The following is a 56,158-nucleotide window of genomic DNA, read 5'->3' on the forward strand; positions in this document are numbered from 1 at the left end:
GCCGGTCTTCGCGTCAACCTCTGCGCACGGGCACGTACGCGTGGTCGTCGAGCACATGCGGCCCTCACATCCGGGATCGCAGTACGTCGATCTCGCAGCCCGGCGACGACGGGCCGAAGCCGTGCTCGATCAGTCAGCGGATCGCCGCAGGCTTCGCGCGACTACCACGTGCGGGTCACCGTAATGGGCGGACATGCCATGACGACTCCCGGTAGACCGAGCGGCTTAGGCGCCGCGATCCCACCTGGTCACCGCGTGCCCGGTCACCGCGTCCCGTCTGCCGGGGACGACCGCCCTAGCCACCGGACGAAGCGCCACCGCCGGACGCCCCGTCACCCGGGGCGGCCTGTCCGCGGGCGACGTAGAGGTTCATGTCGGTGAAGTCGAGGGTGATGGTGTTGGGCTTGTGGAAGCTGTGGAAGAAGGCGGCCGGCACGTCGAACCCGTGGGGGCTGAGCGGCGAGTTCGCGTTCGGGTTCGTGAAGCAGTAGACGCCGTTGGCGGTGACGTCGCCGAGGCGCATCTCCTTCGGGTAGCAGGGGTAGGTGACGGTCGGGTGGCTGCCGACGAAGGTCTCGACCGGGCGGTCGCGGTCGATGCGGATCTGCAACTGCTTGGCCGTCGCCCCGTTCACGATCCCGGCGACCTCGCTGTGTCCGCCGAAGAGCACGCCCACCACGCCTGTGTCGGAGCCGGCGGCACCGGTGAGGCTGCCCCGGCTGTGGAGCGCGTGCTCGCGGGCGATCCACATCGGCAGGGGCCCGGCGCCCGCCCGCCGGGCGGCGGCGCGTGCCTTGGCGGCCGTTCCGGGGGTCCGGCGCCGCAGGATCAGCCGACGGCCGGCGTAGTCGAAGGTGGTCAACAGGTGGTAGAAGATCCACATGCCGATCATGCCGTCGCTGTCGGTGTCGACGTCTTCACCCGACTCCGTCGTCGACCAGCTCACGGGGACGTTGCGCAGCTCGATGCCGCCCAGCTTGAGGGAGTTCAGCGCCCCGTAGTGCACCCATACGGTGCCGTTCAAGTAGTCGATCTTCTCGCTGGCGACGGGGCTCAGCCCGGCCTCCTTGGCCACCGTCGCCGACACCTGCAGCGACGGGGCGCCGGTGTAGAACGTGAAGCGCTTCGTCGGCCCGCCGTTGACCGAGGCCTCCACCAGCGGCTCCGGGTCCATCTGCTTCCAGGGCAGCTGCGCGGTGTCGCCGTGGACCTGATACGGCTCGCCGGAGAACGCCGCGAACCATTTGGCGTAGCTGACCTCGCCGGCGGCTCGCCAGTGCGGTGCCGACAGGGAGAGCTTGTCCTGCCGGATGTAGCAGTCGGCCAGGAGCCGGTTGGTGTCCTTGTCGTCGGGCGCCAGCGCGAGGGCCAGCTTGAGGTGTCTCTCGGCATCGGGGAACCGGTTGGCCAGCAGCCCGACGTAGCCGCGTCGGCGGGCCGCGTGCAGGTTCTTGGGATCCTTTCTCAGGATCTCCTCGTACGCGCGGCCGGCCTGCTCGAACTTCCCGGCCTTGAACAGCGCGTCCGCGTCACCGCCGCCGGCCAGCGCCGTGGCCGTCTTGCCGAGCAGCGGCGCCGTCGCGGCCGCACCGGCCACCACGGCGGCGCCCCGCAACAGCGAACGCCGGTCCCATTGTCTGTCATCAGCCATGTCTTCTCCCATTCGTGATCGTCTTTGCCGCGACTTTCCGCCCGACGGACGGTCGCAGCGGCCCGGCCGGTTCACCTCGCCCCGTTTGACCGCACCGACCCGATCCGGGTGGCCCGGATCGGTGGCCGCACGCCGGGCCGAGGCCATCTGGACGGCCGACCCGTCCGGCTCCGACCAGCCGACCGGTACGGTCGCCGTGCCGCAGTCCGCCTCCGGCTTGTCCGGACACGGCGTCCCGTCCGCGTTCCCGTCCGGCGGTGGACGGTTCGGGTCAAGGCCGGCTCAAGGCCGGCTCAAGGCCCTCCCGCACGGCCGGTCATCCCGATCGGCGTCACTCACGACACGCCGCCGGGTTTCGCCGCACGCTCGGTGATTCGCACGCGACCTGCCCGTCGACGCGCCCACTATCTCGGGGCCATGTCCCCGCCTCGTCCGCGCCGTGTCATGACCGGGTCACGGCCGCAGCCGACGGTGGCGATCGTCAAGAAACCGGGGCACGTGGCAGACAACGCGCACCTCGGCGGCCTCGACAGGTAGCGCTCCCGCCACCGGCTCCGCTTCACCGGTCATCGCGTTCACGTCGCACCGCTGCATCTCACGCAAGCAGTTTCAGCGACGGGGGAGGCGACCACGGGCCTGCTGCGTGCCGAATGGATCCCCTAACCGTTGTCGTCGGACAAGGCCGGCTGTTCCGCCGCCTCGACGACGCCGTCAGACGGCAGTGCTCCTCGATGACGGACGGTGCGGCGGTGATCGGCTCACCCGGCAGAATCCAGCAGACGCGCGCCCAAGGTGGCCGACCGGGCTGCTGGTCGCGGCCATGGAGGAAGACCGGCTCAGCGCTCCGTCCGGTGCGCTCTGAGAGGCCATATCCGGCACCGCTCGCCGAGCGGGGACCGGATGCTGCGCGGCCGTCCTCCCGGGCCGGCATGCGGCCGAAAACAGCCTCGATCTCGGATCCGCCTGCCGGTCAGGGCTTGAAGCGCCGCACGAAATCGGTGGCCGCCTGCTGGGTCGCCCCCCCGACTGATAGCTGGACGGCTCCGCCGGTGATCGCGTCTGTGACCGTCGGAGCAGCCTCGACCACCCCGTCCACGACCATGGCCAGCTGGTTGCGGGGATAGGGCTGGCCCGCCGCCCGGCCGCTCAGCTGGCCGAACGCCGCGCCGTCGGCGGAGACGAAGGTGATCACCACCACCCACTGACTGCTGTCGGGCAGTTTCTCCGCCCGCATCTGCCGGGCTTGCCTGACCGTCATCCCCTCACCCAGCCGGTAGCAGAAGGATCCGTCCTCACTGCGTAGATCCGGGCTTGTACAGGAGGAGCCGTCCTTGGCCTCCAGCACCGGCCGGAAGCTCAAGGGAGTGACAAGCCCGAACGGGGGCCCATCGGCCGCGCCGGAACGGTTCAGCGCGACGATCGCCACCCCCGCCCCCACCATGGCCGCGATGACCAGGATCGCGATGATCCATCGGGTTCGGCGCCGGGACGGGACACGTGTTTCCTTCATCATCGCTCCATGGACGAGGCAGCCGGCGATCACCTGAGGACCATGAACGCTAGCCCCGCGCCGCGGTGCCGGGCGTCCCTCACAAGGGTGATCGCGGCTCAGCTCGCCGGATGATGGACGCACCGGCGAACCGGGAACGAGCATCGATCAGCACCGCTGCCGCGGTGACGACGCCGACCGGTAGGTGCCCTCGGCGCAGCATGCTGCCCGTGGCTGCCAGAGCCGATAGGCGGCCCGATCAGCTCACCGGGCCGCCGCCCTGCACCGGCAGCGGACCGGCCGGCAGGTCCGGCGGGCTGCTGTCGGCGCTCACCGCCGGATGAACCGACCAGGCAGCTGGCGGAGTGGGGGAGCGCGCATACAGCCGCGCGCTGGCGCTGATGATCTCCCATCGGTCACTCCTGCGATTGCGCTACCAGGGCACGCGGTGGTGCTCACTCGGCAGGCGGCGATGGCCTGATGTCCGACTTCCGGTGCGCCCTGGACGAGCCCGACGAGCAGGACGTCGCCTTGGGCTGGGACACCCACTGCGCGGTCACCGCCGACCAGGGCACCGCCCACGGCGCGGTCAACGAAGTCGCCCTGCACGGCAACGTGCTGTAAGGCGTGTTTCATGACAATGGTCAGCACGGCTTGGAACCTGCAGGTGCCCGTCCCGGCGGCCACCTGCGGCGCAGAGGTTTCGATCCCAGGTGCTGTCGCGCTGCCGGCGACGGAACGGAGCTGCGGAACCGCGCCTCAGGGCAGCCGGGCGAGGACGGGGCGGACGAACAGGGGGGTCACCTCGGCATTCCAGACACGGGTGGCAGCCCAGCCATTGGTGGCGTCTTCCTCGCTCTGACCGGCCAGGCGGCTGCCCCCGGCCAGGCTCGGATCGCGCGAGCCGATCTCAACGATCACGCCCTTCTTCCGCACGGTGAAATACTTCGTCACCGTCTCCCGCAAGCAGGCATCGGCGCCCAGGCCGGGAAAGTCAACGGTGCACTGCAGGTTGTTCGGGCCGGCGACGAATTTGTCCCAGTTCTGCCGGGCCAGCTCGGGGCTGCCGGCGAAGAGGACCTCGATGGAGACGGACGCGCTGCGGGAAGGATCGTAGGTGCCGGGAAAGAACACCTCGTATGCGCACCTGGCGCCCGGCACGACGAAGTTGTACGGGGCCTCGCCGCCGGTGCTGATGAACTTGCCATCCTCCGACGTGCTGCTGACACGAGTGGTGGACGGCAGGATCGCTCGGATGTCGGCCTCGGTCAACAGGTCACAGGCGCGCGGCCACTCCCGCGCTCGCAGCCTGCCGCTGTCGGGCGCGGGCAGAGCCAGGGCCAGCGGGCCGCTCGGGGTGGGTGCCGGTCCGTAGGGCACGACCACGTCCTCGGCGCAGCCGCTCAGCAGCGCGGCCGCCAGGATCGCCGTAAGGAACGCCCGTTTCCGCACACCCCGAATCTAGAAGGTGATCGAATCCCGCGCCACCGCCCGTTGGAGGGGTAAGGCTGCCGGTGCACCTCGGCACTCCGCGACCGGCTGCGCCGCGGCGTCCCCAGGACCAGTCACCGCTCCATGGTGACCAGTGCGGGCGGGGCAAGCTCGCACAGGGCATTGGAGCTCGGGGAGAGCATCGGAGCGAGGACGTACGGCACGGCGGATCCGGGTACGGCGCAGAAAGAGAGCAGAAGGAGAGCAGAAGGAGAAGAGCCCTGCCATACGGCCCGGTAACGGGTCGGAGCGCCGATGCCCGGCAGCCGGGGGTCCGCCTGTGATCAAAGCCCTGACCTGCCGTCGAGTATGTTTCCGTTGCGGTGCTCCTGGCGGGCCGTGATGCCCTCACCCGGTCCTGCCAGGTCAGCGCAGCCACCGCAGAGCTGCATCGGCGCAATCCTCGGGGCTGTCGTTGAAGGCGATGGCTGCACCGGGAGCGTGCCGGTGCACCAGGTTGATGACCTTCTCGAACAGCTCGAGCAACGGTTCGTGCTTGCGGATGCCGCCTCCGATCACCACACAGCCATAGTCTGTGCGGGTCAGCGCCCGTGCGATCGTTCCTTCAGGGTCGTCGTCGAGCGTCACCAGGCACCAGTCGGCCTCGAGGTTGTGATCGTCGAAGCGGGCCCGGCCGCGTGCCATCGCCGCCTGGATCGGCTCCGGATCCCAGCCTTGGATCTTGGCGGGATCCAGGCCGATCACCAGCACGCGTGTCTGTGTCATCCGCTCTCCTCCGTGGAATGCCGTTGTGGGATGCCTTTGCGGGCTGTCCGCAGTCGGCCGTGGTGGCCTGCTGATTCAAACATGGGCGCCGCCGGCGTGTCTGCCGGTGGACTGCGCAGCCGCATGACGCCTCGTTCGTCAGGGCGAATTTCGCTTGACCGGGACGGTGCTCTCACCGTCAATCACGCGGACTCGCAGATGCACAGCTGAAGCGGCGTATCCACGGCAAAGGGCCGGCCAGACCAGTCGCCGAAGCGCTCGACGAGCCGAAGGCCGCCCAGCGAGACGAGCAGCGGCAGCTCCTGTGGGAAGACGCTCCTGATTTCGAGCGGTGCGACGACGAAGTCGGGCTCGGAGTCGGTCGAGAGGTACCACGTCCCGCGTGTGACTTGCGCAGGCGCATCGTAGATCTCAGCGACATCGACGCTGACGTTGCCACGGTCAGGATCCATGAACGACAACGACTGCCGGGTGCGCCGTACGCCATCGGCCTCGGCGAGCAGGCGCACGCTCGGGTTGAATACATCGAAGACGAACCGTGCTCCAGGCGCCAGGTGTCTTCGGACCGACCGGAAGCAGCTCACCAGATCCTCAGCCTCATGCAGATGCAGCAGGGAATTGGCTGTGATGAACACGAAGTCGAATGTGCGGCCCAGATCGAAGGCCCGCATGTCGCCCTGCACCCATTCCACCGCCGCCCCGCGCTCGTTCGCCTTGCGCTGAGCCTCAGCCAGCATCTCTGACGAGAAGTCCAGACCGACGCACCGATGCCCGTCGGAGGCGATGGGGATCAGCTTGTGCCCGGTGCCGCACCCGAGTTCCAACACGCGCCCGCCCTGCCGATTGGCCTCGGCCCGGTAGAAGTCGACTGCGGGTCCGCCGCCCGGGAACATCAGGTCGTACAGCCGCGCGTGCGAGTAGAACGCTTCACTCATCGAGCGCCTCCTCCCTTTCCGAGGTTGCTGTGGTCGACATCTACGGAGAGTGACTCAGCGGCCTGCGCCGACTTCCACCGACCTGGCGCGGCGCGCGCTTCGCGGGTGCTGCGGGCCTGGGCGCGGGCGGCCCGGTGAGCTGCCCGCTGCGATCGCCGGCGATGGAGCTAGGTGCTGTCGCGGCGCAGGTTGGGCACCGTGGCCGGAAGGTCGAGCAGATCGATGATTTCGGCCAGGCCGGCGGGCATGTTCGTGAGCCGCAGCTGTCCGGGGCCGATCATCTGTGCGGCGCGCACCAGGCCGGTGATTCCGGCCGCGTCGATGAAGTCCAGACGGGTGCAGTCGATGATGAGGTCGCGGCCTGGGAGGGCCGCCTGGCCGATGGCGGCCGCCAGGAGATCGCAGGTGGTCCGGTCCAGCTCGCCGATGAGGTGCACGGTGTGCGGGTGACGGTGATCGGGACGCGCCTCAAACGGCGTTGAAGGGCGCGGTGATGTTGATGCCATCGTGGGTGATGTCGAATTGGTGGGGCTGCGGGATGTGATGGCTCGCGCGGGTCTTCAAGACGGTCAGCGCTCGCCCGACGTGCGCCTGGTTGCGCAGGTACTGCAGCAGGATCACGTTGTCGGACAGGTGCGACACGCCGCGCTCCGACAGCCGGGTGTGGCCGTACAGCTCAGCCGATTCGTAGGTGAGCAGCACGCTGATGCCCGCCCGGGAGCAATGGTTGAGCAGCGCGTAGACGAACTCCCGGAACCGCTTCTCATCGGGGCAGGCGGCCGCCAGATCGCCGAGGCTGTCGATCACCAGCCGGTAGGCGCCGGTCGATTGGATGGTCTCGAGCAGGTCGTAGTACCACTGGTCGATGTAGATGTCGTTGGGGGAGTCGCAGCGCAGCACGGCGGCCCGGTCCTTGACGTCCCAGCCGAATCCGTTGATCATCCGTTCCAGCTGGACGCGGTTTTCCTGCATCGAGGCGAAGACGCCAGGCTCGCCCAGGCGCGCCCCGCCGTAGATGAACTGCAGTCCCATCACGGTCTTGCCGGAGCCCGAGGGGCCGATCACCAAGGTGGCCGAGCCGGGCCAGTAGCCGTCGCCGACCAGCTCATCCAGCGCGGGGATGCCCGAGGTCGCCCGCCGTTCGCCCAGCTCATACGCTCCGGCGTCGATGTCGCTGAGCCGGGGGAAGACTTTGATGCCGGAGGCTTCGATGCGATAGGCGTGCGCGCCGGAGCGGAAATCGCTGCCGCGCAGCTTCAGCACCCGCAGGGCACGGCTGTCGCGCTGGCCGGTGCCTTCGGTGGCCAGCAGCACGGCGGCGTCGGCGACCGCCAGCTCCGGGCAGCCCTCCAGCTCATCGCGCCGGTATTCGCCCAGCCACAGCGCCATCGTGCCGGTGGCGGCCAATTGGCCTGCCAGCTGGTGGATGAAGCCTTCGAACTCCCGCTCGCCGACCACCCGGTGGCGCAGCGCCCGGAAGCTGTCGATGATCAGAAGCGAGCACGGCTGCCGTGCGATCCGGTTGCCGATGTGGCTGAGCACGCCGGTCAGGCCGTGCTCGTCGAGCTCGCCGCCGAGGTCCTCGAACAGCACTGAGCGGCCGACGCGGTCGGGGTCGAAAAACGACAGGGCTTCGCCGAAGTACAAGATCTTGCTCAGGGGTTCGGCGACGGTGCTGAGGTAGAGGGCGGGCAGCTGCTCGGTGCCGTTGGCGAAGGCGTACTGCTGGGCCAGGACGGTCTTGCCGCTGCCCGGCAGACCCGCGATGAGGGCGATGGAGGGGTTGATCAGACCGCCGTTGAGGATCGCATCAAGCGGGGCCTGCCCGCTGACCAGTCGTCGCTCAGGCATGGGGCACATCCGGGGCGGCGCCGGCGGCGGAGGGCTCGGTCAGCAGCCGCACCGCGGTCAACACCTCCAGCGGATGCACCGGCTTGCGCAGGAACCGGCCGGCTTGCAGGTTCACCGGCGGCGCAAGGATCGACATGGCCAGGACCGGAACGCCCGCCCGGGTGAGCTCCTCGCACAGCTGCACGCCCAGCCCGTTGGAGGTCATCAGGTCGACGATGGCCAGCCGCGGCAGGCTCGCCGATGCGGCGCGGCCGGCTTGGGCCGATCCCGCCACCACCGTCGGGTAGCCTTCGGCCTCCAGGAACGCCGACAGCGATCGGCCGGCGAACCGGTCGCCGTCGACGAGGAGCAGCCCGGGCGGGGCCGGGGCAGCCGTTGCCGCACTGATGCGCCCGGCGCGCACGGGCATCCGCAGATGGACCATGGTGCCCTGCTCGTCGCGCCGGCCCGGCCGGATGGTGACCTCATCGGCCAGGGCCAAGACGATCCGCAGACCGAGCCCGCGCTCGCCGATCGCCCCACCGACTTCGAAGACGCCCTGGTCGGACACGGTGATCCACACACCCTGGTCGGTGTCCTCCCACCGCACATAGATCATGTCGGTGGCACCGTGCTCGACCGCGTTGGCCGACAGCTCGTGCGTGACCAGCACGATCCGTTCCCGCTCCCCGTCGGCGACCCCCGCCTCCTCGGCCAGGCGGGTGACGAAGGCCCGGATGTCGCCCAGCACCTCAGGGCTTACCGGAAACAGATACTCGACCGGCTCACCCGGCCCCGAGCCAGGCAGTAACGCCATCATTGGGCCTCCCTTCGGCCCTCGCCTCCACGATAGCCCGGGTGTCATCACCGCACCAGGGCGCTACACGGCCGGGCAAGGGCTCCTTCGGCGGAACGGAGGGGCGTCGGCGGCCTGGCCCTGGCGGCGCTGCACCACCTCCGGGCAGCGCCGGCTGCGCCCCAGGGCGAGCACGCCCTCGGTGCCGGATGGACCGGCCGACTGCCGGCGCCGGTGTACCGGGTCGAGCACTTGCCGGTAGCACGTCGCTCAGGCAGTCGGCGCGCCCCGCGATCGGCATGTGGCACCCGGGCCAGGCCGGTCATTCCTTCGCGGCGGTAGCGGACTAGCCGGCGCTGGGGTGAAAACCGCACACATCGCCAACCGGCGTCGGCCGTTTCCCGACCGGTGGACAAGGGCCTTCTGGGCGGCCGACGAGATCGGCCATGCGTGCGTCACCGTCGAGGTCTACCGCCGGCAACCGCCGCTGGAGACCAAGGGACGGGACGAGGTGGTGCAGGTCGGCTACGACAGTCCCCGCGGTGCCCTGATGTCGTCCGACGGCGCCGTGGAGCTGCTGATCATGGTGTTCCCCGGCAAGCGGAACAAGCCGGTGGTCTACCGATAGAAGGACGCCGCCGCGGGCCTGAGGACGGGCTCATCTCCCGCTACGCATCGCCGTACCCGCTGTCAGCCGTGGACTTTCTCCTCTAACCCCGGGGGCAGCGGTGCGGATGGTTGTCGCAGTCGGCGTCGAAGTCCTCATACGGATAAATCGCCACAACACCCCCGCCGTCAGGCACCGCTGCTGCGGGACCGGCCCCGATGAGCGGCGCGGTGCCGATGGCGAAGAACGCAGCCATGATCATTACGGCCGTGCGCTTTCTGTTCACGCGATCATCTCCTGTCGTCGCCGGACACGAACGATGATCTTCAGTCGGCCTTGTGGATCAGTTGCGGATCACTGCAGGAGTCCTCCATCCTCCGGCGGTGATCTCCTGCAGCCCTTGGCATCCCGGACTGCGTGCGCGGGAAGCGATCATTCGCCTTCCGGCGCGGGGCGGTCAGTCCCGGGCCGCCGCGATCCGGGCGCCGATGGAGTCGAGGACGAGGTCGAGCCCGAAGGCGAAGCGGTCCAGCGCCCGCTGCAGCGTATAGGGGAGAGTGAGGTCCGACACGGCGAACGCCCCGGCCTGCTCCAGCGCGGTGAGCCGCGGGAAGCGGCCGGCCATGCGCTCGCTCAGGAGCGGAGCGCGCTGCGCCCACCACTCGTCGTCGCTGCTCTCGGTGAGCACGGGCGCCTGCTCGGCCTCGACGACCGCCGAGGCCGCGCCGCGCGTGTACGACTCGACCGCCGTGACGCACCCCACGACGTCGATCGCGGCCAGGCCGTACCCGTCGAGCAGGGCCAGTGCGGCGTCGTGGCGGGTCAGGACGTTCGGGCCGAAGACGGTGCGTGAGGTCGCCACCTGCAGCAACCAGGGATGGGCGCGGAAGGTGGCGAGGTCGGACGCGGCCAGGCCGTGCAGCCCGGCCCGCCATCCGGCGTCCGCGGCGGGGAGGGGCTGGGCGCCCGCGATGCGGTCGACCATCAGCTCCAGCAGCTCCGCCTTGCCCGGCACGTAGGTGTACAGCGACGCCGGGCCGATGCCGAGTGCCTGGGCCAGCGCCCGCATCGACAGGGCGGCCGGCCCGGAACGGTCGGCCTCGGCGATCGCGGCGTCGATGATCCGGGCCAGGTCGAGCCGCTGCCGCGGGCCGCGCCGGGGGACGGGCGCCCCGTCCCAGAGCAGCGCCATCGTGCGCGCGGCATCGCCGCGACCTGGATACTCCATCTCTCACCCTTCCGCCACGAATACACCGAACGGTGTACGGTGTTTCTTATGCGAACCGAGTCCACCATCCCCGGCCTGCCCTGCCGTGACCTCGACGACGTCCTGCCTTTCTACACTGCCCTGGGGTTCGACGTGACCTACCGCCAGGAGCGTCCCAACCCGTACGCAGCCGTCCGCCGCGGCGGGATAGAGCTGCACTTCTTCGCCGTCCCCACGTTCGATCCCGCCGACTCCATGGGGAGCGTGGTCGTGCTCGTCCCGGACACGGAGGCGCTGCACGCCGCCTTCGCCGCGGGACTGCGCGGCGCGTTCGGGAGGGTGCCGGCGTCCGGGATCCCGCGGATGACCCGGCCGCGGCGCAAGCAGGGAACCACCGGCGGTTTCACGGTCGTCGACCCCGGCGGGAACTGGCTGCGGATCAGCGGGTACGGCGACGCGGGCGACGAGCCCGCGGCGTCGGAGGGCAGGCTGGCCCGGGTGATGGCCGCCGCCGCACGCCAGGCCGACGCCCGCGGTGACGCGGCGGCCGGGATCCGCATCCTGGAGACCGGGCTCGCCCGGCACACCGACGCGCCACCCGCTCAGCGCCTGCCCGCGCTGGTCTATCTCGCCGAACTGCGATGGCGTACGGGTGCACGCGACGCCGCGGCCGCGGCGCTCACCGAGGCCGGCGCGATGGAGCTGTCCGCGGCCGACCGCGAGGCACTGGCCGCCGACCTTGCGAGCGCCGCCGAACTGGCCGCCGACCTTGCGAGCGCCGCCGAACTGGCCGCCGACCTGGGCACCGCTCTGCCGCGCTCGTGAACACCCCTTGAAGATCAGCGCGCTGTGCTCAGGGCACGTTCGATTTCCGCACCCGGATACGGCGTCGTCCTGCTGGTGCCGTACAGCTCCCAGTAGAAGTCGTTCATGGCCGCTGCCACGGGTGCGTACCGGCGGATCACAGCGGCCGCGGCCGGTGGGGCACCGGCGGGGTCCGCGCCGTCGGCGCACGCGCGGATGTAGTCATTGCGTCGTGCCGGTCCGCCGCTCTGCGGCGCCCCCACTCCGCAGAGGTTGGTGACGAGCCAGTTGACCAGCCGCATCAGGGCGTAGCCGAGGTCGTGGCTGCGGTTGCGCTCCAGGAATTCGATCTCCTGCCTGGACAGGTCGAACCGGGAGGAGGTCGCCAACCCGAGGTCGGCGATGTACAGGCGCCGTCCGTCGGTGAGGATGTTGCCGAAGTGGCCGTCGAAGTGCATCAACTCCTGATCATTCATGAAGGCCACGTCGGTGAGCAGGCATGACTCGACCATGGCACTTGCCGCCATGGCCGCGTCCTGGCCGGCGGCACGCTGAGCGATGAGCCAGTCATCGAGGGTGTGGGGGATGAACTCCTGAAACAGCACGACGGCGGCCGAGGCGCGGGCAAGGGCGTGAAGACGATCCCGTACCGCCGGTGATCCATCCCAGTACCGCACGACCGCCTCGATGTCGGCGTGCTCCTCGGTGGGCGGCGGCGCTCCCGGCAGCACCCGCCAGTGATACAGCAGCGGGAAGGCCGCACTGCGCCCGGCCAGGACCCAGTTGGTCGTCATGACGCCGGCCGCGAGCTCCCGCCAGGCGCCGAAACCCGGCCCGGCGACGGCGGTGAGGCCGTACTGGCAGAACGCGGGCACCCCGAACAGGTTCGCGGTGGACATCGCGTTGCCCGGCCGGCGCTCCAGGTCGGTCAGCGGGATGCGCTTGGCGAAGACCGGCAGGCCGTCGACCTCCAGCAGCACCGAGGTGCCGCCGATCCCCGCGCCCAGGGTCTGCGCCTGCTCCAGCGATGCGGCGAGCTGCCGGTCGCTGTGCAACGCCAGCGCGCTCGCCACCTCGCCGTATCTGCTGACACGCTCGGCATGGGACATGTCCGACTGTGCGTCCGGCAGCTTCAACCCGGCACCCTTCATGATCGGATCATCGGGTGAGACGCTACACGGGACCGGCCGACCACTGGACAGACCCCGCTACACGCACAAAGGCGGCGGTATCCGCTCAGCCGGGCGATGGTGCGCTCGATCACCCACCGGTGCCGGCCCAGGCGCTGGCTGGATTCCACCCCGCGGCGCGCGATGCGCGGAATGATGCCGCGCTGGCGCAGGATGTGCCGCACGCCCGGGTAGTGGTAGGGATGCGCCGGGAGCGGCCCTGTTCGACCGAGCGCAGGCGGCCGGTGCGGATCTGCTCGAGAGATCCACGCGGTGCTGGGCTGTGCGGCCGATCCTGGGGACTCCAGGATCAGGCCCGGTGCGATGGATCTCGAAGCGGTACGGGAGCTGCCGCCTGCCTTCCCGTCCGGTCCTCACCGAGGCGGGTTCTGAGCGCCGCCGCCGCGCAGACGATCATCATGATCACCTGGATCGCGAAGTAGGCGGGATAGATGCGGAAGGGGGTGATGTCCCACAGCAGATCGACGCTCTGGACCAGCACGAAGAACCCGGTCACCGTCGCGTAGCACCACAGCGAGAGCCGCGCCACCGCAGGAGGCAGGAACGCCGTCAGGGCCAGCGCCGCGCCCACCGAGACGATCTCGACGATCACGAACTGATGGCCGCCCGGATGCCAAAAGAGGAGGAAGGCCAGCAGGGAGAGCACGCCGACCAGCGCGGGGACCAGCGAAGCCGCTCCCCGAAACGGCCGCCGGAAGGCGATCAGCCGCGCCGCGGCGGCCGTCGCCCCGAGAGCGGCCAGTTGGTCGGGCAGGTAATAGGGCTCGAGATGGGAGATCGCTTCGAAGTTTAAAGCGGGACCGGTCAACCAGGGCCAGAGGGCGAGGGCGAGCGCCGCCGTCACGAGGCGTCGCCGGCCGAGCAGCATCAGGCCGAGCAGAGTCAGTCCGAGGGGCGGCAACAACGCGATGGCCAGTGAGATGCTCTCTCCCGGACTCACGCCATCCGACTCGAGGTCGAACCGGTTCGGAAGGTAGAAGCCGAATCCGCCGAGCGGATGGACCTGGTCGGCCGTCAGCAGCCACTGCCCGAGCCTGAGGTTCCACGGGAACAGCCAGAGCGTCACCCACAAGACCGCCGACAGGATCAGCAGCATCCCGGCGGTGCGCTCCAGCGCGCCGCGCCGGGGAGGCGGAACGGCGGGCACGGTGCCGTCCGAGCCGGAGTCCCGCGGTGGCGTCCGGCGGGGAACAGGCACGGCCGGGGCAGGCCGGGGGATGGCCGGGCGGGTGAGGGCCGGGCGGACGGCGGGGGCCACATCGGCGAGCGCCTGCACGTCCGGCGGCTCCCAGTCCAGCAGGACGCGGAGTTCCTCGGCCGTGAGCCTGCGATCGGGGTCGCGCTCCAGCAGGCCCATGATGGGCAGGCTCAGCTCGCGCGGTGGCGCGGGGGACGCGGTGAGGATCGCGGCCAGGCACGCGACGACGTTGTCCCGGGCGAACGGCGCGCGGCCCTCGGCGGCGAAGTAGAGGGTGACACCGAGCGACCACAGGTCGCTCGCGGGGGTGGCCCGCTCGCCCCGTGCCTGCTCGGGGGAGACGTACGCGGGAGAACCCATGAAGGCGCCGTCGCCGGTGAGGGTGACGTCGCCTTCCAGGCGGGCGATGCCGAAGTCGGTGAGCTTCGGGCCGCGTGCCGGCATCAGCACGTTTGCGGGCTTCACATCGCGGTGGACGATCCCGAGGGCGTGCGCCTCCTCCAGCACGTCGAGCAGGGCCAGTCCGAGCCGGAGGAGCTCCGGCTCGGCGAGAGGGCCGTCCCGGTCGACGAGTTCCTGGAGGGACGGCGCGGGCACGTACTCCATGACGATGAACAGGTCGTCGTCGGTGCGGATCACGTCGTGGACGGTGACGGCCCCCGGATGGTTGAGCTGTGCCGCGGCCCGTGCCTCCCGGAGCATCCGGTCGCGCCGCTCCTGCGCGGCCTGCTGCGACAGATATCCGGGTGTCAGGATCTGCTTGAGCGCGACCTCACGCCCGAGTTCCTCGTCGCGAGCCTGCCAGACCACGCCCATTCCGCCCCGGCCCAGCTCCCGCAGGAGAGTGAACCGTCCCACCAGCCGTGTCTCCATGGCCTCCCCAGGGTTCGGGTCAACGATCGCCCAGTGTGCACGGCGTCGCAAGCGGTTCGGAGTCCCAAGTCGATCGCCGTCCGTATCGGCCGACGGATGCAGCCGTCCGTATCGGCCGCCGGATGCAGCCGTCCGTCAGAACACCGCCGGGGCTGACCCGAATCCCCGGATCAGTCCCGGCCCGCCCCCGTGTCAGCAACCGGAATCGATCGGCGGAACGCACGACCGCCACACCCGCGCGAACACGTCGAAGCCGTCGTTATTGTCGCCGACGTTGTCGTCGTTGATCTTGAACTCGAAGCGGGGCGTCACATCGTCCCTGGAGGACGTCCGTACGATTCGCATGCACTCACTGTCCTCGCCCGCGACGTACCACGCTCCGGGCCGGAGTACCAAACCCCGGTCCGGCCCGTCGAGTATCACCACCCTGGCGGCCACGGGGCGCACGAGCAGGGCGTACTTCGGCTCTCCCGGCGCAGGCCAGCGGCCGTTGTCCGGAGCCAGGTCATCCCAGCCGTTCCCCCACGGGCCCTTGTGATCACCCCATGTGGCGATCTGCACCGACCCTCGCGCCGTGAATCGCACCACGTCGTGGATGCGAAGCCTACGGGGATGGCGCCGGTTCTCCCGGTGGTCCTCGGGCCAGTCCTGCTTGGCGTTCCCCGGTACCACGACGTCCCGCCCGATGAACGCCTCATCGGTCAGGGCGCCCCTGCAGTTCTCGATGGGGTCGGCGGCGTGGGCCGCGGGCGACAGCGCGATCTGGGTGGTCACGGACAAGGCGGCGACGGTCACCAGCGAACCCAGGACGCGCATCGTTCCGGACATCTGCATCTCCTCGTGTGCCGGAGGCGGGGTGGTCGCTTCGAGCATGGGATCCGGGACGGCCGGCGGGCATCACCGGTTACAGTGATCGGCCTCACCGGAAACCGTGATTTCGGCCGGTGGATCTCCCCGCGCCGCCGGCGCGGTGCCATGCTTTCCCCGTGAGCGCCTCTGCCGGGACCGAGCCCTCCCCGCGGGTGCTCGCCGTACACGGCGCGCTGATCGTGGTGATCGCCACGGCGTGCTTCTGGCTGGGGTCGGCCCACAGCCCGCTCCCGGCGCCCGCCCTGCTGTCGGAGATCGCCGTCGGAGTGTGCTTCGCGGCGGCCGGGCTGGCGGCCTGGCGGCTGCGGCCGAGAAGCCGGACCGGCGTGTGGATGCTGGCTCTGGGCTACGTGGTCTCGATCCACAACCCGTACGGCTTCCGCCTCCCCGACGACCTGCCCGGCCACCCGCTGCTCGTGGTCGCCGGAGGGGTCACCCTGTGGCTGCAGTACGCGATGGCCGGGCACGTCCTGATGGCCTACCCGTCGGGCCGGCTCACCGACCGGGCCGGCCGCGCCCTCGTCGCCTGCGGCTACCTCCTGGCCGTGGCGGGAAGCGTGCTCCTGCTCACCACGCGCGTCCCGGACCGCCCGGCCTGCATGCCGGCCTGCTACGAGAGCCCGGTGCGGCTCGTCGGCGACCGCCAGCTGTACCTCCACCTCAAGGCGGTGATCACGGTCGCGTGGGTTCTCCTCGCGATCGTCGCTCTGGCTGTGCTGGTACGGCGGGCCGCGCGCTCAGGACCGAGACAGCGGCGGGTACTCGGCTTCGCCACCGGCGTGTCGGGCGTCTCTGTAGCGCTCTTCACCGTCTTCGGGCTCATTGTGACGACCGGATCGCCCCGATCCCCGCTGGGAGCGTTCTTCCACTACGGACACCACTGGGGAGCAGTCATCGCGCTCCCCGTACCGTTCTTCTTCGGGCTGCTGCGCGAACGGCTGGCGTTCGCCTCGGTCGGCGCGCTGGTCGGCCGGCTCGAACACGCTTCGGCCGACACGGTGGAGAGCGCGTTGCGGGAGACCCTGCGCGATCCCACCCTGCGGGTGGCGTTCCCGCTCGCGGACGGACTGGTCGACGGGAACGGCAGGCCGTACGACCCGGGGAGCGACGGCGGGCGGTCCCTCACTCCGCTGGGGGATCCACCGGTCGCGGTGCTGGTGCACGATCCCGACCTGGAGGAGCACCGGGAACTGCTGGACGCCGCAGCGGTGGCCGCCCGGCTGGCCCTCGACAACGCGCGGCTGCACGCACAGGTGCGGGCCCAGCTCGCCGAGGTCCAGGCCTCCCGGCAGCGGATCACGACCGCCGCCGACGCCGAACGGCAGCGGCTGGAGCGCGACCTCCACGACGGCGCCCAGCAACGACTCCTGGGCGTCGGGCTCACACTCGGTGTCCTGCGCGGCCGGTTGACGAGCCCGGCCGAGCGCGAACTCGTCGGCGAGCTGGAACGGGAACTCCGCTCGGCCATCTGGGAACTGCGCGAGCTGGCCCAGGGAATCCGCCCCGCCGTACTGACCGACCAGGGGCTCGCTCCCGCGCTGGCCGCGCTCGCCCGCCGCTCCGGCACCCGGGTCGGCGTGGATGTCCGCGTCGGCCGGCGCCTCGACCCGGTGATCGAGGCCACCGCCTACTATCTGGTCAGCGAGGCTCTGCAGAACGTCACCAAGCACGCCCGCGGAGCCGGTGCCCGGGTCTCCGCCTCCCTCGATGGGGAACGGCTGACGGTCGAGGTCGCTGACGACGGCCCCGGCGGGGCCTCGGTGCGAGCCGGGGCGGGGCTGCGGGGCCTGCTCGACCGCGTCGAGGCCGTCGGCGGGCAGCTGGAGATCTCGTCTCCTCCGGGCCGGGGGACGACCCTGAGGGCGGAGCTGCCATGCGCGTGATCGTCGTCGACGACTCAGTCATCATCCGTGAAGGCCTGCGCCGTCTGCTCGAGGCGGAAGGCCACCACGTCGTCGACGTGGTCGGCCGCCCGGAGCGCGTCGCGGCAGCGGTCGCCGCCGGGACCCCCGACGCCGTCATCCTGGACATCCGCATGCCGCCGACGTTCACCGACGAGGGCATACAGCTTGCGGCGGCGCTCCGTGCAGCCCGGCCGCAACTGGCCGTTCTCGTGCTGTCGCAGTATGCCATGCCCGAGTACGCCTCCCGGCTCCTGAGCGACGGCACGGGCGGGATCGGCTACCTGCTCAAGGAGCGCGTCCTGGAGCCGCTGCACCTGAGCCAGGCACTGCGGCGCCTGGCCGACGGCGGTGTCCTGGTCGATCCGGAGGTCGTGGGCGAACTGCTCGCCGCGGGTCAGCGTGACGATCCGATCGACCGCCTGAGCACCCGGGAACGCGAGGTTCTCCAGCTCATGGCCGAAGGACTCTCGGACCGAGGCATCGCCGAACGGCTCTACGTGTCTGCCAACACCGTCGGCACGCACATCCGGCACGTCTTCCACAAGCTCGGCCTGCCGGACGGAGCGGCCGACAACCGCCGGGTGCTCGCGGTGCTGACGTTCCTGCAACACCGCTGACCGGCCGAGCCCTCCGCCGTGCCCGGGCCGCGCATGACCTCGGCAAGTCGTTCCTCGTCCTGCCGTGCGAACCGTACGGCAGGCGTACCGGCCGTAATGTGCTCGCCGGCCGATTAAGCGTCCAAGTACGCTCGCATTTCATGGAGCCGGCATTGAAGGACGTAGCGGTTCGTCAGGCGACCATGGCGGACATCGACGGCCTGGTGGCGTCGGGCAGCGCACTGTTCATCGAGGACGGTGCGGCCCGTGATCGGTTGCGCAACCCCGGCTGGCCGCGGGAACACGCCCTGGAGTACGAGAAGGGGAATCTGGCCGACCCGAACGTACTGGCACCATGGCGTGGGCGGAAGGTGGGAGCGCAGCTCGTCGAGCGGTTCAGAACGTGGGCCGAAGACAGAGGCGCAGTCCAGCTGCGGGTGACGGCCTAGCCGCGAATGAGGGTGCGATCCGTTTCTACCGGCGGCATGGATTCGTCCCGTTGGAGAGCACGTTCGTCGCCGACCTATGAGAAGCCGAGCGGGGAGCCCGTGGCCTGCAGGGCCCTGGCTTCGGATCCTCTCCAAGCCGCACAGGGCGGCTGATGCGCAAAAGTCCACCCGGCGAGCTCCGGTACCAGCTGCTCGCACCGGTGCTCGCGGTCGCCGTGATCGACCGTATCGACTGTCCCCATCTGCCCCACCCCCCAAAGAGGACTCCTACCCTTTGGGAGGTTTTGTCTGCTTCTTGTGTAGGGATCGAACCCGCACGTAAGCGTGATCGCCGCGCCTGCCGCTGTCGATCAGCCGCGTGGGCAATGTCGGCCGTTGCCCAATCTCATCCGAAACGAGAGGTGAGATGGCTGTGTGGTCGCATAGCGTGTAACGGCTGGGTTACTGCAGGGTCATCCGATGTTGCCGGTCGTCTGGTACCGCGGTCAGAGGTAGGCGGGGCAGACGGCCCTGACCGCTGGGGCGGGGCGCACCCGGTCCGCCGACTCCCCCGCGGAAAGCCGGTGACCGGCGATGACGTCAGAAACCGCAGACCACGACCACAGCGAGACCGCGCGGCTGCGCGAGCTGGACGACCTGGACGCTCTGGACGTGCTGGTCGAGCCGATCTTTCAGGCCATCGCGGAGCTGGCCGCGCACATCTGCCGCGCTCCGATCGCGCTGGTCAACCTGATCGGCGCCGATCGGCAGTACTTCAAAGGCCACGTCGGCACCACTGCCGCGTACATGAGCCGGCGGGTGGCGTTCTGCCCGCACACCGTCGAGGCCCGCCAGGTGGTGGAGGTCGTCGACTCACTGGCCGAGCCGCGTTTTCGCGACGACCCGGTGGTGGTCGGCGAGCCGTACGTGCGGTCCTACCTGGGCGCCCCGATGATCACCAGCCATGATGTCGCGGTCGGCGTGGTGTGCGTCTTCGACCACCGGCCGCGCCGCTGGGAGGGCGCCTGCCACCGGCAGATGGTCACCTTGGCTGCTTGCGCTTCCGGCCTGCTGGAACTGCGCCACCACCACCGCCAGTCCGAAGAGGTCATCGCCCGCCTGCGCGAGGCCGAGGAGCTGAAGAACGCTTTTTTGCGCACCGTCAACCACGAGCTGCGCACTCCGCTGACCTCCATCACCAGCTACCTGCAGCTGATGCACGACGGCGATCTGCCGCCCGCCACCGAACAGCAGTTCATGCAGGTCATCACGCGCAACAGCCAACGGCTGCGTGTCCTGCTCGATGAGCTGCTACTGCTGGCCAGCCTCAACGCCCAGACCGCTGCCTTCACCCCGGAAGGGGAGGACCTGGTGGCCATCGCCCGCGCCGCGGTCGACGACATCGCCGGGACCGCCCACGCCGCCGGCCAGCACCTGACCCTGCACGCCCCGTCCCGCGTCCCGGTTCACGCCGACGCCGGACGGCTGCAGCACGCGCTGTGGCAGGTACTCGACAACGCGATCAAGTTCACCCCGCCCGGCGGGAGCGTCGACGTCACCGTCACCACCGACCCGGTCCCGGCGGTGGAGGTGCGCGATGACGGCATCGGGATCGGCGCCGACGATCTGCAGCGGGTCTTCGACGACTTCTACCGCGCCCAGGCGGCCGAGGACCGGGCGATCGGCGGCACCGGCGTGGGCCTGCCCATCGTCGACAAGATCGTGCGCATGCACGGCGGCAGCGCGCACATCGACAGCCGCCCAGGAGAGGGCACCCGGGTCCGGCTGAGCTTCCCCAGCCCGGAATCGGCCGGCAAACCGGGACACTGACATCGCCGAGCGATGCGCCCGCGCCCTCTCGTTCCAGTCGGCCGCACGTCTGAGTCGTACGACGCGTTCCCCTGGGGCAGACCAAGTATTCCGGAATGGGTCGCAGCACCGCCGTGCTGGTGGCCGACCTCGGCGGGTTCAAGCAGGTCGGCGACTCTCTCGGCCACCAGGCCGGCGACCAGCTGCCGGTGGCCTTCGGCCAGATGCCGCGCCGGGCCCGCATGTAATCGCGCGAGGGGATGCCCGTCGTGGCCGTCATACCCGGCCCGACGATCAGATCGGGCGCGGGCCGGCATCTGCAGTACGCTCCTGTGCGCGACTACGGCTCAGGCGGCCCTGGGCTGCCAGTCAGGACCGTGCTCAAGCAAGGCATCGATGTGCGCCGCCTCAACGGGCGGGGAGAACAGATAACCCTGGACCAGCCGGCAGCCCATCTGCCGCAGCGCCTGGGCCTGCTGCGCGGATTCCACCCCTTCGGCGATGGCGCTCAGCCTCAACCGGGCCGCAAGTTCCACGATCGACTGAGTGAAGGCATGAGCCTGCTCGTCGTGGTCGGTGCCGGTCAGCGGGGTGATGAACGAACGGTCGATCTTGAGGATGTCGACCGGCAGCGTGCGCAGGTAGGCCAGGGAGGAATAGCCGGTGCCGAAGTCGTCCAGCGCGATGCGGATGCCGAGCTCGCGCAGGTCGCTCAAGACCCCCACGATGCGGGCGGTCTCGGTCGCGCCGGTGGCCAGCAGCATGGACTCGGTGATCTCCAGGGTCAGCGCGTGCCGGGGCAGGCCGTGGCGGGTCAGCGCGGCCAAGACGGTGTCGCTGAAGGTCGTCTCCCGCAGTTGACGGCCGGAGACGTTGACGGTGACGGTCAGGCCGTAGCGCTCATACCAGCCGGCCGCATCGGCGCAGGCGTGCTCCAGCACCCAGCGGCCGATGTCGACGATCAGGCCGCTTTCTTCGGCCAGGGGGATGAACACCGCCGGAGACACCGGGCGGCCGGCGGATGGCCGCCAGCGCAGCAGCGCCTCGACCTTGCTGAGCTTTCCGGTGGTCACATCGACGATGGGCTGGTAGGCGAGGGTGAATTCGTTGCGCTCCAGCGCCCGGCGCAGACCGGTGATGATCTCGGTGTGCCGCAGGCGCGCCGCGCGCAGCTCATGGTCGAAGACGACGATCCGGTTCTTGCCGCCGGACTTGGCGGTGTTCAGGGCCAGGTCGCTGTCGCGCAGCGCGTCGGACGGCTCGGCCACCGGTTGCCCGGCCAGCACGCCGATGCTGGCCGTCACGTGCAGTTCGCGCTCGCTCAGCCGGTAAGGGCTGCGCACCAGGTCGAGCATCTGCTGAGCGGCGGCGTGCGCCTGCTCGACGGTGGCGGCGGGCAGCAGCAGGGCGAACTCGTCGCCGCCGAGGCGGGCCAGGATCCGGCCCTCGGCGGTCAGGGCGCCCAGGCGGCGGGCGGCCACCGTGAGCAGCTCATCGCCGAGCGCATGGCCGTAGGTGTCGTTGATGTCTTTGAAGCCGTCCAGGTTGAGCAGCAGCAGTGCGGGCGGTGGCGTGCCGGGCTCGGTGGCGTGCGCAGTGACGGCATCCTGCAACCTCTTGCGCAGCAGGCTGCGGTTGGCCAGACCGGTGAGCGGGTCGTGGTAGGCACGGTGGGTCAGACTGTGTTGCAGTGCCTGCTGGCGGTGCAGCGCGGTGCGTAGCTGGGCACTCTGCCGCTCGGCGATGCGGGCGATGGTGCTCAGCCGCAGCACCAGCAGCACGGCCAACAGCACGGTCAGCACGGTGAAGACAACGTCGTCAACGGGGTCGCGCGCGGTGTCGGCGTGCACCAGCACCCGCCCCAGTCCGGAGATCAGCGGACTGAGCAGGGCCAGGACCAGGAAGATCGTGATCCGTGTCCGGCTGGAGACCACCGGCGTGTGGATGTTGCGGACGGCAGCCATGCTGGGATGCAGGGCCGCGGCTCCGACCAGGGCGGAGAACGCCAGCCAGCCGATCGTCGACAGCGGGCCTGCGGTGCGGCCCATCACGGTGTCGAACAGATGAAGGCTGTCGGCGGCGAACAGGGCGAAGGTGGAGGCACTCAGCAGCGCCAGGCACGCCATGCCTGCGCTGTCGAGCGTCATCCGCATGACGATGCCCATGATGAACAGGTCGATGAGAGGGATGATCAGCAGGAAGGCGAAGCCGGTGGCGGCGTTGCCGCGGTGGTCGAGAGCCGGGTCGATCAGGAACACCCACAGCGGCATGGCCACGCCGATGCTGATGATGCCGCCGTCCAGCATCCCGGCCCAGGGAGAGCCGCCGGCCTGCAGTCCCAGCAGCACCAGCCCGGCCAGTAATAGGACATACCCAGTCACAATGGCAACCTGGTAGAGGTCGGCGGCGGCCGGTAGGCGTAGCCAGACCTCGCCCAAGCCCCGCACCAGGGCGATGGCGACCCAGGAGGTGACGGCCGCCGCGCGGATCAGCCGCCAGGGCCGCAGATCGGCCAGGCCGTAGCGGTCGATTCCGACGATCACCGACACCGCGCAGAGGCCCTGCAGCAACGCGCGGGCGCAGGTGTCCAGCAGCGGGGACAACAAGCCCAGCCCCGGGGAGGCCGCAGCCAGCACGCCACCGAGCGCCAGGCTGGCCACCCACAGCCGGGGATGGCCCGTCAGCCGGGCGAGGGTGGTGCGTGCTGCGCACACGGTTGCGTTCATAGTCTTTCTCCTGGCCACGCAGACGATCTCCGCATGTGATCCGATGCGGGAAAGACAGCCGAAAAGTTCACTCCCTGGTCGAGGTGCCTGGCCTTCCATCGGCTGGCCGGTGGAGTAGTTGACCCAAAAGCAGGAGAAGTTGAGATTCGTTCTCAACATCACGATCGTGACCCGCGGCCCGATCGGCGCGATCCCCACCATGCGGTCGCTGTGGGAACGCGCCGAGGCGGCGGCAGTGGTGCTGGATGCCGCCGGTCGCAGGGACCGGTACGGGCGCCGAGGATGCGCGCAACGCCTCATCTGCAGTCGAACAACACGATGGTGCCGGCGGCAACGGGCGAACACATCCCGGCATCCGGTCATCAAAGAGCATGAGGGTGGTCGGCGATCGCACAGCACGCCCGCTTTGCCGGGGCGCCAGGTGCCGGGTGCGGGCCGGTGGGGTAGTAGGGCCGGGGCAGGCGCAGGAGGGAGGCCGGCATGCACGAGCGTGCAGTAGGCCGCACCGGCACCGGTGAGCGGCCGGCCTCTCGTGATGTGAGCGTGGACGGATCCGATATCGGGGACAGGGGAGGGCATGGCCGGTCCGGCGGAGCAGTGGCCCATCACCGGTGATCTCGCCGGGATGCGCCAGCGGGTGCATCAGTGCGCGATCAGTGCCGGCATGGACGGCCGACGTGCGGCTGACCTGGTGGTGGCGGTGCACGAGGCCGTGGTCAACGTACTGGAGCACGGCGGCGCCAGCGGCACGGTGAGCATCGGCTGCCAGGACGGGCATCTGATCGTTGAGGTGGACGACGCCGCAGGCGTGCTCGACCCCACCCATCTACCGGCCGGCCCACCCGCCCCGGGCCGCGCCCGGGGCGCCGGACTGTGGTTGATCCGCCGGGTATGCGACACGGTAGTCATCGATCGACAGCCGAGAACATCACGCCTGCGCATGGTCATGAAACTGGCGTCGGTCTGAGAGGGCCCGGCACCTGGTAACCGTGGATGCGGGTGGGGTTTCGCTCGGCTTGGTACGTGGCCGAGCAGCGAGATGGTCACCGAACGAGCAGCTGCTCCGACTGCGGATCACGCGGAAACAGGCCGGTGAGCTGGGTCAGCTCCAGCAGCCGCTGCAGATAACCGTGGGCGTGGACCAGGCGCAGCGACCCACCGGCAGAGGCGGCTCGGCGCTGGCCGGCGATCAGGGTGTGCAGGCCGAGCGAGTCGCAAAAGCCCAGGCCTGCGGTGTCGACGACCAGGTGGGTGCGGCCGCGGGCCAGGGCCTGGTCGATCGCTTGGCGCAGGTGATCGGCGGTCAGGGCGTCGATCTCGCCGTTCAGGGCGATCACCGTAACCGCCGGGTGATCGGTGATGGTGAGCGACAGCACGGTCATGCGGGGGATTCCCCCATCCCAGCGGCCATCGGCAACGTCGACCGGCACAGGCACCGGTCGGCGGTAACCGCTTCATTCTCCACCGTAGGCCTGCGGTGGGGGGTGCTGACAACCCGTCCTGACAATCACTTCATAAATACGGCCTCAGAATCGGGAGCGGCAGTAGCCGTAGCCGGCCCAACCGGCCAACCGCGAGCGGCCGTAAGCGACTTTCCGAGCCGATGCCCGGCAGGGCCTGGGCGACACCCGGCCGGCCACGGACGCGCCTCACGGGTGGGCCCACCCGCCGGTACGCATCGCCGTACTGCTCTCCGCTTCAGGACTCACCCGTCCAAGTGACCATCGGGCTCCCCACTGTCCGGAGTTGCGGGAACCCCGGCCGAGGCGAGGGTTACGCCCGGATGCGGGCTCGGCTCACCGGCGCCTCGGCCCGCACGTTCAGCTCGCGCAGGCGGTGGCAGATCTCCGGCCCGGTCAGCCCGGGCAGCATCCAATCGCTCCGCCGCCAAGGTTCCGTCCTTGGCGGCGGCCCGGGCATGGCGCCGGGCGATGGTGGCTGTGGGGGCGCCGCTCTCCGGTGGTCTGCCGTATCGAACCACCAGGACGGTCGTCCTCGGTGACTGTCAGCCGAAGACGGGTAACTCTTGAGTGATTGCTATTGACGGCCTGACATGGGTGGCCGTAACCGGATCGGGACAGCGACGGGGGCGGGGATGTGAACGACGAGCCGCTGCTGCCGCGGATGCGCACCAACGAGCTGCTGACGGAGTTGCAGGAGCGCCTGCAGGCGCTGGCTACGACTCAAGATCGTATCCATACCCTGCTGGAGGCGGTGATCGCGATCGGCAGTGAGCTGGACCTGGAAAGCGCGCTGCGGCGCGTCATCACCGCGGCCACCCGGCTGGCCGATGCCCGCTACGGGGCCCTGGGGGTGATCGGTGAGGGCGGCACGCTCAAACGGTTCATCCCGGTGGGCATGAGCGAACAGCAGATCGCAGCCGTCGACCACTGGCCGTACGGGGAAGGACTGCTCGGCCTGCTGGTGCGCAAACCGCAGATCCTGCGCCTGGCGGATCTGGCCGACCATCCTGCCTCCTACGGCTTTCCCGAGGGGCATCCGCCGATGCGCAGCTTTCTGGGAGTGCCGATCCGGGTGCGCGAGAAGGTGTTCGGCAACCTGTATCTGACCGAGAAGGCCGACGGCGGGCCGTTCGAGGAAGAAGACGAGGCCATCGTCACCGCGCTGGCCACCGCCGCGGGCGTGGCCATCGCCAACGCGCGGCTGTATGAGCAAAGCCGGCGGCGCGAGGCCGAGCTGCATGTGTTCGCCGGCGTCGTCGCCCACGACCTCAAGCGCCCGCTCAGCGTGATCGGCGGCTTCACCGAACTCGCCCTGCAAAGCCTCGCCGACCAGCACGTCCCTCAAGAGGACCTGGGCCATCTGCAGCGGGTGCTGACCGTCACCGAGCAGATGAACCAGCTGATCGACGACCTGCTCACCTACGCCAGCGCCCGCGACGCCGCATTGAGTCTGCTCGATGTCGACACCGCTGATTTGGTACGCCAGATCATCGACGACCATCTGGCCGGGGTCGAGGAGGCCGACGCGGTGCCGCAGATCTACACCGGCACGCTGCCGCCGGTACGCGGCAACCCTCCCCTGCTGCGTCAGCTGTTCAACAACCTGATCGGCAATGCGATCAAGTACACGGCGGCCGGTCAGGTCGCCCGTGTCGATATCACCGGCGAGCCGACCGGTGACGGCTGGGTGCGCATCACGGTCGCCGACCGCGGCATCGGTATCCCGGCCGGTGAACATGAGGCCATCTTCACCGGGTTCCACCGCGCCGCCGAGGCCGCCGACACCTACAGCGGCACCGGCCTGGGGCTGGCCATCTGCCAGCGGGTCGTCGAGCGCCATGGCGGCACCATCAGCGCCTGCGACAATCCCGGCGGCGGCGCCCGCCTCGTCTTCACCCTGCCCGCCGCAGCAGACGACCCACGCACCTGAGCGCCGCGCCTTGCTCTCGCTGCTCGCCGGATGCGGCCTACCCCGTCACCGGCCTGTAGCGTCCGGGCGGTCGACTCGACCGGGGCGATGGCGCCTGCGCGAGCACGGCCGCATCGCCTCAGCCGCCGAAGGGCCCCTGGCTCGTCGATCGCAACAGGGCCAGAGCGGGGGAGAGGCCGCCGACACGGCGGGTACGGCAGCCGTTCCGAGGGGGCAGGCTTATGGCCCCGGCCGAGGCAGCTGTGTGATCCCTCTCCAGCCGGACACCGCAAGTGATGGACGCAACGCTTTCCGTAGCGGCTTGTTCCGGGCGGGTGATCCGCCGCCCGCTCCCCGCGCCCGCCCGCCCGCCGGCCTGCCAGCCGGGCGAGGGCGCCCGCTGTCGCGGCAACCGGGCCGCTGCGGCCGTCACCGGTCGTGCGCCGGTGACGGGCCGCCACCCGGGAGGCGCACGGTGGAGGTCGAGCCCCGTCCTGGAGTGCTGGCGGCGGTGGCGGTGCCGCCGTGCGCCTCGGCGATCGTCGTCCCGCCGGACCACGAGCTCACCCGGGATGGGAAATCTCCAGGGTGCGAGCGGGCGAGTGCGTCGCAGGAGGCGTATGGATCCCGTCAACAATCCGTCCGGGGGCGTAGGGAAAGCGTCAAGATACGGGGAAGGTGCCAGCTGTCACTATTTCATGGGCTTTGTCCCTCGCAGAGGGGCCTCGGTGTGTTCTCGGGATTGGAAAATGGTGATCGGCATGCCACGGGGGCGGCTGCGGATCTACCTGGGCGCGGCGCCGGGGGTCGGCAAGACCTTCGCCATGCTGGGCGAGGGACGGCGGGGGCGGGAACGGGGCCGGGATGTGGTCGTGGGCCTGGTGGAGACCCACGGCCGTGCCCGCACCGCCGCGCTGTTGGACGGCATGGAGATCCTCCCCCGCCAGGACCTGGTCCATCGGGGTGAGAGCTTCACCGAAATGGACACCGAGGCGGTCATCGCCCGCCGGCCGCAAGTCGTCCTGGTCGACGAGCTCGCCCACACCAACGCCCCGGGGGCGGGCAACGCCAAGCGCTGGCAGGACGTGGAGGAGATCCTGGAGGCCGGCATCGATGTGGTCTCCACGGTCAACATCCAGCACCTGGAGTCGCTCACCGACGTGGTACAGCAGATCACCGGGGTGGCCCAGCACGAGACCGTGCCGGATGAGGTCGTGCGGCGGGCCGAGCAGGTCGAGCTGGTCGACATGGCGCCCCAGGCGCTGCGCCGCCGCCTGGCGCACGGCGACATCTACGCCCCGCAGGAGATCGACGCGGCGCTGTCGAGCTACTTCCGCGAGGGGAACCTGACCGCGCTGCGGCAGCTGGCGCTGCTGTGGCTGGCGGGAAGGGTCGACGAGCAGTTGGAGCGCTACCGCGCCGAGCACGGCATCGCCGCACCCTGGAGGGTGCGCGAGCGGGTGGTGGTCGCGCTGACCGGCGGCCCGGAGGGCGAGACGCTGATCCGGCGGGCGGCCCGCATCGCCGGCCGCAGCAGGGGCGCCGACCTGCTGGCGGTGCACGTCACCCGGGCGGGCGGCGGCCTGAGCGGCGCCAGCCCGGCGCACCTGGCCCGCCAGCGCACTCTGGTCGAAGCCCTGGGCGGCTCCTACCACCAGGTGGTAGGCGACGACGTAGCGCGGGCGCTGCTGGACTTCGCCCGCGGTGTCAACGCCACCCAGCTCGTGCTGGGAGCCTCCCGCCGCGGCCGGTTGGCCCGCCTGCGCTCTCGCGGCGTCGGCGTGGAGACCATCGCGATGTCCGGTTCCATCGATGTGCACATGGTCACTCACGGGGAGACCGCCACCGGCCGGCGACGCCCGTGGCGTTCGCATGCGGGGCTGTCCCGGATCCGGCGGAGGGCCGGGTGGGCTCTGACCGCGCTCGGTCTGCCCGCCCTGGTCGCGCTCCTGGTCCTGCTGGGCGGGGCGGTGAGCATGTCCAGCCGGATCCTGCTGTTCTTGATGATGGTCGTCGGCGTGGCGCTGGTGGGCGGCAGGTGGCCGGCGATCGCCGCAGCCGTGGGCGGCGTCGCCCTGCTCAACTGGTTCTTCACCCCGCCCCTGCACACCCTGTTCGTGGCCGGTGCCGACAACCTGCTCGCGCTCGTCGTGTTCGTGCTGGTCGCGATCACCGTCAGCGCCGTCGTCGATCTGGCCGCCCGCCGGACCGCGGAGGCCGCCGGCGCCGGCGCCGAGGCCGAGGTGCTGTCCACCCTGGCCGGGCACGTACTGCGCGGCCAGGCCGCGCTGGCCTCCCTGCTGGCCCGGTTGCGCGAGACCTTCGCCCTGACCTCGGTCACCCTCCTGGAGCGCGTCGGCGAGCCCGGTCTGGAGGATCGCGGCGACCCCGAGGCCTGGCGCATCCTGGCGACCTCCGGCGGCCCGCCCTGCACTCATCCGGCCGCCGCCGACACCGATGTGGTCATCGAGGACTCCCTGGTGCTGGCGATCCGCGGGCGGCTGCTGGCCGCCTCCGACCGCCGGGTGCTGGAGGCCTTCGCCACCGAGGCCGCCGTCGCCCTGCGCCAGGAGCGTCTCCAGCACGAGGCCGCACAGGCGAGGCCGCTGGCCGAGGCCGACAGGATGCGCACCGCCCTGCTGGCCGCCGTCAGCCACGACCTGCGCACCCCGCTCGCCTCGGCCAAGGCCGCCATCGACAGCCTGCGCAGCACCGACATCGACTGGTCTGAGCACGACCGTGCCGAGCTGCTGGCCACCGCCGCCGAATCCCTGACCATGCTGGACCGGCTGGTGGCCAATCTGCTCGACATGAGCCGCCTGCAGGCCGGCGTGCTCGGCCTGGCCTCGCACCCGGTGGCGCTGGAGGAGATCGTGCCGCGCTCCATCGACGCCCTGGGCCCGCTGCGTGAGCGTGTCGAGGGCGACATCCCGCTGGAACTGCCCGAGATCGTCGCCGATGCGGCCCTGCTGGAACGCGTGCTGGTCAACGTGATGTCGAACGCGGCCCGCCACAGCCCGCCCGATCAGGTGGTCGTGGTCACCGCCAGCCGGCACGGCGATCGTGTGGAGATCCGCGTGATCGACCGCGGTCCCGGCATCCCGCACGCCGCGCGCGAGCAGGTCTTCCTGCCCTTCCAGCGGCTGGGCGACCGTGACAACCACACCGGCGTCGGCCTGGGGCTGGCGCTGGCGCGCGGCCTCACCGAGGCCATGGGCGGCACCCTGGTTCCCGAGGAGACCCCGGGCGGCGGACTCACCATGATCGTCTCCATGCCGGTCTTCTCCCCCGACGGGGACACGCCCACCGAGGAGGGGACGTGACCCGGATCCTGATCGTCGATGACGAGCCGCAGCTGCTGCGGGCGCTGCGCATCAACCTGGTCGCCCGCCACTACGAGGTCGCCCTGGCCGACGACGGCGGCTCCGCGCTGCGTCAGGCCGCGCAGTTCCATCCTGACCTGGTCGTGCTGGATCTGGGCCTGCCCGACATCGACGGGGTGGAGGTGGTCTGCGGCCTGCGCGGCTGGACGTCGGTGCCGATCATCGTGTTGTCGGGCCGGGTGGGCAGCCAGGACAAGATCGACGCCCTGGACGCCGGCGCCGACGACTACGTCACCAAGCCGTTCGACATCGAAGAACTCCTGGCCCGCATCCGGGCCGTCACCCGGCGCGCCGTACCGCACGGGACCCAGCCGGCGCAGATCCGCATCGGCGAGCGCACGGTCGACCTGGCCGCCAAGACGGTCTCCGGTGATGTACGGCTGACGCCCACCGAATGGCGTCTGCTGGAGCTGCTGCTGCGCAACCCCGGCAGGCTGATCAGCCAGCGCCAGATGCTCACCGAGGTGTGGGGGGCCGGCTATGCCAAGGAGACCCACTATCTGCGCCAGTACATGGCCCAGCTCCGCCGGAAGCTGGAGCCCGACCCCGCCCGGCCGGCCCATCTGATCACCGAGCCCGGCATGGGCTATCGCTTCGCGCCCTGAGGCCGGTCGTCGGTCGCCTCATGACCGCCGCCGGTCCCGGAAGAAGGAAACGCGCCATGCGCACCACACGCACCACGGCAACACACCGGCAATCGACACCGACCACGGGGGGTGGGCAGGGGTGAACACGTCGACCCCGCCGAGGACCGTATCCGCGCACGAGGAGTCCACGCTGCGCCGGTGGCTGCTGCACGGCCTGTCGCGCTCGGACGCCAAGACCACCGGCCCGCACCACGAGGAGACGCCGGGACACCAGCACCCCTGGTGGCAGGTGATGTGCCTGACCGGCGTGGACTACTTCTCCACCCTGGGCTACCAGCCCGGCATCGCCGCGCTGGCCGCCGGGGCGCTCAGCCCGATCGCCACGCTGCTGCTGGTGGCGCTGACGCTGTTCGGGGCGCTGCCCACCTACCGGGCGGTGGCCAAGCAGAGCCCGCACGGGCTGGGCTCGCTGTCGATGCTGGAGAGCCTCCTGCCCGGATGGCGCGGCAAGCTGCTGGTTTTGTTCCTGCTCGGGTTCGTGGCCACCGCGTTCATCGTGACGATCACGTTGTCGGCCGCCGACGCCACCGCTCACGTGCTGCACAACCCGTTCGTACCGGAGTCCTTCTCCGGCTGGCAGGTGCCGGTGACGCTGATGCTGATCGCCGCCCTGGGCGCGGTGTTCCTGATCGGCTTCAGCGAGGCCATCTCCATCGCGGTGGTGCTGGTCGCCGTCTATCTGGCCTTGAACGTCGTGGTCGTGGCGGTGGCCGTCCAGCACGTGCTCATCGAGCCGGCCCTGGTCGCCGACTGGGGCGCCGCGCTGACGGCCGAGCACTCCAGCCCGATCGCGATGATCGCCGTCTCGCTGTACGTCATGCCGAAACTCGCTCTGGGACTGTCCGGCTTCGAGACCGGGGTGGCGGTGATGCCGCTGGTCAAGGGGGACCTGGCTCGGCGGATCGCGGGCACCAGGAAGCTGCTGACCACCGCGGCGCTGATCATGAGCGGCTTCCTGATCACCTCCAGCTTCGCCACCACGGTGCTGATCCCGGCCGCCGAATTCGCCGAGGGCGGCAAGGCCAACGGCCGGGCCCTGGCCTATCTGGCGCACGAGTTCCTGGGCGACTGGTTCGGCACCGCCTACGACATCTCCACGATCGCCATCCTGTGGTTCGCCGGCGCCTCCGCGCTGGCCGGACTGCTCAACATCGTCCCGCGGTATCTGCCCCGCTACGGCATGGCCCCGGACTGGTCGCGCGCCACCCGGCCGATGGTGCTGGTCTTCACCGCGATCTCTTTCGCCATCACGCTGGTCTTCGACGCCGATGTGGAGTCCCAGGGCGGGGCCTACGCCACCGGCGTGCTGGCGCTGATCCTGTCGGCGGCCATCGCGGTCACCCTGTCGGCCTGGAGTGCGGGTCGCCGCCGGGCCGCGCTTCCCTTCGGCGTCATCACCCTGATCTTCGCCTACGCCACCGTGGCCAACATCATCGAGCGGCCCGACGGCCTGGTGATCGCGCTGCTGTTCGTGCTGGCGATCGTGGTAACCTCGCTGATCTCCCGGGCCACCCGTTCCACCGAGCTGCGCGTCACCCGCATCAGCCTGGACGATGCCGCCCGGCGCTACATCAACGAAGCCGGTGAGATCCACCTGATCGCCAACGAGCCGCACGCCCGAGACTGCAAGGAGTACGTCGACAAGGCCCGCGAGGCCTGGGAACTGCACCGGCTGCGCACCGGCGAAGGCCTGATCTTTCTTGAGGTGACCGTCCCGGACGCTTCGGAGTTCGAAAGCGAGCTGCGCGTCATCGGCGAGGAGCGCCACGGTTTCCGCATCCTGCGCATGGAGAGCCCGACCGTCGCCAACTCCATCGCCGCGCTGCTGCTGTACCTGCGCGACGAGACCGGCAAGACGCCGCATGTGTACTTCCACTGGGCCGCCGAGGGCAATCCGATCGGCGCGCTGCTGCGCTATCTGGTCTTCGGCGGCGGCGACATCCCGCCGCTGACCCGCGAGGTACTGCGCCAGGCCGAGCCCGACCCCGCCCGCCGCCCACTGGTCCACGTCGGTTGAGCGGCCGCCGACACCATGAACGCCGTGGCCGGCGCCGCCCGGCAGAGCGCCGGGGGCGTGGCCACCTCCAGGCGGGCCGCCGAACGCCGGGCCGCGGCAGGTGGCTGCGGCCCGGCGGCGGAAGCTGCACCGGGGGTTACAGGGAGGCCAGGACGCGGACGCGGTCGGCGATGACGCGGCGGGCGACGTCGGAGGCGTGGGCGATGCCCTCGAACTCGTGCGGGACGCCGGGGTGCAGGTGGAACTCGACGGGTACGCCGGCCTGGGACAGGCGCAGGGCGTAGGTGAGGTCCTCGTCGCGGAAGATGTCGAGCTGGCCGACCTCGATGTAGGCCGGCGGCAGCCCCGCGGGGTCGGCGACGCGGGCGGGAGCGGCGTAGGCGGGTGTGCCGGGGCCGCCGGCGCTGTGGCCCAGCAGCGCCTGCCAGCCGGTGCGGTTGTCATCCCACGACCACAGCACGAACGGCGCGAGGTGCGGGTCGGGGGTGAGGGTGCGGTCATCAAGCATCGGCATCAGGAGGATCTGCCGGGCGATGGCCGGGCCGCTGCGGTCGCGGGCCAGGATCGCCACGGCGGCGGCCAGCCCGCCGCCGGCGCTGTCACCGAACACGCCGATGCGGGCCGGGTCGACCCCCAAGGAGGCGGCGTGCTCGTGCAGCCACAGCAGTGCTGCGTAGGCGTCCTCCACCGGGACCGGGTGGGGGTGTTCGGGGGCGCGCCGGTAGTCCACCGACAGGATCGGGGTGCCGCTGGCCGCCACATACCGCGACACCGACCCGTCGAACAGGCCGACATGACCCAGGATCATGCCGCCGCCGTGCAGGTAGAGGGCGGCCGGACCGGGCCGGGCGGGGGTGTCACGGCGGGTGTACCAGCGCAGCAGGATCGACGCGCCGTCGGCGGTGGCCATCTCGAAGTCGGTGATCGTGACATCGTCCGGGGTCGGCTGCGCGGCGTCGGTGTGGGCGATCAGGGCCTCCAGGGCGGTGCGGCGGGCGGCGACGTCGCCGGCCGGCGGCGGGGTGGCGCCGGCCATCGCGGCGGCGATCGGGGCGAGGGCCTGGGCGACCTGCGGGTCGAGGGTGAAGGACATGACGGTTCTCCTTGTGCCGGACCGGGCCGGAGGCCCGGTCCCGAAGGGGGCGGAAAGTGAGCAGGCGGCGACAGCGCGGCCCGCGGACGGGAGTCGGCGCGGATCGGCCCGGGGGCGGCCGGGTCAGGGGATGAGGATCGTCTTGCCGGGCAGGCGCCCGGCGGCGGCCGCGTCGTGGACGGCGGCCAGGTCGGCCAGCGGCCGCCGTCCGGCCACGTCGATCCGCAGGTCTCCGGCGTCGATGCGGGTGACGAGGCCGGCGAGCTGGGCGGCGTCGCTGCGGGCGGACATCCGCACCGCCCGCACCCCGCGCGCCAGATCCTCGACGCCGGCAGCGGTGGTGCTGACGAAGATCCCTCCATCGGCGACCAGACCGGCCAGCTCGGCGCTTTCCTGCGCGGAGGCGGACGCCAGGTTGAGCACGACGTCGAATCGCCTCCCCGCCACTGCCCGCGCCGGCGGCGCGGCGGTGTAGTCGACGATCCGGCCCGCCCCGTAGGCGCGGATCCGCTCGGCGCTGCGTGCGCTCGCCGTCGCCGTGACCGGCGCTCCGGCCTGTACGGCGAGCTGGACGGCGTATCCGCCGACCGCACCGCCCGCGCCGTTGACCAGGACGCTTTGCCCGGCGGTCAGGCCGGCGTGCTCGAACAGCGCCTGCCAGGCCGTCAGGCCCACCGCGGGCAGCGCCGCCGCGTCCGCCAGGTCGACCGTTCGCGGGGCCGCGGCCAGAAGCCGGGCCGGGGCGGCGACGTACTCGGCGGCCGCGCCGTCGGCGTCCATCGGCAGGAACGCCACCACCGCGTCCCCGGCCTTCCAGCCGGTGACGCCCGCGCCGACCTCGTCGATGATGCCGGCCACGTCGATCCCCGGGATGTGCGGGAGCGTCAGGGGGAAGGCCTGCTGCAGGAAACCGGCGCGGATTGCGGCGTCCACCGGGTTGAAGGAGGTGGCGGCCACCTTCACCACCACCTGTCCCGCACCTGCGGCCGGCCGCTCGGCGGTTTCGTAGGTCAAGACATCGCTGTCGCCGTAGGAGTGGTAGCGCATCGCTTTCATGATCTCTCCTCGCTTTTTGCTTCGAATTTGAAGCATGTGAGGACATTAACTGCTCCGAGTTCGAAGCAATACCCCTTCTCGTTGTGATGGTCGTCACAGTGTTTCGAGTTCGAAGCATGTAGGGTGCGAGCATGACCGACCACGCTTCCGCCGCCGACACCGGCCACGTCCAGCCGCTCGAACCCCGGCAGCTGGAGGCCTACTTCGTGCTCCTGGAAGCCGTCAGCCTGCTCCAGCACGCCGTCGAGCAGCACCTGCGCGCCGAAGGCGACATCAGCTATGTGCAGTTCCAGCTCCTGGCGCGCCTCTTTCACGCCCCTGGCCCGCTGACCATGACCCAGCTCGCCGACGGCGTCGTCTACAGCCGCAGCGGCCTGACCTACCAGGCCGGCCTGCTGGAGAAGGCCGGCCTCATCACCCGTGGCCCCTGCCCCGACGACGAGCGCGCCACCCGGGTCACCCTCACCGACGCCGGCCGCGACCTGTTCCACCACGTCCTGCCCGGCCACGTCCGGCTCTCCCGCCGCCTGCTGTTCGACCCGCTCAGCGACGACGACGTCGACCACCTCGGCGACATCATGACCCGCGTCCGCGACCACATGCGTGCTCAGCCGCCCCGCTCCGCCGCACCTCGCAAACGCCGCACCGCAACGCCCGCTCTCCCGGCCGAAGCTGCGACCTAGGGTGAGCGGATCCCCGCCGACGGCGGATCGAACGGCGGGCTGCGGAGAGATTCCTCCCCGCCGCCGCGCCGTCCGGTTGACGGGCACGGGAACGGACCCGGACCGGGTCGCCATGATTGAAAACCGGCACCATGAGCGGAAACCGGCAGGGCAACCTGTCGTCGTCATGGCAAGGTCCTGGCAAGCGGCGCCGCGACGTAGTCCGCGGCTGCCGAGGAAGGCACGCAGATGCCCCACGACATTTGTGCTCTCGTCATCGCCGGACAGGTCGACACCGAGCGGGCCCGCTCGGTGGGACTGCGTGCCGAACTCGTGTACGACCGCATCGGGGTGTTTCCGATCGATCATTACTTCTCCGCCTACTGGGCCGCGGTGCGGGGCAACAGGGCGTCGCTCGACGTGCCGGAGCGCTGTCTTGGAGCGCTGCTCCCGAACGAGGCGGTGCTGTGCGACCTCGTCCGGGAGGTGACCGGCGCGGACGAGCCGCGGTTCGCGATCATCCGGACGGAGTACCACGCCGGCATGGGCTCGCAGTGGGGTGTGGCATTCGCCGGTGAGCGGCGGCTGACAGGCGATGAGGCGTCGATCAACGAGGCGCTCGCCGCACTCGGTGTGCGGGCGTCCGATTCGATGGACGAGTTCGACACGATCGGTCTGGGCGGGTTCCGGAGCAACCCGGACTATCTCGACCGCTACGCAGACCTGTGCGACGAACTCGGCGTCTGACCGCCCGTTCCGATCCGGATGGACCCTCGCCCTACCGCACTCCGCCGACGGAGTCGTCGATCAACCGGAGGCCGGCCGGCCGGTCGGACGCGGCCGGGCGGTGTGTCAGCCGGTCGGATTGTGCTCCAGCAGCCGTCGCAGTTCGGCGACGGGCTGGACGCCGGGGACCGGCGGGCGGCCGTCGATCACCAGGCTGGGCACGCCGGTGATGCCGTGCTCCGCCGCGCGGCGCCGGTCGGCGCGTACCTCGTCGGCGTAGTCGCCTCCCTCCAAGGCGGCGCGCACCTCTCCGGTGTCCAGCCCGGCCTCGCCGCCCAGGCGTTGCAGGACCTGCGGGTCGGCCACGTTGCGCCCCTCGGTGTGGTAGGCGTGCAGCAGCAGCTCCATCATCCGGTCGGCCCGGCCGCGGCCGGCGGCGAGCTTGACCAGCCGGTGCGCGTCGAAGGTGTTCACCGGGCGGGCCAGGTGCAGGTTCAGCTCCAGGCCTTCGGCCGCGCCCAGCGACCGGATCCGGGCGATGCGGGCGGGCGCCTGCTCGCCCCACCAGCCGGCCATGGCCTCGGCGGCGGTCGGGCCGGGGGTCCGGCCCGCCTCCGGCGCGAGTTCGTAGCCGCGCCAGACGGTCTCGACGGCGGTACGGCCGGTCTGCCGGGCCAAGGCGGCCGTCAGGCGTCTTCTGCCGATGTAGCACCAGGGGCACAGCACATCGGCGTATATCTCAAGCTTCATGAACGTCCTGCACAGTGATCGTGATTGATGGGGAGATCAGGCATCCAGGCGCCGGGGCCCGGGACCGACCTCGCGGACGACGGTGTAGGTGGGCGCTCCGGTCATGCGTGGTTCGGCCTTGCCGGACAGGCTCTCCAGCGCCCTGCCGATGGCGGCCATCCGGCCGTCGGTGTCGGAGGTCTCCACGAAGCGGCGGTAGTCCGCCTCGCCGGCCCAGTGCACGATGTTGTACACGCGGGTGCCGTCGGTGCTCACGTGGAAGCGGGCCGAGCGGTAGCCGGGATGGAAACGCACCCACCGCTCCTGGATCTCCGCGAACGCCTCCACCAGCTCACGCTGCGTGTCATGGCCGTCAACGGTGTAGTCGATGATCGAATAGAAACCGGGACTCGTGCTCACGGGCACACTCCTCAAGGTCGGATGCGGGGCAGGCCCCGGGCGCCATCGTGCAATCTCAACCTCGGTTGAGGTCAAAGACGCCCCGGGCGCAGGTGGGTGAGCTCCGGCGATCGCCGGAGCAGATCTCTCCCGGCGGGACCTCGGAGCGCTACCCGACCGCCTCGCGGTCCTTCGGGCTGATCTCCGAGCCGGTCTCCGGGCTGGTCTCCGGATCGGCGGACGTGGAGACGTTCCGGAACAGGACCGCGCACAGGACCGCCGCGGCCGCCACGACGATCGCCCCGGCGCCGGACGCCGCCTGCATGCCGGCGGTGAACGCCGTGCGGGCGCCGCCCAGCAGAGCCGTGGCGAGCCCGCCGGGGAGATCGGCCGCCGCCGTCACCGCCCCGCCGAGGGTGTCGCGCACCGCCTGTGCGGTCTGCGGGGGCGTACCCTCGGGCACCGCCACCCGGGCCCGGTAGACGGCGGTGGCGATGCTCCCGAAAACCGCCGTCCCCAGTGCGCCGCCGAACTCCTGGGCGGTCTCCGACAGCGCCGAGGCGGCCCCGGCCCGCTCGGGCGGCGCGGCACCGACGATCATGTCGGTGCCCAGAACCACGAGAGGGGAGCATCCGAGGAAGAACAGCACCTGCCCGGCCACGATGAAGGCCGGCGCGGAGGAATCCCCGACCTGGGTGAGCAGCGCGACCCCCACCGCGCCCAGTGCGAGTCCGCCGGACATGACCACGTGCGGGCGGATCCGGCGGACCAGCGCCGGGGCCAGCGTGAAACCGGCGATCACCGCCACGGCCTGCGGCAGCGTCCACAGACCCGCCTCGAAGGGCGTCATGCCGAGCACGAGCTGCAGATATTGCGCGGTGAGCAGGCCCAGCCCGGGTCCGATGAGGATGACGAGCACCAACGTGCCCAGCGACGCGCTGAACCTGCGCTCGGCGAAGAGACGCAGGTCGAGCAGGGGATCGGTGAGCGTGCGCTGCCTGCGCACGAATGCGGTGGCGAGCGCCAGGCCCGCCAGGAGGGTCAGGACGGGCACCGCGCCGAAGCCGTAGGCGGCGATCTCCTTCAGCCCGTAGACCACCGCGATGACGGCGGTGAGCGAGAGCACCACGCTGGCCGGGTCGATCCGGCCCGGGGCGGGGTCGCGGTACTCGGGCAGCAGCATCGGCCCGGCCAGGAGCAGTATCGCCATCACCGGTACACCGAGCAGGAAGACCGATCCCCACGAGAAGTGCTCCAGCAGCATCCCGCCCACCAGGGGGCCGATCACCATGCCGCCGGTGAAGCCGGTCATCCACAGGCTGATGGCCGCCGTGCGCTGCACCGGGTCGTGGAACATCACGCGGATGAGCGAGAGCGTGGAGGGCATCAGCGTCGCCCCCGCCACACCGAGCAGCGCCCGGGCGGCGATCAGCAGCTCGGCGCTGGAGGCGAAGGCGGCCAGGGCCGAGGCCGCGCCGAACGCCGCCCCGCCGATCAGCAGCAGCCGCCTGCGGCCGATCCGGTCGCCGAGCACTCCCATCGGGATCAGGAAACCGGCGATCATGAAGCCGTAGACGTCATTGATCCACAGCAGCTGGGAGCTGCTCGGCCGCAAGTCCGCGCTGAGCGCCGGTACGGCCAGGTGCAACACCGTCACGTCGATGGACAGCAGCAGCGTCGGAAGGACGAGCACGGTGAGGCCGGCCCACTGCCGCCGCCCCGCACGGAGGGGAATGTCGTGGTTCATGCCCCGACGGTAAGATCTCAACTTTGGTTGAGGTCAACTGGGGGACAGGCCGGGCGCGGGGGCGGATCACGTGCGGTACGCGGTCGGGCGGATCTCTGTTGTCAACCTTGGTTGACGTGCGTCGACTGTCAACCTAAGATGACGGCATGGAGCCCGACCGTATCGCAGTGCTCGCCCAGGCGGTGAACGCCGACGACCCGATCAGCTCCCTCGCTGTCATCGCCGAACTCCGCCGTGAGGCGGAGCGAGTGGAGGCGGTGGCGGTCCGCCGGGCACGGGTCCGGGGCGACAGCTGGGCGGAGATCGCCGCCGCTCTGGGCGTCAGCAGGCAGGCGGTGCACAGGAAGTACGGCGGCCGAGGCCTGTTCCGAAACCGGGAATAGCCGACAGAGACCACACGGACGCCGGCCGCACGGCCCGGCGTTCCGATGCCTGCTGCCCGGAGACGATCCGGGCGGCCGACGGGGAGGACGATAGACGATGGCGGCGCCATCAGTGACACGGGAGGCTCTCGCGGTCGCGGTGACGGCCAACCTGCCGGTCATCGTGTGGGGCGCACCGGGTACCGGTAAGACGTCCGCGGTGACCGCGCTCGGTACGGCCGCCGGGCTGCCGGTCGAGGTGGTGGTCGGCTCGATCCGGGAGCCCAGTGACTTCTCCGGGCTGCCGGTGCTGCGTGAGGGCGGCACCTGGTTCGCGCCGCCGCGATGGGCCGAGCGGCTCGCCGCCGAGGGCGGCGGTCTGCTGTTCCTCGACGAGCTGACCACCGCGCCGCCGGCCGTACAGGCCGCCATGCTGCGGGTGGTGCTGGAGCGCGCGGTCGGCGACCTGACGCTGCCGGAGGAGGTGCGGATCGTGGCCGCCGCCAACCCCCCGGACCAGGCCGCCGACGGCTGGGACCTGTCCGCCCCGCTGGCCAACCGGCTCATCCACCTGGACTGGACGGTCTCGGCCGAGGACATCGCCGAGGGCTTCGCGGGCGGCTTCCCCGTACCGGAGTTCGACCTGAAGGACACGGCCGGGCCCGCCGAGGTGGCTAGCGCGCGGGCGCTGGTCGGGGCGTTCCTGCGGGTACGGCCTGAGCTCGTGCTGGCGGTGCCCGACAGCCCTGACCGGGCGGGCCGCGGCTGGCCGAGCCCGCGTAGCTGGGAGACGGCCGCGCGGGCCGTCGCCGCGTGCGAGCACATGGGCGTCGGTGAGCCGGTCCTGGCCGAGCTGGTGCTCGGCGCGGTCGGTGAGGCCGCCGGATTCGAACTGCTCTCCTGGCGGCGCGACCTTGACCTGCCCGACCCGGAGACCCTGCTGAACGACCCCGGGGCCCGCCTGCCCGAACGCCTCGACCGGCTGCACGCCCTGCTCGGCGCGGTGGTGGCGTACGCGCACTCGGACGGTACGGCCGGCACCTGGGAGCGGGCGTGGACGGTGGTGGCCAGGGTCGCGCGCACCGCGCCGGACGTGGCGGCGACCGCGGCCCGGTCGCTGGCCCGGTCCCGGCCCGAGGGCGCGGCCCTGCCCAGGGCGATGCTCGAACTCGCGCCGGTGCTGCGCTCGGCGGGGCTCATGCGATGAGTGCCGACGGCTCCCGCACCCCCGCCTGCGATGAGGCTGTGCGGGCCCGGATCGCCGCCGCGCGGCTGTGGGCGGCGCACCGGGCGCCGTACCTCGCCTCGGCCGTCTTCGCCCTCAACCCGGTCATCCTGGAACCGGCCCTGGACGGGGACTCCGGCGAGCCCGTCGCCGATCCGGGCTTCCGTGCCTTTCCCGCCGACACCCGGTGGAACCTGTACGTGGAACCGGGCACTGCGCTGGCCACCCCGGTCGAGGAGGTCGGCTGGTGGATGCTGCACCAGGTGGGTCACCTGGTACGCGGTCACGCGGCCCGCTCGCCGGTGCGGCCGGAACCGGGCCACGAGGTGGGCCACGCCGCCGGAGCGGTCCGCGACGAGGAGGCCCACCGCTGGAACCAGGCCGCCGATGCGGAGATCAACGACGACCTGGAGGCCGAGGACCTGCGTGGCCCGGCGGGCGTGGTCTCGCCCGCCGAGCTGGCCCTTCCGGCCAACCGCACCGCTGAGGAGTACGTGCCGATGCTCGATGTGCTGGTCCAGGCGATGGGCCGCGGCGGGCGGGCGCTGACCGAGGCGATCGACTGCGGCAGCGCCGTGGACGGGCAGGAGCGCGCGTACGAGGAAAGCGGCTCCGGCGAGGGGCTCACCCGGCTCGACCGGGAACTGCTCGAACGCTCCATCGCGGCCGGCATCCAGGACCGGATCAGCGCGCGCAGCGAGGTGCCGTCGGGATGGCGCCGCTGGGCCGGGGAGCGCCTGCGCCCCTCGGTGGACTGGCGGGCCCGTCTGGGCGCGACGATCCGGCGCGGGGTGAGTACGGTGGCCGGGCAGGTCGACTTCAGCTATCGCCGCCCGTCGCGCCGCGCCGCCGCCTACACCGGCATCGTGCCGCCGTCGATGGCGCGCGCGGTCCCGGACACCGTGCTGGTGATCGACACCTCCGGCAGCGTCACCGACGACGTGCTGAACCGGCTGCTGGCCGAGGTGACCGGGATCATCGAGGGCGTGGCCGGGCCGGACCGGCGGCTGCGGGCGTTCTGCTGCGACGTCCGGCCCCACCCCGTCCAGGCGGTGCGCCGGGCGGGCGACATCGAGCTCACCGGTGGCGGCGGCACCGACATGCGGGCCGGCATCACCGCGGCGACGGCCCTGCGGCCCCGGCCCGACCTGGTCATCGTGCTGACCGACGGCGAGACGCCGTGGCCCGGGCAGCGCCCTGCGGCGCATGTGGTGGTCTGCCTGATCGGCGACGCCGGGCACGCGCCCGGCTGGGCGTCCGCGGTCCGTGTCCCGGCGGACCCGCCGCGGCGGGTACCGGTGAAAGGAGAGTCATGACGACGGGCTACGCCGACGAGCCGAGCCCCGAACCGCTGTACGAGTGGCGGCGACGCGGTTTCACCGTCGCCGACGCCCGGCAGTGGATCGAGGACGGCTTCTCGATCGACGACGCCGAGCGGTGGCGCGGTTCCGGGGTCTACACCGCCGCCGACGTGCGGCCCTGGCGCACCGCCGGGGCCACCCCGTACACCGTGGACCTGTGGCTACGGGCCGGCATGACCCCGCGGGACGCGGTGCGGTGGCGCGAGCTGGGCTACTCCCCTCAGGAGGCCGCCGACCGGCACCTCGCCGGGGAACGCCCGCACCCGCGGGGCCGGCTGTGGCGGCTGCTGCACCGGAGCGAGAAGCCGGGCGAGGCGTTCGCCGACGAGGAGCGCTCCGGCGGCATGCGCCGGCTGCTGCGGGCCGGCGTCCCGGCCGGTCGGGCGCGTGCTTACGTGGAGGCGGGCTGGACCGGCGCCGCCGCGGTGGAGTGGGCGAAACGCGGCATCGAGGCGGGACAGGCACGGGTCTTCGACGCACTCGGCCTGTCCGCCCGCGAGGCCGGACGGGTGCTCGCCTCGGGGCAGGACGCCATTTCCCTGATGACCGGGTTCTGGCGCGCCGGGGTGCCGCTCGACGAGGTGGCGGCCTGGCGCGCGGCCGGTTTCACCGCCGAGGAGGCGGCCCGGATGCGGGCCGGGGGCACCGACGTCGAGCACGCCCAGGTGTTGCGGGCGCTGACCGAGGGCGACGATTCCTGACCCGGAGGAGCGAGAAGCATGAGCTGATCCGTCATGCCGCCGCCGGCTCTTCCGCTTGCCTGCTGCCGGTATCAGCCGGCGGGCCTGCCGAACCAGCGGGACAGGTGGTCGTCCAGGTCCTGCTGATCGTCGCCGATCCAGGCGACGTGGCCGTCGGGGCGTAGCAGGACGCAAGGGACATCCAGTTCCGCAACGGGATCTGCGAGGTAGTCGACCCGGTCCGACCAGCCGCCGGCGGTCAGGCGTCCGGTGCGGTCCAGCAGCAGGCCGCGGCCGCGATGCAGCAGATCGTAGAGGCGGCCCTGCTCCACCTCGATGTCGCGCAGGCGGCGGCCGAGCAGGTCGGGACCCTCGCCGAAGTCGTAGCGGATGCCGATCGCGGTGATCTTCTCGATCAGATGGCGGTTCACCTCGTCGAAGTCCATCAGTTCGGTGAGCAGTCTGCGTACGGCCTGCGGGCCCGGTTCGGCGGACAGCAGTTCCTTCTGGGCGCGGGTGTTGTCCAGCACGTCCGCGGCGACCGGACGACGTTCGGCCTGGTAGGTGTCCAGCAGCGGTTCCGGCGCCCAGCCGCGGATCTGCGCGGCCAGTTTCCAGCCGAGGTTGAAGGCGTCCTGAACGCCCAGATTGAGGCCCTGCCCGCCGATGGGCGGATGGATGTGCGCCGCATCGCCGGCCAGCAGCACCCGCCCGACCCGATAACGTTCGGCCAGCCGGGTGGCATCCCCGAAGCGGGACAGCCAGCGCGGGGAGTGCACGCCGAAGTCGGTTCCGGCGATGGTGCGCAGCCGTTGCTTGAAATCCTCGAGGGTGGGCGGTTGCGCGCGGTCGGCGACTCCCGCCGCGGGGACCACGACGCTGTAGATTCCTTCGCCGAAGGGCCGCAGCCAGAACGGCTGATGGGCCCCGGGGACTCCGGCCACCCTGGCGGCGATCTCCTCCTGCGGCACGCCCACCTCCATCTCGCCCATCAGCGTCTCGGTCCGCGAGGGCTCGCCGGGGAAGCCGACGCCGAGCAGTTTGCGCACCGTACTGCGCGCGCCGTCACAGCCGACGAGATAGCGCGAACGCAGCCGCTCCCCGTCGGCCAGCTCGACGGTCACACCCTCGTCGTCCTGCTCGAAACCGGTCACCGTACAGCCGCGCCGGACCTGCGCACCCAGTCCGATCGCATGCTCTTCGAGCAGGTGCTCGACGACCGGCTGCGGGATGCCCAGCAGATAGGAGTGCGCGGAGTCCAGGTCCTTGGGCGCGGGCTTGGGGATGGCGGCGAAGAAACCGCCGGCCGGACGCTGTCTCCCATGCGGGAGGATGCGCTCCAGCAGTCCGCGCATCGCCATCAGCTCGAGACTGCGGATATGCAGACCGACTATGCGGACGAGGGACTTGGGCTCGGTCTCCTTCTCCAGAAGGAGTACCCGTACGTCGTGCAGCCGCAGTTCGGCGGCCAGCACCGCACCGGTCGGCCCGCATCCTGCGATGATCACATCGAATCCGACAGGCGCGCGATCGACGCCGGTGACCTGCGAAGAGTGCATAGGTGTTGCCTTTCGGGAGTGCCCTGTCATCGAGGCGCTCCCGGCGACACCTACGTCAATCGCCCGACCGCGACGGGAAGGGGGAGCACCCACATCGATACAGCGTTCATGGGTCTCACCTCCTCGGGCGGTGTCACGATCGACTGCAAGCTACAAGCCCGGGCATCATCCCGTCCAATCCTTTTCCGGCCCCTCCTCCGGCCACGTGATCATGACTCCGAACGGGCCCGTGCTACCGCGGAGGGGCGGGGCTTCCAGGTCGCCCCGCCCCTCCGCGTCACCACCGTCAGTAGCGGAAGCGGGAGACCAGCTCGCGCAGCTGCTGCGACAGGTCGGCCAGGTCGGCCGCGGCGCGCCGGCTGTGGCCCACGCCCTCGGCGGTGACGTGCGCGGCGCCGGCCAGCACCGAGATGTTGGCCGCGATGTCGGAGCTGCCGGAGGCGGCCTCGACCACGCTGCGGTTCATCTCGTTCGTCGTGGCGGTCTGCTCCTCCACCGCGCTGCTGATGGTGGTCTGGTAGTCGTTGATCTTCTCGATGATGGAGGAGATCTCGGCGATCGCCGTGATCGCGCTGTCGGTGTCTGCCTGGATGGCCTCCACCCGCTTGGCGATGTCCTCGGTGGCCTTGGCGGTCTCCTGGGCCAGGTCCTTGACCTCGCCCGCCACCACGGCGAAGCCCTTGCCGGCGTCGCCGGCCCGCGCGGCCTCGATGGTGGCGTTCAGCGCCAGCAGGTTGGTCTGCTCGGCGATGGAGGTGATGGTCTTGACCACCTGGCCGATCTCGGCCGACGAGGCGCCCAGCTTGGCCACGGTGTCGTTGGTGGTGGTGGCCACCGCCACGGCCTGGGAGGCGACCTTGGCGCCCTCGTTGGCGTTGTGCGCGATCTCCCGGATGGAGGCGCCCATCTCCTCGGTGCCGGCCGAGACGGTCTGGACGTTGCCCGAGACCTGGTCGGCCGCCGAGGCGACGTTGCCGGCCTGCGCCGAGGCCTCGTCGGCGGAGGCCGCGATCCGGTCGCTGACGCCCGCCAGCTCGGTGGAGCTGGTGGCCAGGGTGTCGGCGCTGGCGGCCAGCGCCTGCATGGCCTGCTGCATCGAGCCGGTGGCCTGGTTGACCGCCACCGCCATCTGGCCGACCTCGTCACGGGAGGTCACCTGTGCGCGCTGGGTCAGGTCGCCGCGCGCCATCGCCGCCAGGGCCGCCGAGAGCACGGTGAGCGTGCCGACCATCCTGCGGGAGATCAGCAGGGCCACGGCCACCGACAGCACCAGGCCGACCGTCAGGAGCACGATGACCGAGACGCGGGCGTCGTCGTAACCGGCGTCGGCGTCGGCGGCCATCGTCGCACTGACGTTGCGCTCGTGCTCGGCCAGGTCGTCCATCACGGCGTTGAGCTTGATGGAGTCCTCGCCGAGCCGGGTGGCGGCCGCCGCGAGGTCCATGTTCAGCTCGGCGGGCAGGGGCGCGCCGAACATCACCGCGTCGCGCAGGACCTCGAACTCCTGCCAGGTCTCCTCGAAGGCGGCCAGGTCCTCCTGCAGGGGCGCATAGCCGGCCACGCCCGCCTTGTAGGCCTCGAACGCGGTGCCCACCTGCTCGGTGAAGTCGCGCACCTGCCGGGTGCGCTCGGCCTTCCTCACGGGGTCGGTCTCGACGACGGCTCCGATCGAGGTGTTGTACATGTCGGTCATCCGGGCGCGGACCTGGCTGAGCAGGGCCTGGTTGCCGCTGGCCTGCTCCATCGCCTGCATGTTGTCGTTCATCGTCGACATCCGGCCCAGCGCGGTGACGCCGATCACGCCCGCCATGGCGGCCACCAGGGCCACGGCGATGAGGATTTTGGTGCTGATACGCAGGTCGGAGAACCTGCCCAGCAAGGGGTTGCGGTCGACGGTCACCGTCGGCCGTACGATTTCATCAGAGGGGGCCACGATCAGGTCCTTTCCAGCGTGCCACCGGCGACCTGCTCATATGCGGCCGCGAAGATATGTCGCCGCACCATCGGTGCCGGTCGGCGCCGCCCGAGGAAAACCGAACGTGGCTCGCCTGAGTGTGGCGAATCTCTCCGGCATCGGCACGGGCCCCCCGCATGCCCGGCCTCGCCGGAGAGACGTCACCGGCCGTTGCCCATGATCTTCTCTGTCTCGGCGAGCAGCCTCCCGACGTAGTCGCGGGCCCCGCCCGCCTCGGTCAGCGGTGCGGCCTGGCCCGCCCACAGGTTCACCAGATCGGCCAGGCCGCGGCGGCCGGCCTCCCGGCGAAGGCCCAGCATCAGCGCGTTCTGCACCGGGTAGGGCGGTACCTCCGCCTCGAAGGCGGCCATCTCCCGGACGAACCGGTTGGGGATCGCCCTGGCCAGGCGTCCGGAGAACAACCTCGTGAGCACGGTGACCCGGGCCGCGGGGGTGTGCAGGGCGGCCTTGTGCAGCGTGCTCGCCCCGGACTCCCGGGTGGCCAGGAAACCGGTGCCGATCTGCACGCCGTGCGCGCCGAGGGTGATCGCCGCGGCGACGCCGCGCCCGTCGGCGATCCCGCCCGCGGCGATGACCGGGACGGAGACGGCGTCGGCGATCTGCGGGACGAGGGAGAAGGTGCCGACCAGCGATTCGCCCACGGGCCGCAGAAAGGCGCCCCGGTGCCCTCCCGCGTCGCTGCCGGAGGCGACGATCGCATCCAGCCCCGCCTGCTCCAGGGCGACCGCCTCGTCCACGGTCGTGGCGGTGCCGATCGTCGGGATGCCCTTGCGCCGGGCCTCGGCGATCACCCGCGCGGGCGGGATGCCCATGACGAAGCTGAGTACCGGGGGGCCGGCCGCCAGCAGCGCGTCCGCCTGGTCGTCGAAGTCCTGTCCGGCCGGGTGGCCGGCCTCGGGCACCGGCAGGCCGAGTTCCTCGAAGTAGGGGCGGAGCCGGTCGACGTCGGCCGGCGTCGCCCGCAGTTCCGCCTCGCCGGGATGGGGCACCCAGAGATTGACCGCGAACGGCCGGCCGGTGGCCGCCTTGAGCGTGGCCACCAGGCCGGTGAGCTCGTCGGGAGCGAGGATGTGCCCGCCGTATGACCCCAGGCCGCCTGCCTCGGACACGGCCGCGGCCAGCGCGACGGACGACAGGCCGCCGCCGAACGGCCCCTGCACGATCGGGTGGTCCAGGCCGAGCAGCCGCTCCAGTCTGCCGCTGGACCATGCGGGAGTGCGCGCGCTCATCGGGCGGCCGCCTCGTCCAGGGTGCGGCGGCCGGACGCGAGCCGCAGGGCGGTCTGGGCGACCCGGCGGCCCAGGTGCTCGGCCGTGCGCAGGTCGGCGGGGGAGGGGGCGGCCTCAGGGCCCGCGTCGGAAGGCGACTGCGCCATCGCGCCCAGGAAGCCGCCGAGCCGGTTGAGGTCGTCGTCACGACCGTCGGTGCTGTACAGCCAGCCCGGCGGCAGGCCCAGGGTCACCCAGGTCATGCCGTGCTGGGCGGCGAGAAGCGCCATGGAGGTGAGCGTGTTGAGCTTGTCGCCGTTGACCCCGGCCGAGTTGGTGAAACCGGCGGCGATCTTGTCGCGCCAGCCCATGTCCACCCAGACCTTGGCGCTGGCCTCGGCGAAGGCCTGGAAGGCGGCCGACTGGCTGCCCATGTAGGTCGGCGAGCCGAAGACGATGGCCTCGGCCCCGCTCAGCGCCTCCCACAGCCCGTCGGTCAGGGAGGTGACGTCGTGCAGTTCCGCCCGCACGCCGGGTACGGAGCGCGCGCCCTCGGCGGCGGCCCGTGCCTGGCGCGCGGTGTGGCCGTAGCCGCTGTGGTAGGCGATGGCGACAGTGATCAAGTCAGGCATGATGCCCCTTCCGGTTCACAGGTACGGATCGAGCTTATAGACGACCGGTCAACTATGTCCAGTGATAGTTGACCGGTCGTATACTTCGGTCATGGGACGATCGAGCACCGCCCGTGAACGGCTTCTCGACGCTGCCTGCGAACTCATGCTGAGCAGGGGATACGGCAGCATCGGGGTCGCGGAGATCTGCACGCGCGCCGAGGTGCGCAAAGGCAGCTTCTACTACTTCTTCGAGTCCAAGCAGGCCCTGACCATCGCGGTCGTCGACGCCCACTGGCAGGCGCAGCGATCGGCCTGGACCGCCGTCCTCAACGAGCCGGCGCCCGCGCTCGACCGGCTGGAGCGGCTCTTCCGCGAGCAGGCGGAGGGACAGCGCCGGACCAAGCTGACCGCGGGGGCGGTGCACGGCTGCCTGCTGGCCAATCTGGCGCTCGAACTGAGCCGGCATGACAGCCCGGTCCAGGAACGCCTGCAGGAGATCTTCGCCGAGCAGATCGCCCTGGTCCAGGCCGCCCTCGACGACGCGGCGGAGGAGGGGGCGATCCCGCCGCCGCGGCCGGGCACGGCCCGCTCACTGGTGGCGCAGTTGGAAGGGCTGGTCCTGTTCGCGAAGCTGGGCAACGATCCGGAGGTCCTGGACGATCTCTGGGAGCAGGCCAGGCTCCTGCTGGGTACGGCCGGCAGCCTCTCCTCCACCGTATAGATCAGGCCGGGCGCGGCGGGTGGGTGGCACGCTCGCTGAGCACGTAGGCGATGCCCGTATCGGGGTCGATGTCGCAGCCGGCGCGGAAGGCCTGCCGGTAGGCCGGCTCGCCCAGGGCGGCGCGCGCCTGTTCCTCGCACGCCTGGCGGGCGGTGACCCATTCGTGCACGCCGACCTGCGGCTGGCCCAGGGTCTCCCACAGCTGCTGGGCCAGGCCGAGCAGCCAGGCCGCCTGCTCGGCCCGGCCGGTGCCGGCCGCGGCACAGGCCAGCACGTCCACGGCCGTCGCGACGCCGACACGATCGCCCAGCCGGTGTTTGGCCGTCAACGCCGCCCGGGCGTGGGCGGCTGCGACGCCGAGCCGGCTGCGGGCCAGTTCCGCCCGGGCGAGCAGGATCTCGCTGTAGGCGCGGGCCCAGTGCTCGCCGTGGCGCTCACAGACCGTGCGCACCTGCTGCAATACGGCGATGGCCTCCTCGGTGCGGCCGACGGCGGTCAGCATCATGGCGCGGGCCTCCCAGGTCGAGACCAGCGGGAAGCTCAGCGCGTCCTCCCGCCAGGCGATCTCGGAGACGCGATGGCCGTAGACGGCCAGGGCCCGGATCGCATCGTCCAGCGCCGCCGCCGACAGGACCGTCATCAGGCCGTGCTCCCGCAGATCGGCATCGCCGAGTCGCTCGGCCGCGGTGACGGCCTCGGCGGCTCTGGCGTGGGCGCCCCGGCCGTCGCCCAGCACCACCAGGACCATGCCGCAGGCCCACAGGGCCTGGGTGCGCTGCGGGCTGAGCACGGTGTCGGCGGCCAGCGCCCGCTGCAGATAGTGCTGCCCCTCCTTGGGGAACCCGCAGCAGACCCACACGAACCACAGGTTGCCGGCCAGCTCCACCGCGCAGTGATCCTCAGGGTGGGTCAGAGCGAACTCCAGGGCGGCGCGCAGGTTGTCCAGCTCGGCGCCGACCCGGTCGTACCAGGAGTACTGGTCGGGGCCCATCCAGGCGGCGGAGCCCCGGCGGGCCAGGGCGCGGTAGTGGTCGCGGTGCCGGCACCGCAGCTCGTGCTCCTGGCCCAGGTGCCGCAGCCAGGAGGCGCCGTACTCGCGGATGGTGTCCAGCATCCGGTAGCGATCCGCCCCGCCGCCCGGCATCCGGGTCAGCAGGGACTTGTCGGCCAGGGCGTCCAGCAGCGCCGGGATCTGCCCGGCGGGCAGGTGGCCGTCGGCGCACACCCGCATCGCCGCGGACGCGTCGAAGGAACCGGCGAACACCGAGGCCCGGGCCCAGAGCAGGCGTTCGGCCGGGCTGCACCACTGGTGGCTCCAGCCGATCGCGGTGCGCAGGGCCTGGTGCCAGGGCGGGTCGGCGGCATAGACGTCCGGCTGGGTCTGCAGCGCGGCCAGGCGGTCCTTCAGCCGCACCGCCAGCTCCGGCACAGACCACTCACCCAGCCGGGCGGCGGCCAGCTCGATCGCCAGCGGCAGGCCCTCCAGCCTGCGGCAGATGTCCAGCACGGTGGAGCGGTTGTCCGCGGTGAGGGCGAAGCCGGGCACGACGGCGGCGGCCCGTTCGACCAGCAGCGCCACCGCGTCCCCGTCCCCGATCCCGTTCCCGCGCCCGGGCTCCGCTCTCAACCGGGCGGCTCCGGCCGGCGACAGGGCTCCGCCCGGCGACAGGGCTCCGCCCGCGTCTTCGCCGCCTGCGGGCACCGGCAGCGGCCCCACAGGCAGCACGTGCTCGCTCGGGGCACCCAGCGTCCGGCGGCTGGTGGCCAGGATGCGCAGGTTCGGCGCGGCCGCAAGCAACTGCTCGGCCACCGGTGCGCACGCCTCGATCAGGTGCTCGCAGGTGTCCCACACCAGCAGCAACTCCCGCTCGGCCAGATAGCCGGCCAGTGTCTCAAGGATCGGATCGGTGCTGGAGCTGACCAGGTACAGGGCCTCGGCGATGGCGTACGGCAGCGAAGAGCCCCTTCCCAGCGGCGACAGCGTCACCCACCACGCCCCGTCGGTCAGGCGCGGCGCCAGATCGACGGCGGCGCGCAAGGCCAGCCGGCTCTTGCCCACCCCGCCCGGCCCGGTCACCGTCACCAGACGCGAGCGTTCCCACAACCGCCCGAGCTCGGCCAGTTCGGCCTCCCGGCCGATCAGGCGGGTGGTCTCGGCAGGCAGGTTGCCGATCCCTTTCCGGTTCAGGGCCACGGCCATCACCTGCCCGGGTCGGATAGACCGCCCGGGCCGCGTCGCTCATCGCCGGGCACCGGGATGGTGATCTCCCCGCAGATGAGGGCGCGGCTGAAAGCGGTCAGCTTCAGATTGCGCGCGCGAGCGTGCTGGCGCAATAGCGTGAACGCCTCATCGGTGGACAGCTGCAGGCGCCCGGCCAGCACGCCCTTGGCCTGCTCGATCAGCACACGGCTGTCCAGCGCGAGCTGCAGTTGCTGGGTGAGGGTCTCCTGGTGGTGCAGTATGCGCCGGTGGATCAACCCGATCGCGGCCGCGTCGGCCAGGGTCTCGGCCCAGTCGACGGCCACGGCGCCCAGCGGGCCCGGGGCGGTGCTCAGCAGGCCGAGCGCGCCGATGGTCTGCCCGCGCCGGCCCAGCGGCAGCGCGTGCACCGCGGCGAAACCGGCCGCCACGGCGGCCGGGGCGAACAGCGGCCAGCAGCCGGCGGCGACCGTCAGATCCTCACTCCACGCCGGTCCTCGGCTCAGGTAGGCCTCCACGGCGGGTCCCTGCTGGTCGCGCAGCTGGACCACCCCCACCGCACGGGCCGACTCGCTGGAGGCGGCCACCATGCTGAGTGGGCCGACCGGGTCGGCCAGCAGTACCAGGCAGGCGCTCACCCCGGTCACCTCGGCTGCGTCGCAGGCGAGAGCGTCGAGGTAGTCGATGAGATCGAAGTCATCGGCCAAAGTGTCGACCAGCTCGATGAGAATCCGCCCTATCCGTGGCGTGGGCCACATCATCTCTCGTTCCCGACACGACCGGGGTCCGCCGACGCGCTGTCGGCTCTCGCGTCGGCGGACATGGGGTGGAAAAGGCTGCTACCCGTTTGGCGCGCGGGCAATCCTGGCAGAGCAGCACTACCAGGTCGTGCCCACTTCCATGTCGGCGTCGACGCCGTGGTCCATCCACTTCCTGATGGTGGCGGCCGTATCCGTGACCAGGGGCTCGTACAAGATGACTACGCGTTCCTCGGGGATCGGCACGACCCCCAGCGGGCCCTCGACGATCGCCCGCCAGCCCAGGTCGGACCCCGAGGGGCCGAACAGCGCCACAGGCCCGTCGTAGGGCTCGTGCCTGAACCGCCCGATCGCGTGGGCGTTGGCCCGGAACACCTCCAGATAGCGACGCGCCTGCTCCACATCGGCCGTGTCCGGCGGCAGCCGGTCGGCGGCCGCCGCCGCGCCCATCACAGCCAGCAGCCGCTGCTCCGGCTCCATCGCGCCGAGCTCCTCCCAGTCCACCTCCAGCGGCCCGCCGGCCAGCGCGTGGAACAGCAGCGCCCGCTCGTCGTCCAGGGTGGCGGCGATGACCGGCTCGTCGGCGTCGGAGTACATGAGCACGACCAGCGGCACCTGCTCACCGTCGGCGCGCAGGCGGCGGGCGACCTCGATCGCGATGTTGCCGCCGATGCAGAACCCGCCCAGCACGTAAGGCCCGTGCGGCCGTACCGCGCGCAGGTGGCTCAGGTAGTCCTCGATCATCTCGGCGAAGGAGCGGTGCGGCTGCTCGCCGGGCGCCAGCCCCTGTGCCTCCACGCCGTACACCGGCTGGTCGGCGCCGAGCCGGCGGGCCAGCGGGTGGTAGCGGAAGACCTGCCCGCCCAGCGCGTGGAAGAAGAAGATCGGCGTACGGTCCCCGCCGGGCTGCAGCGGCACGATCCGGCTCGCGCTGCCCATGTCGGCCGGCTGCCGCAGCACGTCGGCCAGCCTGGCCACGGTCGGCGCCGACAGGAACGCGGCCACCGGCAGCTCCCGGTCGAACTCCTTGCGTATCCGGATCGCCAGCCGCAACGCGATCAGCGAATGCCCGCCGAGCTCGAAGAAGTCGTCGTGCACGCCGACCGCCGTCAGCTCCAGCGCCTCCTCCCACAGCCGGGCCAGGTGCGCCTCGACCGGGTCGCGCGGCGGCACGTAGGAGGCGGCCCGGGAGGAGGCGGGCTCGGGGAGCGCGGCGCGATCCAGCTTGCCGTTGCGCGAGACCGGCAGGGCCTCCAGCCGGACGAAGTCCGAGGGCACCATGTAGCCGGGCAGCACCGCGGTCAGCCGCGCCCGCCAGTCGATCTCTTCACCGCTCACCACGTAGGCGACCAGCCGCGGCCCGTCCGCGCCCGGCCTGGCCACCACCACGGCGGCCTTGACCTCATCGAAGGCCAGCAGGGCCGACTCGATCTCGCCGAGCTCCACCCGCATGCCGCGGATCTTGACCTGGAAGTCGCTGCGCCCCAGGTACTCCACCTCGCCGTCCGGGCGCCAGCGGGCCAGGTCGCCGGTCCGGTACAGGCGGCCGCCGGAGCCGTAGGGGTCGGGGACGAACCGGTCGGCCGTCAGCCCCGGCTGCCCGAGGTACCCGCGGGCGAGCTGGACGCCTGCGATGTACAGCTCGCCCACCACGCCGATCGGGACCCGCTGCAGGGAGGCGTCCAGCACCTCCAGACGGCTGTTGGCGATCGGCACCCCGATCGGGACCGTGGGCTCGCCCGGCACGCACCGGTGCCAGGACACCTCCACCGTCGCCTCGGTCGGCCCGTACAGGTTGAGCAGCTCACCGCCGCGGAACCGGGCGGCCACGTCCGGCGGCAGCGCCTCGCCGCCGTTGACGACGCGCGGCAGCGGCGGCAGCCGGTCGCCCAGCTCCAGGAAGGCCGCCAGCATCGAGGCGACGAAGTGCACGTAGGTGACCTGCTCGGTGGTGATGAGCTCGGCCAGGTACTCCGGCTCCAGATGGCCGCCCGGCCGCGCCATCACCAGCCCGGCCCCGGCGATCAGCGGCGGGAACAACTCCGACACCGAGATGTCGAAGCCGTACGGCGTCTTCTGCAGGACGCGGTCCCGCGGGCCGAAGGCGAAGGTCTCCTGCCCCCACAGCAGCCGGTTGACCACCGCGCGATGCGAGACCCCCACGCCCTTCGGGCGTCCGGTGGTCCCGGAGGTGAAGAAGACATAGGCCAGCGCATCAGGCGAGATGTCCGGCAGGTCACTCAAAGCGGGCCCGTCCTGGTCGACCAGGATCGTCACCAGGCCGTCCGGCAGCCGGTCGGCCAGGTCGGCCGAGGTGACCACGTGCGTGGCGCCGGCGTCCTGCATCATCAGCCGCAACCGCTCGGTCGGATGGTCGACCTCGAGCGGGAGATAGGCGCCCCCGGCGGCCAGCACACCCAGCAGGCCGGTGGGCAGGTCGTGGCCGCGTTCCAGGAACACGCCCACCACCCGGTCCTGGCCGATGCCCGCCTCGCGCAGGACCCGCGCCAGCCGCAGCACCCGTGACGCGAGCTCGCCGTAGGTGCGCCACCGTCCCTCGAAGACGACCGCGGGCGCCTCGGGCGTGCGCCGCGCCTGGGCCAGCACCAGCTCGTGCACGGTCACCGGTGCGTAGTCGCGCGCGGTGGCGTTCCAGCTGTCGATCAGCGCCGCGTCGCCGCCGAGGAAGTCGTCGGCCGGTCGCGGATCGGCGCCCGGATCGGCGGCCAGGTGCGCCAGCGCGCGCAGGTAGTACCCGGCGATGCCGTCGGCCTGGACGTCGGAGAACTGGGCGCGGTCATACGACAGGACCAGCACCAGCGCACCCGACGGCTCCCGCGAGAAGCCCACGGTCATCGGGATGTCGGTCTGCTCGAAGTGGTCCTGTCCCTCCAGCGCCACCTGATCGGCGTCCGGAGCGCCCGCGTGATCGTCGGCCCGCTCGTCCGCGCCACGGAGCCTGCCGTACACGTGGAAGTCGCGGTAGTCGAAGGTGACGTCCAGCAGGGGCGTACGGCCGGCCAGCCGCTGGATCTCGAACAGCGGGAAGCGCCGGTGCGGAAGGAGCGCCACCTCGGCGGCGAACACCTCCTTGATCAGCTCACGCCAGGTGGGAGCGGTGAGGCTGTGCCGTACCGGAACGGTGTTGAGGAACAGGCCGAGCGCCTCCTCCGCGCCCTCGCTCTCCGGTCGGCCGTGCACGAGCATCCCGCTCAGGACGTCGGCGCGGCCGGTGAGCAGCGACACCACCCGCAGGTGTACGGCCAGCAGCACGGTGCGCACGGGCACCTGCTCCTCGCGGGCCACCTGCTCCAGCCGCGTCGTGAGCTCCCGGTCGAGCGGGGTGGCGTGGCTCCGCACGTCGGTCACGCCGTCGCGCGGGTAGCCGGGCAGGCGCGGCAGGCGGCTGTCCGGAGCGTCGGCGACCTGCCGCTCCCAGAAGGCGCGCGCCTCCTCCGAGGCCAGGACGGCCCGCTCGAGCGCGATCAGATCGCGGAAGGCGGCCGAGGGCGGCGGCATGGGCACGGCGAGGCCGCGCAGGCGGGCGGAGTAGCGTTCGAGCAGCTCGGTGACGAGGGAGGCCAGGCTCCAGCCGTCCAGGATCGCGTGGTGGAAGCTCACGCTCAGCGCGAACCTGGCCGGTTCCAGCAGGTGCACGCAGACCCGCAGCAGCGGCGGCCGGCTCCAGTCGAAGGGGCGGCGCTTCTCGGCCTCGCGCCAGGTGGCCAGGTCCTCGCCTGACTCGACGACCTCCAGCGGGATCGTGGCGGCGTCGTGCACGAGCTGCAGCGGTTCGCTGAAACCGGTGAGGTCGAAGCCGGTGCGCAGGATCGGATGACGCGCGACGAGGTCGGACAGCGTCGCCTCCATGGCCTCCCGGTCGAAGCGGCCGCGCACGGTCAGCGTGGTCAGGTCGTGGTAGGTGGAGGCGTCGAGCTCGCTGTGGAACAGCATCCCCGCCTGCAGCGTGGCCAGCGGGTAGGCGTCTTCGATCATGGGCGGGCACCTCGTAGCTTGGCGACGTCGGCAGGATCGAGCAAGGCGAACGGTTGCGGCACCGGGCCCACAGCCGGCCCTGAACATCGTCACCGTACTTTGCGATCTTCATAGCCCGCCAGATGTTTGCACCCTTTCGTCCGCAACTATCCGCTCGCCCGCCTGATGTCGTCGGCGCCTACCGGGCAGGGAGCCTGGGGTTCGGGCGGCGGCCAGGGCACGGTGTGGGCGGTGATCGCCGCGGCGATCAGCGCCACCACCGTGAACGGCACAGCGAAGTCATCGGCGGCGGTGGGGGCCCAGGAGCGCGCCGCCGGGGATCGGGCCGGGGGCGTCGTCGCCCGGACCGGTCATACCGTCACTCAACCACACCGGCACCCGCGGGTGTATCCGCCGGCCGGGGCTCATCCGGCATCCGCCCGGAGTCGCTACGTTCTGTTTTCTTTCCGTGTCATAGAGTAACCGAGGGGGTGGTTGTCTCCCCCGAGTGCGTGACGGCCGGGAAGCAGGGGGGCGACCGTGCCGGACCGGGAACGGG

50 protein-coding genes and 2 pseudogenes (1 of these 52 cut by a window edge) are annotated in these 56,158 nt (G+C 71.3%); 22 read left to right on the forward strand and 30 right to left on the reverse strand.

The window, feature by feature from the left end:
• Window positions 1-295: 295 nt before the first annotated feature.
• Both Psi01_RS24130 and Psi01_RS24135 read right to left on the reverse strand, forming a co-directional pair.
• The gene (locus Psi01_RS24130) at window positions 296-1,651 is read right to left on the reverse strand and encodes an aspartyl protease family protein (RefSeq protein WP_204066364.1); all 1,356 of its coding nucleotides are present in this window, start codon (window positions 1,649-1,651) and stop codon (window positions 296-298) included.
• A gap of 970 nt (window positions 1,652-2,621) precedes the next feature.
• Window positions 2,622-3,161 carry a SecDF P1 head subdomain-containing protein gene (locus Psi01_RS24135; protein WP_204066365.1) on the reverse strand — a complete coding sequence of 180 codons (540 nt, stop codon included), beginning with the start codon at window positions 3,159-3,161 and terminating at the stop codon, window positions 2,622-2,624.
• 459 nt (window positions 3,162-3,620) lie between these two features.
• Between Psi01_RS24135 and Psi01_RS24140 the strand changes: the two genes are divergently transcribed.
• A complete protein-coding gene (locus tag Psi01_RS24140; RefSeq protein ID WP_204066366.1) occupies window positions 3,621-3,764 on the forward strand; it encodes an Imm10 family immunity protein in 144 nt (47 codons plus the stop codon).
• A 135-nt stretch (window positions 3,765-3,899) separates the two neighbouring features.
• On the opposite strand, the gene Psi01_RS24145 is transcribed toward Psi01_RS24140, so the two are convergent.
• The 6 genes from Psi01_RS24145 to Psi01_RS24170 all read right to left on the reverse strand — a co-directional run bounded on the left by Psi01_RS24145 (window position 3,900) and on the right by Psi01_RS24170 (window position 8,939).
• Window positions 3,900-4,592: a hypothetical protein gene (locus tag Psi01_RS24145; RefSeq protein WP_204066367.1), complete on the reverse strand. Its 693-nt coding sequence runs from the start codon at window positions 4,590-4,592 to the stop codon at window positions 3,900-3,902.
• Window positions 4,593-4,997: 405 nt separating this feature from the next.
• Window positions 4,998-5,357, reverse strand: coding sequence for a hypothetical protein (locus Psi01_RS24150; RefSeq protein WP_204066368.1), 360 nt, complete (start codon window positions 5,355-5,357; stop codon window positions 4,998-5,000).
• Window positions 5,358-5,539: 182 nt separating this feature from the next.
• Window positions 5,540-6,292, reverse strand: coding sequence for a class I SAM-dependent methyltransferase (locus tag Psi01_RS24155; protein ID WP_204066369.1), 753 nt, complete (start codon window positions 6,290-6,292; stop codon window positions 5,540-5,542).
• Between the two features lie 167 nt (window positions 6,293-6,459).
• Window positions 6,460-6,798 (reverse strand): STAS domain-containing protein, encoded by a 339-nt coding sequence (locus Psi01_RS24160; protein WP_507763455.1) that lies wholly within the window; start codon window positions 6,796-6,798, stop codon window positions 6,460-6,462.
• The gene (locus Psi01_RS24165) at window positions 6,761-8,143 is read right to left on the reverse strand and encodes an ATPase domain-containing protein (protein ID WP_204066371.1); all 1,383 of its coding nucleotides are present in this window, start codon (window positions 8,141-8,143) and stop codon (window positions 6,761-6,763) included. The genes Psi01_RS24160 and Psi01_RS24165 overlap by 38 nt, the downstream gene beginning before the upstream one ends.
• The gene (locus Psi01_RS24170; RefSeq protein ID WP_204066372.1) at window positions 8,136-8,939 is read right to left on the reverse strand and encodes an ATP-binding protein; all 804 of its coding nucleotides are present in this window, start codon (window positions 8,937-8,939) and stop codon (window positions 8,136-8,138) included. The genes Psi01_RS24165 and Psi01_RS24170 overlap by 8 nt, the downstream gene beginning before the upstream one ends.
• Window positions 8,940-9,279: 340 nt before the next feature.
• Here Psi01_RS24170 and Psi01_RS24175 point away from each other — a divergent pair, with 340 nt between their 5' ends.
• On the forward strand, window positions 9,280-9,546 hold the full coding sequence (locus Psi01_RS24175) for a hypothetical protein (protein WP_204066373.1): 267 nt from the start codon (window positions 9,280-9,282) through the stop codon (window positions 9,544-9,546).
• 82 nt (window positions 9,547-9,628) lie between these two features.
• On the opposite strand, the gene Psi01_RS24180 is transcribed toward Psi01_RS24175, so the two are convergent.
• Together Psi01_RS24180 and Psi01_RS24185 are read right to left on the reverse strand one after the other, a co-directional pair.
• Complete coding sequence (locus tag Psi01_RS24180) at window positions 9,629-9,811, reverse strand: hypothetical protein (protein WP_204066374.1); 183 nt, start codon at window positions 9,809-9,811, stop codon at window positions 9,629-9,631.
• A gap of 171 nt (window positions 9,812-9,982) precedes the next feature.
• A complete protein-coding gene (locus Psi01_RS24185) occupies window positions 9,983-10,753 on the reverse strand; it encodes a TetR/AcrR family transcriptional regulator (protein ID WP_204066375.1) in 771 nt (256 codons plus the stop codon).
• 48 nt (window positions 10,754-10,801) lie between these two features.
• Here Psi01_RS24185 and Psi01_RS24190 point away from each other — a divergent pair, with 48 nt between their 5' ends.
• Entirely contained in the window at window positions 10,802-11,557 is a 756-nt protein-coding gene (locus tag Psi01_RS24190) for a bleomycin resistance protein (RefSeq protein ID WP_204066376.1), read from the forward strand.
• 14 nt (window positions 11,558-11,571) lie between these two features.
• On the opposite strand, the gene Psi01_RS24195 is transcribed toward Psi01_RS24190, so the two are convergent.
• The 4 genes and pseudogenes from Psi01_RS24195 to Psi01_RS24210 all read right to left on the reverse strand — a co-directional run bounded on the left by Psi01_RS24195 (window position 11,572) and on the right by Psi01_RS24210 (window position 15,625).
• Complete coding sequence (locus Psi01_RS24195) at window positions 11,572-12,687, reverse strand: serine/threonine protein phosphatase (RefSeq protein ID WP_239127979.1); 1,116 nt, start codon at window positions 12,685-12,687, stop codon at window positions 11,572-11,574.
• Between the two features lie 68 nt (window positions 12,688-12,755).
• A pseudogene (locus Psi01_RS24200) lies at window positions 12,756-12,905 on the reverse strand (IS5/IS1182 family transposase); the annotation flags it as partial.
• A gap of 110 nt (window positions 12,906-13,015) precedes the next feature.
• Entirely contained in the window at window positions 13,016-14,797 is a 1,782-nt protein-coding gene (locus Psi01_RS24205; RefSeq protein ID WP_204066377.1) for a serine/threonine-protein kinase, read from the reverse strand.
• Between the two features lie 192 nt (window positions 14,798-14,989).
• Complete coding sequence (locus Psi01_RS24210) at window positions 14,990-15,625, reverse strand: hypothetical protein (protein WP_204066378.1); 636 nt, start codon at window positions 15,623-15,625, stop codon at window positions 14,990-14,992.
• A gap of 158 nt (window positions 15,626-15,783) precedes the next feature.
• Here Psi01_RS24210 and Psi01_RS24215 point away from each other — a divergent pair, with 158 nt between their 5' ends.
• From Psi01_RS24215 to Psi01_RS24235, 5 genes are all read left to right on the forward strand, one after another.
• Window positions 15,784-17,550, forward strand: coding sequence for a histidine kinase (locus Psi01_RS24215; protein ID WP_204066379.1), 1,767 nt, complete (start codon window positions 15,784-15,786; stop codon window positions 17,548-17,550).
• Window positions 17,541-18,188, forward strand: coding sequence for a response regulator transcription factor (locus tag Psi01_RS24220; RefSeq protein WP_204066380.1), 648 nt, complete (start codon window positions 17,541-17,543; stop codon window positions 18,186-18,188). Before Psi01_RS24215 ends, Psi01_RS24220 begins: the two co-directional genes overlap by 10 nt.
• A gap of 140 nt (window positions 18,189-18,328) precedes the next feature.
• The gene (locus tag Psi01_RS24225) at window positions 18,329-18,616 is read left to right on the forward strand and encodes a hypothetical protein (protein WP_204066381.1); all 288 of its coding nucleotides are present in this window, start codon (window positions 18,329-18,331) and stop codon (window positions 18,614-18,616) included.
• A gap of 573 nt (window positions 18,617-19,189) precedes the next feature.
• Window positions 19,190-20,425: a GAF domain-containing sensor histidine kinase gene (locus tag Psi01_RS24230; RefSeq protein WP_204066382.1), complete on the forward strand. Its 1,236-nt coding sequence runs from the start codon at window positions 19,190-19,192 to the stop codon at window positions 20,423-20,425.
• Between the two features lie 95 nt (window positions 20,426-20,520).
• Complete coding sequence (locus Psi01_RS24235; protein WP_204066383.1) at window positions 20,521-20,652, forward strand: diguanylate cyclase domain-containing protein; 132 nt, start codon at window positions 20,521-20,523, stop codon at window positions 20,650-20,652.
• Between the two features lie 99 nt (window positions 20,653-20,751).
• Here the strand turns inward: Psi01_RS24235 and Psi01_RS24240 are convergent, their stop codons facing one another.
• Entirely contained in the window at window positions 20,752-23,130 is a 2,379-nt protein-coding gene (locus Psi01_RS24240) for a putative bifunctional diguanylate cyclase/phosphodiesterase (RefSeq protein WP_204066384.1), read from the reverse strand.
• Between the two features lie 577 nt (window positions 23,131-23,707).
• Here Psi01_RS24240 and Psi01_RS24245 point away from each other — a divergent pair.
• On the forward strand, window positions 23,708-24,097 hold the full coding sequence (locus Psi01_RS24245) for an ATP-binding protein (RefSeq protein WP_204066385.1): 390 nt from the start codon (window positions 23,708-23,710) through the stop codon (window positions 24,095-24,097).
• A 76-nt stretch (window positions 24,098-24,173) separates the two neighbouring features.
• Here Psi01_RS24245 and Psi01_RS24250 read toward each other — a convergent pair whose 3' ends face one another.
• Window positions 24,174-24,512 carry an STAS domain-containing protein gene (locus Psi01_RS24250; protein ID WP_204066386.1) on the reverse strand — a complete coding sequence of 113 codons (339 nt, stop codon included), beginning with the start codon at window positions 24,510-24,512 and terminating at the stop codon, window positions 24,174-24,176.
• 742 nt (window positions 24,513-25,254) lie between these two features.
• Between Psi01_RS24250 and Psi01_RS43490 the strand changes: the two are divergent.
• A pseudogene (locus Psi01_RS43490) lies at window positions 25,255-26,013 on the forward strand (GAF domain-containing protein); the annotation flags it as partial.
• Between the two features lie 24 nt (window positions 26,014-26,037).
• Window positions 26,038-26,523, forward strand: a complete 486-nt coding sequence (locus tag Psi01_RS43495) for a sensor histidine kinase (RefSeq protein ID WP_373872513.1) — start codon at window positions 26,038-26,040, stop codon at window positions 26,521-26,523.
• A gap of 408 nt (window positions 26,524-26,931) precedes the next feature.
• On the opposite strand, the gene Psi01_RS24260 is transcribed toward Psi01_RS43495, so the two are convergent.
• Complete coding sequence (locus tag Psi01_RS24260; RefSeq protein ID WP_204066388.1) at window positions 26,932-27,069, reverse strand: hypothetical protein; 138 nt, start codon at window positions 27,067-27,069, stop codon at window positions 26,932-26,934.
• Between the two features lie 194 nt (window positions 27,070-27,263).
• Between Psi01_RS24260 and Psi01_RS24265 the strand changes: the two genes are divergently transcribed.
• The 3 genes from Psi01_RS24265 to Psi01_RS24275 all read left to right on the forward strand — a co-directional run bounded on the left by Psi01_RS24265 (window position 27,264) and on the right by Psi01_RS24275 (window position 32,549).
• The gene (locus Psi01_RS24265; RefSeq protein WP_204066389.1) at window positions 27,264-29,825 is read left to right on the forward strand and encodes a DUF4118 domain-containing protein; all 2,562 of its coding nucleotides are present in this window, start codon (window positions 27,264-27,266) and stop codon (window positions 29,823-29,825) included.
• Window positions 29,822-30,490, forward strand: a complete 669-nt coding sequence (locus Psi01_RS24270) for a response regulator (protein ID WP_204066390.1) — start codon at window positions 29,822-29,824, stop codon at window positions 30,488-30,490. Before Psi01_RS24265 ends, Psi01_RS24270 begins: the two co-directional genes overlap by 4 nt.
• Window positions 30,491-30,611: 121 nt before the next feature.
• The gene (locus Psi01_RS24275) at window positions 30,612-32,549 is read left to right on the forward strand and encodes an amino acid transporter (RefSeq protein WP_239127980.1); all 1,938 of its coding nucleotides are present in this window, start codon (window positions 30,612-30,614) and stop codon (window positions 32,547-32,549) included.
• 136 nt (window positions 32,550-32,685) lie between these two features.
• On the opposite strand, the gene Psi01_RS24280 is transcribed toward Psi01_RS24275, so the two are convergent.
• On the reverse strand, window positions 32,686-33,642 hold the full coding sequence (locus tag Psi01_RS24280) for an alpha/beta hydrolase (RefSeq protein WP_204066391.1): 957 nt from the start codon (window positions 33,640-33,642) through the stop codon (window positions 32,686-32,688).
• Window positions 33,643-33,765: 123 nt separating this feature from the next.
• Window positions 33,766-34,698, reverse strand: a complete 933-nt coding sequence (locus Psi01_RS24285; RefSeq protein WP_204066392.1) for an NADP-dependent oxidoreductase — start codon at window positions 34,696-34,698, stop codon at window positions 33,766-33,768.
• A 131-nt stretch (window positions 34,699-34,829) separates the two neighbouring features.
• Here Psi01_RS24285 and Psi01_RS24290 point away from each other — a divergent pair, with 131 nt between their 5' ends.
• Both Psi01_RS24290 and Psi01_RS24295 read left to right on the forward strand, forming a co-directional pair.
• A complete protein-coding gene (locus tag Psi01_RS24290) occupies window positions 34,830-35,381 on the forward strand; it encodes a MarR family winged helix-turn-helix transcriptional regulator (protein WP_204066393.1) in 552 nt (183 codons plus the stop codon).
• Window positions 35,382-35,609: 228 nt separating this feature from the next.
• Window positions 35,610-36,107, forward strand: a complete 498-nt coding sequence (locus tag Psi01_RS24295; RefSeq protein WP_204066394.1) for a hypothetical protein — start codon at window positions 35,610-35,612, stop codon at window positions 36,105-36,107.
• 105 nt (window positions 36,108-36,212) lie between these two features.
• On the opposite strand, the gene Psi01_RS24300 is transcribed toward Psi01_RS24295, so the two are convergent.
• The 3 genes from Psi01_RS24300 to Psi01_RS24310 form a co-directional block, all read right to left on the reverse strand.
• Entirely contained in the window at window positions 36,213-36,836 is a 624-nt protein-coding gene (locus Psi01_RS24300) for a DsbA family oxidoreductase (protein ID WP_204066395.1), read from the reverse strand.
• Window positions 36,837-36,872: 36 nt separating this feature from the next.
• A complete protein-coding gene (locus Psi01_RS24305) occupies window positions 36,873-37,235 on the reverse strand; it encodes an antibiotic biosynthesis monooxygenase (RefSeq protein ID WP_204066396.1) in 363 nt (120 codons plus the stop codon).
• Between the two features lie 148 nt (window positions 37,236-37,383).
• Entirely contained in the window at window positions 37,384-38,961 is a 1,578-nt protein-coding gene (locus tag Psi01_RS24310; RefSeq protein ID WP_204066397.1) for an MFS transporter, read from the reverse strand.
• A 146-nt stretch (window positions 38,962-39,107) separates the two neighbouring features.
• Between Psi01_RS24310 and Psi01_RS24315 the strand changes: the two genes are divergently transcribed.
• The 4 genes from Psi01_RS24315 to Psi01_RS24330 all read left to right on the forward strand — a co-directional run bounded on the left by Psi01_RS24315 (window position 39,108) and on the right by Psi01_RS24330 (window position 42,610).
• Window positions 39,108-39,344, forward strand: a complete 237-nt coding sequence (locus Psi01_RS24315; RefSeq protein WP_204066398.1) for a helix-turn-helix domain-containing protein — start codon at window positions 39,108-39,110, stop codon at window positions 39,342-39,344.
• A 97-nt stretch (window positions 39,345-39,441) separates the two neighbouring features.
• The gene (locus Psi01_RS24320) at window positions 39,442-40,530 is read left to right on the forward strand and encodes an AAA family ATPase (RefSeq protein WP_204066399.1); all 1,089 of its coding nucleotides are present in this window, start codon (window positions 39,442-39,444) and stop codon (window positions 40,528-40,530) included.
• The gene (locus Psi01_RS24325) at window positions 40,527-41,864 is read left to right on the forward strand and encodes a vWA domain-containing protein (RefSeq protein WP_204066400.1); all 1,338 of its coding nucleotides are present in this window, start codon (window positions 40,527-40,529) and stop codon (window positions 41,862-41,864) included. Before Psi01_RS24320 ends, Psi01_RS24325 begins: the two co-directional genes overlap by 4 nt.
• Window positions 41,861-42,610: a hypothetical protein gene (locus Psi01_RS24330; protein WP_204066401.1), complete on the forward strand. Its 750-nt coding sequence runs from the start codon at window positions 41,861-41,863 to the stop codon at window positions 42,608-42,610. Before Psi01_RS24325 ends, Psi01_RS24330 begins: the two co-directional genes overlap by 4 nt.
• A gap of 71 nt (window positions 42,611-42,681) precedes the next feature.
• Here Psi01_RS24330 and rox read toward each other — a convergent pair whose 3' ends face one another.
• The 4 genes from rox to Psi01_RS24350 form a co-directional block, all read right to left on the reverse strand.
• Entirely contained in the window at window positions 42,682-44,148 is a 1,467-nt protein-coding gene (rox, locus tag Psi01_RS24335) for a rifampin monooxygenase (protein WP_204066402.1), read from the reverse strand.
• Window positions 44,149-44,434: 286 nt separating this feature from the next.
• Complete coding sequence (locus tag Psi01_RS24340; protein ID WP_204066403.1) at window positions 44,435-46,081, reverse strand: methyl-accepting chemotaxis protein; 1,647 nt, start codon at window positions 46,079-46,081, stop codon at window positions 44,435-44,437.
• 182 nt (window positions 46,082-46,263) lie between these two features.
• Window positions 46,264-47,352: an NAD(P)H-dependent flavin oxidoreductase gene (locus tag Psi01_RS24345; protein ID WP_204066404.1), complete on the reverse strand. Its 1,089-nt coding sequence runs from the start codon at window positions 47,350-47,352 to the stop codon at window positions 46,264-46,266.
• Window positions 47,349-47,954 carry a flavodoxin family protein gene (locus Psi01_RS24350; RefSeq protein ID WP_373872512.1) on the reverse strand — a complete coding sequence of 202 codons (606 nt, stop codon included), beginning with the start codon at window positions 47,952-47,954 and terminating at the stop codon, window positions 47,349-47,351. The genes Psi01_RS24345 and Psi01_RS24350 overlap by 4 nt, the downstream gene beginning before the upstream one ends.
• 100 nt (window positions 47,955-48,054) lie before the next feature.
• Between Psi01_RS24350 and Psi01_RS24355 the strand changes: the two genes are divergently transcribed.
• On the forward strand, window positions 48,055-48,666 hold the full coding sequence (locus tag Psi01_RS24355) for a TetR/AcrR family transcriptional regulator (RefSeq protein WP_204066406.1): 612 nt from the start codon (window positions 48,055-48,057) through the stop codon (window positions 48,664-48,666).
• A 1-nt stretch (window position 48,667) separates the two neighbouring features.
• Here Psi01_RS24355 and Psi01_RS24360 read toward each other — a convergent pair whose 3' ends face one another.
• From Psi01_RS24360 to Psi01_RS44165, 4 genes are all read right to left on the reverse strand, one after another.
• Window positions 48,668-50,860: an ATP-binding protein gene (locus Psi01_RS24360; protein ID WP_204066407.1), complete on the reverse strand. Its 2,193-nt coding sequence runs from the start codon at window positions 50,858-50,860 to the stop codon at window positions 48,668-48,670.
• Between the two features lie 5 nt (window positions 50,861-50,865).
• Window positions 50,866-51,573, reverse strand: a complete 708-nt coding sequence (locus Psi01_RS24365; protein ID WP_204066408.1) for a GAF and ANTAR domain-containing protein — start codon at window positions 51,571-51,573, stop codon at window positions 50,866-50,868.
• 171 nt (window positions 51,574-51,744) lie between these two features.
• Window positions 51,745-55,620, reverse strand: coding sequence for a non-ribosomal peptide synthetase (locus Psi01_RS24370; RefSeq protein WP_204066409.1), 3,876 nt, complete (start codon window positions 55,618-55,620; stop codon window positions 51,745-51,747).
• A 146-nt stretch (window positions 55,621-55,766) separates the two neighbouring features.
• A complete protein-coding gene (locus Psi01_RS44165) occupies window positions 55,767-55,892 on the reverse strand; it encodes a hypothetical protein (RefSeq protein ID WP_275424593.1) in 126 nt (41 codons plus the stop codon).
• 247 nt (window positions 55,893-56,139) lie between these two features.
• Between Psi01_RS44165 and Psi01_RS24375 the strand changes: the two genes are divergently transcribed.
• Window positions 56,140-56,158 carry the start of a sensor histidine kinase gene (locus Psi01_RS24375; RefSeq protein WP_204066410.1) on the forward strand. Its footprint extends 1,697 nt past the window's final position, so 19 of the gene's 1,716 nt are visible here — the first part of the coding sequence; its start codon is at window positions 56,140-56,142; the stop codon falls past the right edge of the window.

Source organism: Paraplanobispora siamensis (genome assembly GCF_016863175.1).
Classification (GTDB): Bacteria; Actinomycetota; Actinomycetes; order Streptosporangiales; family Streptosporangiaceae; genus Planobispora; species Planobispora siamensis.

Excerpts from the sequence above, each read along its gene's own strand:
- Psi01_RS24195 (WP_239127979.1), bottom strand. The coding sequence starts at position 12,687 with ATGAAGGGTGCCGGGTTGAAGCTGCCGGACGCACAGTCGGACATGTCC.
- Psi01_RS24330 (WP_204066401.1), top strand. The coding sequence starts at position 41,861 with ATGACGACGGGCTACGCCGACGAGCCGAGCCCCGAACCGCTGTACGAG.
- Psi01_RS24150 (WP_204066368.1), bottom strand. The coding sequence starts at position 5,357 with ATGACACAGACACGCGTGCTGGTGATCGGCCTGGATCCCGCCAAGATC.
- Psi01_RS24370 (WP_204066409.1), bottom strand. The coding sequence starts at position 55,620 with ATGATCGAAGACGCCTACCCGCTGGCCACGCTGCAGGCGGGGATGCTG.
- Psi01_RS24160 (WP_507763455.1), bottom strand. The coding sequence starts at position 6,798 with ATGGCATCAACATCACCGCGCCCTTCAACGCCGTTTGAGGCGCGTCCC.
- Psi01_RS24135 (WP_204066365.1), bottom strand. The coding sequence starts at position 3,161 with ATGAAGGAAACACGTGTCCCGTCCCGGCGCCGAACCCGATGGATCATC.
- Psi01_RS24185 (WP_204066375.1), bottom strand. The coding sequence starts at position 10,753 with ATGGAGTATCCAGGTCGCGGCGATGCCGCGCGCACGATGGCGCTGCTC.
- Psi01_RS24285 (WP_204066392.1), bottom strand. The coding sequence starts at position 34,698 with ATGAAAGCGATGCGCTACCACTCCTACGGCGACAGCGATGTCTTGACC.
- Psi01_RS24355 (WP_204066406.1), top strand. The coding sequence starts at position 48,055 with ATGGGACGATCGAGCACCGCCCGTGAACGGCTTCTCGACGCTGCCTGC.
- Psi01_RS24240 (WP_204066384.1), bottom strand. The coding sequence starts at position 23,130 with ATGAACGCAACCGTGTGCGCAGCACGCACCACCCTCGCCCGGCTGACG.
- Psi01_RS24140 (WP_204066366.1), top strand. The coding sequence starts at position 3,621 with ATGTCCGACTTCCGGTGCGCCCTGGACGAGCCCGACGAGCAGGACGTC.
- Psi01_RS24205 (WP_204066377.1), bottom strand. The coding sequence starts at position 14,797 with ATGGAGACACGGCTGGTGGGACGGTTCACTCTCCTGCGGGAGCTGGGC.
- Psi01_RS24225 (WP_204066381.1), top strand. The coding sequence starts at position 18,329 with ATGGAGCCGGCATTGAAGGACGTAGCGGTTCGTCAGGCGACCATGGCG.
- Psi01_RS24290 (WP_204066393.1), top strand. The coding sequence starts at position 34,830 with ATGACCGACCACGCTTCCGCCGCCGACACCGGCCACGTCCAGCCGCTC.
- Psi01_RS24155 (WP_204066369.1), bottom strand. The coding sequence starts at position 6,292 with ATGAGTGAAGCGTTCTACTCGCACGCGCGGCTGTACGACCTGATGTTC.
- Psi01_RS24245 (WP_204066385.1), top strand. The coding sequence starts at position 23,708 with ATGGCCGGTCCGGCGGAGCAGTGGCCCATCACCGGTGATCTCGCCGGG.
- rox (WP_204066402.1), bottom strand. The coding sequence starts at position 44,148 with ATGCACTCTTCGCAGGTCACCGGCGTCGATCGCGCGCCTGTCGGATTC.
- Psi01_RS24345 (WP_204066404.1), bottom strand. The coding sequence starts at position 47,352 with ATGAGCGCGCGCACTCCCGCATGGTCCAGCGGCAGACTGGAGCGGCTG.
- Psi01_RS24320 (WP_204066399.1), top strand. The coding sequence starts at position 39,442 with ATGGCGGCGCCATCAGTGACACGGGAGGCTCTCGCGGTCGCGGTGACG.
- Psi01_RS24210 (WP_204066378.1), bottom strand. The coding sequence starts at position 15,625 with ATGTCCGGAACGATGCGCGTCCTGGGTTCGCTGGTGACCGTCGCCGCC.
- Psi01_RS24230 (WP_204066382.1), top strand. The coding sequence starts at position 19,190 with ATGACGTCAGAAACCGCAGACCACGACCACAGCGAGACCGCGCGGCTG.
- Psi01_RS24220 (WP_204066380.1), top strand. The coding sequence starts at position 17,541 with ATGCGCGTGATCGTCGTCGACGACTCAGTCATCATCCGTGAAGGCCTG.
- Psi01_RS24190 (WP_204066376.1), top strand. The coding sequence starts at position 10,802 with ATGCGAACCGAGTCCACCATCCCCGGCCTGCCCTGCCGTGACCTCGAC.
- Psi01_RS24235 (WP_204066383.1), top strand. The coding sequence starts at position 20,521 with ATGGGTCGCAGCACCGCCGTGCTGGTGGCCGACCTCGGCGGGTTCAAG.
- Psi01_RS24130 (WP_204066364.1), bottom strand. The coding sequence starts at position 1,651 with ATGGCTGATGACAGACAATGGGACCGGCGTTCGCTGTTGCGGGGCGCC.
- Psi01_RS24165 (WP_204066371.1), bottom strand. The coding sequence starts at position 8,143 with ATGCCTGAGCGACGACTGGTCAGCGGGCAGGCCCCGCTTGATGCGATC.
- Psi01_RS24300 (WP_204066395.1), bottom strand. The coding sequence starts at position 36,836 with ATGAAGCTTGAGATATACGCCGATGTGCTGTGCCCCTGGTGCTACATC.
- Psi01_RS24295 (WP_204066394.1), top strand. The coding sequence starts at position 35,610 with ATGCCCCACGACATTTGTGCTCTCGTCATCGCCGGACAGGTCGACACC.
- Psi01_RS24325 (WP_204066400.1), top strand. The coding sequence starts at position 40,527 with ATGAGTGCCGACGGCTCCCGCACCCCCGCCTGCGATGAGGCTGTGCGG.
- Psi01_RS24250 (WP_204066386.1), bottom strand. The coding sequence starts at position 24,512 with ATGACCGTGCTGTCGCTCACCATCACCGATCACCCGGCGGTTACGGTG.
- Psi01_RS24310 (WP_204066397.1), bottom strand. The coding sequence starts at position 38,961 with ATGAACCACGACATTCCCCTCCGTGCGGGGCGGCGGCAGTGGGCCGGC.
- Psi01_RS24315 (WP_204066398.1), top strand. The coding sequence starts at position 39,108 with ATGGAGCCCGACCGTATCGCAGTGCTCGCCCAGGCGGTGAACGCCGAC.
- Psi01_RS24280 (WP_204066391.1), bottom strand. The coding sequence starts at position 33,642 with ATGTCCTTCACCCTCGACCCGCAGGTCGCCCAGGCCCTCGCCCCGATC.
- Psi01_RS24170 (WP_204066372.1), bottom strand. The coding sequence starts at position 8,939 with ATGGCGTTACTGCCTGGCTCGGGGCCGGGTGAGCCGGTCGAGTATCTG.
- Psi01_RS24265 (WP_204066389.1), top strand. The coding sequence starts at position 27,264 with ATGCCACGGGGGCGGCTGCGGATCTACCTGGGCGCGGCGCCGGGGGTC.